53 protein-coding genes, 10 tRNA genes and 4 rRNA genes are annotated in these 53,744 nt (G+C 51.7%); 66 read left to right on the top strand and 1 reads right to left on the bottom strand.

Going from position 1 to position 53,744, the window contains the following annotated elements; translation table 11 throughout:
• The 10 genes from ETC05_RS15400 to rsmI form a co-directional block, all read left to right on the top strand.
• Window positions 1-127, top strand: a 23S ribosomal RNA gene (locus tag ETC05_RS15400); the annotation flags it as partial.
• Window positions 128-361: 234 nt separating this feature from the next.
• Window positions 362-478: ribosomal RNA gene (rrf, locus tag ETC05_RS15395) — 5S ribosomal RNA — on the top strand.
• Window positions 479-627: 149 nt separating this feature from the next.
• Window positions 628-834: a sigma factor G inhibitor Gin gene (locus ETC05_RS15390; RefSeq protein ID WP_171661374.1), complete on the top strand. Its 207-nt coding sequence runs from the start codon at window positions 628-630 to the stop codon at window positions 832-834.
• A 172-nt stretch (window positions 835-1,006) separates the two neighbouring features.
• Window positions 1,007-2,440 carry an aminotransferase class I/II-fold pyridoxal phosphate-dependent enzyme gene (locus ETC05_RS15385; RefSeq protein ID WP_171661373.1) on the top strand — a complete coding sequence of 478 codons (1,434 nt, stop codon included), beginning with the start codon at window positions 1,007-1,009 and terminating at the stop codon, window positions 2,438-2,440.
• Window positions 2,441-2,466: 26 nt separating this feature from the next.
• Complete coding sequence (gene tmk / locus ETC05_RS15380) at window positions 2,467-3,099, top strand: dTMP kinase (RefSeq protein ID WP_031406359.1); 633 nt, start codon at window positions 2,467-2,469, stop codon at window positions 3,097-3,099.
• 78 nt (window positions 3,100-3,177) lie between these two features.
• Complete coding sequence (gene holB / locus ETC05_RS15375; protein ID WP_171661372.1) at window positions 3,178-4,170, top strand: DNA polymerase III subunit delta'; 993 nt, start codon at window positions 3,178-3,180, stop codon at window positions 4,168-4,170.
• Window positions 4,171-4,184: 14 nt separating this feature from the next.
• Entirely contained in the window at window positions 4,185-5,012 is an 828-nt protein-coding gene (locus tag ETC05_RS15370) for a PSP1 domain-containing protein (RefSeq protein WP_171661371.1), read from the top strand.
• A 15-nt stretch (window positions 5,013-5,027) separates the two neighbouring features.
• Window positions 5,028-5,390 carry a DNA replication initiation control protein YabA gene (gene yabA / locus ETC05_RS15365; RefSeq protein WP_031406353.1) on the top strand — a complete coding sequence of 121 codons (363 nt, stop codon included), beginning with the start codon at window positions 5,028-5,030 and terminating at the stop codon, window positions 5,388-5,390.
• Between the two features lie 60 nt (window positions 5,391-5,450).
• Entirely contained in the window at window positions 5,451-6,200 is a 750-nt protein-coding gene (locus tag ETC05_RS15360; RefSeq protein WP_031406351.1) for a tRNA1(Val) (adenine(37)-N6)-methyltransferase, read from the top strand.
• A 15-nt stretch (window positions 6,201-6,215) separates the two neighbouring features.
• On the top strand, window positions 6,216-7,124 hold the full coding sequence (rsmI, locus tag ETC05_RS15355; protein ID WP_031406349.1) for a 16S rRNA (cytidine(1402)-2'-O)-methyltransferase: 909 nt from the start codon (window positions 6,216-6,218) through the stop codon (window positions 7,122-7,124).
• Between the two features lie 16 nt (window positions 7,125-7,140).
• On the opposite strand, the gene ETC05_RS15350 is transcribed toward rsmI, so the two are convergent.
• On the bottom strand, window positions 7,141-7,440 hold the full coding sequence (locus ETC05_RS15350; protein WP_021322629.1) for a transition state genes transcriptional regulator AbrB: 300 nt from the start codon (window positions 7,438-7,440) through the stop codon (window positions 7,141-7,143).
• Between the two features lie 396 nt (window positions 7,441-7,836).
• Between ETC05_RS15350 and metG the strand changes: the two genes are divergently transcribed.
• The 56 genes from metG to ETC05_RS15070 form a co-directional block, all read left to right on the top strand.
• Entirely contained in the window at window positions 7,837-9,789 is a 1,953-nt protein-coding gene (metG, locus tag ETC05_RS15345) for a methionine--tRNA ligase (RefSeq protein WP_031406343.1), read from the top strand.
• 135 nt (window positions 9,790-9,924) lie between these two features.
• Complete coding sequence (locus ETC05_RS15340) at window positions 9,925-10,695, top strand: TatD family hydrolase (RefSeq protein WP_171661370.1); 771 nt, start codon at window positions 9,925-9,927, stop codon at window positions 10,693-10,695.
• A 200-nt stretch (window positions 10,696-10,895) separates the two neighbouring features.
• On the top strand, window positions 10,896-12,101 hold the full coding sequence (locus ETC05_RS15335; protein WP_031406340.1) for a G5 and 3D domain-containing protein: 1,206 nt from the start codon (window positions 10,896-10,898) through the stop codon (window positions 12,099-12,101).
• Window positions 12,102-12,358: 257 nt separating this feature from the next.
• On the top strand, window positions 12,359-12,922 hold the full coding sequence (rnmV, locus tag ETC05_RS15330) for a ribonuclease M5 (RefSeq protein WP_171661369.1): 564 nt from the start codon (window positions 12,359-12,361) through the stop codon (window positions 12,920-12,922).
• Window positions 12,915-13,796 (top strand): 16S rRNA (adenine(1518)-N(6)/adenine(1519)-N(6))-dimethyltransferase RsmA, encoded by an 882-nt coding sequence (gene rsmA, locus ETC05_RS15325; protein WP_171661368.1) that lies wholly within the window; start codon window positions 12,915-12,917, stop codon window positions 13,794-13,796. The genes rnmV and rsmA overlap by 8 nt, the downstream gene beginning before the upstream one ends.
• Before the next feature lie 132 nt (window positions 13,797-13,928).
• On the top strand, window positions 13,929-14,828 hold the full coding sequence (gene yabG / locus ETC05_RS15320) for a sporulation peptidase YabG (RefSeq protein ID WP_031406334.1): 900 nt from the start codon (window positions 13,929-13,931) through the stop codon (window positions 14,826-14,828).
• A gap of 180 nt (window positions 14,829-15,008) precedes the next feature.
• Entirely contained in the window at window positions 15,009-15,266 is a 258-nt protein-coding gene (gene veg, locus ETC05_RS15315) for a biofilm formation stimulator Veg (RefSeq protein ID WP_011229553.1), read from the top strand.
• A 162-nt stretch (window positions 15,267-15,428) separates the two neighbouring features.
• A complete protein-coding gene (locus ETC05_RS15310) occupies window positions 15,429-15,608 on the top strand; it encodes a small, acid-soluble spore protein, alpha/beta type (protein WP_013143961.1) in 180 nt (59 codons plus the stop codon).
• 219 nt (window positions 15,609-15,827) lie between these two features.
• Window positions 15,828-16,700: a 4-(cytidine 5'-diphospho)-2-C-methyl-D-erythritol kinase gene (ispE, locus tag ETC05_RS15305; RefSeq protein ID WP_031406331.1), complete on the top strand. Its 873-nt coding sequence runs from the start codon at window positions 15,828-15,830 to the stop codon at window positions 16,698-16,700.
• A 55-nt stretch (window positions 16,701-16,755) separates the two neighbouring features.
• On the top strand, window positions 16,756-17,577 hold the full coding sequence (gene purR / locus ETC05_RS15300; RefSeq protein ID WP_031406329.1) for a pur operon repressor: 822 nt from the start codon (window positions 16,756-16,758) through the stop codon (window positions 17,575-17,577).
• Between the two features lie 44 nt (window positions 17,578-17,621).
• Window positions 17,622-17,996, top strand: coding sequence for a RidA family protein (locus tag ETC05_RS15295; RefSeq protein WP_011229557.1), 375 nt, complete (start codon window positions 17,622-17,624; stop codon window positions 17,994-17,996).
• A gap of 125 nt (window positions 17,997-18,121) precedes the next feature.
• Window positions 18,122-18,412 (top strand): septation regulator SpoVG, encoded by a 291-nt coding sequence (gene spoVG, locus ETC05_RS15290; protein ID WP_003247437.1) that lies wholly within the window; start codon window positions 18,122-18,124, stop codon window positions 18,410-18,412.
• Window positions 18,413-18,886: 474 nt separating this feature from the next.
• The gene (glmU, locus tag ETC05_RS15285) at window positions 18,887-20,263 is read left to right on the top strand and encodes a bifunctional UDP-N-acetylglucosamine diphosphorylase/glucosamine-1-phosphate N-acetyltransferase GlmU (protein ID WP_031406327.1); all 1,377 of its coding nucleotides are present in this window, start codon (window positions 18,887-18,889) and stop codon (window positions 20,261-20,263) included.
• A gap of 12 nt (window positions 20,264-20,275) precedes the next feature.
• Window positions 20,276-21,223 (top strand): ribose-phosphate diphosphokinase, encoded by a 948-nt coding sequence (locus ETC05_RS15280; protein WP_012820445.1) that lies wholly within the window; start codon window positions 20,276-20,278, stop codon window positions 21,221-21,223.
• A gap of 77 nt (window positions 21,224-21,300) precedes the next feature.
• The gene (locus tag ETC05_RS15275; RefSeq protein WP_171661367.1) at window positions 21,301-21,933 is read left to right on the top strand and encodes a 50S ribosomal protein L25/general stress protein Ctc; all 633 of its coding nucleotides are present in this window, start codon (window positions 21,301-21,303) and stop codon (window positions 21,931-21,933) included.
• 60 nt (window positions 21,934-21,993) lie between these two features.
• Window positions 21,994-22,554, top strand: a complete 561-nt coding sequence (gene pth, locus ETC05_RS15270) for an aminoacyl-tRNA hydrolase (RefSeq protein WP_031406321.1) — start codon at window positions 21,994-21,996, stop codon at window positions 22,552-22,554.
• Between the two features lie 104 nt (window positions 22,555-22,658).
• Window positions 22,659-22,889 carry an anti-sigma-F factor Fin gene (gene fin, locus ETC05_RS15265; RefSeq protein ID WP_031406319.1) on the top strand — a complete coding sequence of 77 codons (231 nt, stop codon included), beginning with the start codon at window positions 22,659-22,661 and terminating at the stop codon, window positions 22,887-22,889.
• A gap of 89 nt (window positions 22,890-22,978) precedes the next feature.
• Window positions 22,979-26,512, top strand: a complete 3,534-nt coding sequence (gene mfd / locus ETC05_RS15260; RefSeq protein WP_171661366.1) for a transcription-repair coupling factor — start codon at window positions 22,979-22,981, stop codon at window positions 26,510-26,512.
• 209 nt (window positions 26,513-26,721) lie between these two features.
• Window positions 26,722-27,258 (top strand): stage V sporulation protein T, encoded by a 537-nt coding sequence (spoVT, locus tag ETC05_RS15255; protein ID WP_011229564.1) that lies wholly within the window; start codon window positions 26,722-26,724, stop codon window positions 27,256-27,258.
• 276 nt (window positions 27,259-27,534) lie between these two features.
• A complete protein-coding gene (locus ETC05_RS15250) occupies window positions 27,535-29,085 on the top strand; it encodes a putative polysaccharide biosynthesis protein (protein ID WP_031406314.1) in 1,551 nt (516 codons plus the stop codon).
• Window positions 29,086-29,091: 6 nt separating this feature from the next.
• Window positions 29,092-30,552: a bifunctional methyltransferase/pyrophosphohydrolase YabN gene (gene yabN / locus ETC05_RS15245; protein WP_031406311.1), complete on the top strand. Its 1,461-nt coding sequence runs from the start codon at window positions 29,092-29,094 to the stop codon at window positions 30,550-30,552.
• A gap of 13 nt (window positions 30,553-30,565) precedes the next feature.
• Window positions 30,566-30,847 (top strand): RNA-binding S4 domain-containing protein, encoded by a 282-nt coding sequence (locus ETC05_RS15240; protein ID WP_031406309.1) that lies wholly within the window; start codon window positions 30,566-30,568, stop codon window positions 30,845-30,847.
• 122 nt (window positions 30,848-30,969) lie between these two features.
• Window positions 30,970-31,275 (top strand): sporulation protein YabP, encoded by a 306-nt coding sequence (gene yabP / locus ETC05_RS15235; protein ID WP_012820452.1) that lies wholly within the window; start codon window positions 30,970-30,972, stop codon window positions 31,273-31,275.
• Window positions 31,272-31,904 carry a spore cortex biosynthesis protein YabQ gene (gene yabQ, locus ETC05_RS15230; RefSeq protein WP_031406307.1) on the top strand — a complete coding sequence of 211 codons (633 nt, stop codon included), beginning with the start codon at window positions 31,272-31,274 and terminating at the stop codon, window positions 31,902-31,904. Before yabP ends, yabQ begins: the two co-directional genes overlap by 4 nt.
• Window positions 31,905-31,920: 16 nt before the next feature.
• Window positions 31,921-32,292 carry an FtsB family cell division protein gene (locus ETC05_RS15225; RefSeq protein WP_031406305.1) on the top strand — a complete coding sequence of 124 codons (372 nt, stop codon included), beginning with the start codon at window positions 31,921-31,923 and terminating at the stop codon, window positions 32,290-32,292.
• 116 nt (window positions 32,293-32,408) lie between these two features.
• Window positions 32,409-32,807 carry a S1 domain-containing RNA-binding protein gene (locus tag ETC05_RS15220; RefSeq protein ID WP_011229571.1) on the top strand — a complete coding sequence of 133 codons (399 nt, stop codon included), beginning with the start codon at window positions 32,409-32,411 and terminating at the stop codon, window positions 32,805-32,807.
• A 179-nt stretch (window positions 32,808-32,986) separates the two neighbouring features.
• Window positions 32,987-33,063: transfer RNA gene (locus ETC05_RS15215), tRNA-Met, on the top strand.
• Between the two features lie 12 nt (window positions 33,064-33,075).
• A tRNA-Glu gene (locus ETC05_RS15210) sits at window positions 33,076-33,147 on the top strand.
• A gap of 197 nt (window positions 33,148-33,344) precedes the next feature.
• Window positions 33,345-35,825 carry a stage II sporulation protein E gene (spoIIE, locus tag ETC05_RS15205; protein ID WP_031406302.1) on the top strand — a complete coding sequence of 827 codons (2,481 nt, stop codon included), beginning with the start codon at window positions 33,345-33,347 and terminating at the stop codon, window positions 35,823-35,825.
• A 65-nt stretch (window positions 35,826-35,890) separates the two neighbouring features.
• Window positions 35,891-36,631, top strand: a complete 741-nt coding sequence (locus tag ETC05_RS15200; RefSeq protein WP_031406300.1) for a vWA domain-containing protein — start codon at window positions 35,891-35,893, stop codon at window positions 36,629-36,631.
• Window positions 36,594-37,571, top strand: a complete 978-nt coding sequence (locus ETC05_RS15195; protein ID WP_171661365.1) for a serine/threonine protein kinase — start codon at window positions 36,594-36,596, stop codon at window positions 37,569-37,571. Before ETC05_RS15200 ends, ETC05_RS15195 begins: the two co-directional genes overlap by 38 nt.
• A 67-nt stretch (window positions 37,572-37,638) precedes the next feature.
• Complete coding sequence (gene tilS / locus ETC05_RS15190; RefSeq protein ID WP_031406297.1) at window positions 37,639-39,033, top strand: tRNA lysidine(34) synthetase TilS; 1,395 nt, start codon at window positions 37,639-37,641, stop codon at window positions 39,031-39,033.
• A 12-nt stretch (window positions 39,034-39,045) separates the two neighbouring features.
• Window positions 39,046-39,591, top strand: a complete 546-nt coding sequence (hpt, locus tag ETC05_RS15185) for a hypoxanthine phosphoribosyltransferase (protein ID WP_031406294.1) — start codon at window positions 39,046-39,048, stop codon at window positions 39,589-39,591.
• 94 nt (window positions 39,592-39,685) lie between these two features.
• On the top strand, window positions 39,686-41,581 hold the full coding sequence (gene ftsH, locus ETC05_RS15180; protein ID WP_031406292.1) for an ATP-dependent zinc metalloprotease FtsH: 1,896 nt from the start codon (window positions 39,686-39,688) through the stop codon (window positions 41,579-41,581).
• A 126-nt stretch (window positions 41,582-41,707) separates the two neighbouring features.
• On the top strand, window positions 41,708-42,484 hold the full coding sequence (locus ETC05_RS15175; RefSeq protein WP_171661364.1) for a type III pantothenate kinase: 777 nt from the start codon (window positions 41,708-41,710) through the stop codon (window positions 42,482-42,484).
• Window positions 42,485-42,499: 15 nt separating this feature from the next.
• Window positions 42,500-43,384, top strand: coding sequence for an Hsp33 family molecular chaperone HslO (hslO, locus tag ETC05_RS15170; protein WP_031406288.1), 885 nt, complete (start codon window positions 42,500-42,502; stop codon window positions 43,382-43,384).
• A gap of 86 nt (window positions 43,385-43,470) precedes the next feature.
• Entirely contained in the window at window positions 43,471-44,397 is a 927-nt protein-coding gene (cysK, locus tag ETC05_RS15165; protein WP_011229580.1) for a cysteine synthase A, read from the top strand.
• Window positions 44,398-44,509: 112 nt separating this feature from the next.
• Complete coding sequence (locus tag ETC05_RS15160) at window positions 44,510-45,931, top strand: anthranilate synthase component I family protein (protein WP_171661363.1); 1,422 nt, start codon at window positions 44,510-44,512, stop codon at window positions 45,929-45,931.
• 5 nt (window positions 45,932-45,936) lie between these two features.
• A complete protein-coding gene (gene pabA / locus ETC05_RS15155) occupies window positions 45,937-46,512 on the top strand; it encodes an aminodeoxychorismate/anthranilate synthase component II (protein WP_031406283.1) in 576 nt (191 codons plus the stop codon).
• 5 nt (window positions 46,513-46,517) lie between these two features.
• Window positions 46,518-47,393 carry an aminodeoxychorismate lyase gene (gene pabC / locus ETC05_RS15150; protein WP_171661362.1) on the top strand — a complete coding sequence of 292 codons (876 nt, stop codon included), beginning with the start codon at window positions 46,518-46,520 and terminating at the stop codon, window positions 47,391-47,393.
• Window positions 47,393-48,244, top strand: coding sequence for a dihydropteroate synthase (gene folP / locus ETC05_RS15145; RefSeq protein WP_171661361.1), 852 nt, complete (start codon window positions 47,393-47,395; stop codon window positions 48,242-48,244). The genes pabC and folP overlap by 1 nt, the downstream gene beginning before the upstream one ends.
• The gene (gene folB / locus ETC05_RS15140; protein ID WP_305040730.1) at window positions 48,237-48,596 is read left to right on the top strand and encodes a dihydroneopterin aldolase; all 360 of its coding nucleotides are present in this window, start codon (window positions 48,237-48,239) and stop codon (window positions 48,594-48,596) included. Before folP ends, folB begins: the two co-directional genes overlap by 8 nt.
• Entirely contained in the window at window positions 48,597-49,124 is a 528-nt protein-coding gene (gene folK, locus ETC05_RS15135; protein ID WP_031406275.1) for a 2-amino-4-hydroxy-6-hydroxymethyldihydropteridine diphosphokinase, read from the top strand.
• The gene (locus tag ETC05_RS15130; protein ID WP_031406273.1) at window positions 49,076-49,297 is read left to right on the top strand and encodes a helix-turn-helix domain-containing protein; all 222 of its coding nucleotides are present in this window, start codon (window positions 49,076-49,078) and stop codon (window positions 49,295-49,297) included. The genes folK and ETC05_RS15130 overlap by 49 nt, the downstream gene beginning before the upstream one ends.
• 16 nt (window positions 49,298-49,313) lie before the next feature.
• Window positions 49,314-50,315 carry a tRNA dihydrouridine synthase DusB gene (gene dusB, locus ETC05_RS15125; RefSeq protein WP_031406271.1) on the top strand — a complete coding sequence of 334 codons (1,002 nt, stop codon included), beginning with the start codon at window positions 49,314-49,316 and terminating at the stop codon, window positions 50,313-50,315.
• A 283-nt stretch (window positions 50,316-50,598) separates the two neighbouring features.
• Window positions 50,599-52,083, top strand: a complete 1,485-nt coding sequence (lysS, locus tag ETC05_RS15120) for a lysine--tRNA ligase (protein ID WP_031406266.1) — start codon at window positions 50,599-50,601, stop codon at window positions 52,081-52,083.
• 252 nt (window positions 52,084-52,335) lie between these two features.
• Window positions 52,336-52,452: ribosomal RNA gene (gene rrf, locus ETC05_RS15115) — 5S ribosomal RNA — on the top strand.
• Window positions 52,453-52,460: 8 nt separating this feature from the next.
• Window positions 52,461-52,536, top strand: a tRNA-Val gene (locus ETC05_RS15110).
• Window positions 52,537-52,780: 244 nt separating this feature from the next.
• A tRNA-Lys gene (locus tag ETC05_RS15105) sits at window positions 52,781-52,856 on the top strand.
• Window positions 52,857-52,866: 10 nt separating this feature from the next.
• A tRNA-Leu gene (locus ETC05_RS15100) sits at window positions 52,867-52,951 on the top strand.
• Between the two features lie 11 nt (window positions 52,952-52,962).
• A tRNA-Gly gene (locus tag ETC05_RS15095) sits at window positions 52,963-53,037 on the top strand.
• A gap of 16 nt (window positions 53,038-53,053) precedes the next feature.
• Window positions 53,054-53,139 (top strand) — tRNA-Leu (locus ETC05_RS15090).
• A 3-nt stretch (window positions 53,140-53,142) separates the two neighbouring features.
• Window positions 53,143-53,216, top strand: a tRNA-Arg gene (locus ETC05_RS15085).
• Window positions 53,217-53,220: 4 nt separating this feature from the next.
• Window positions 53,221-53,294, top strand: a tRNA-Pro gene (locus ETC05_RS15080).
• 12 nt (window positions 53,295-53,306) lie between these two features.
• Window positions 53,307-53,379: transfer RNA gene (locus ETC05_RS15075), tRNA-Ala, on the top strand.
• A 164-nt stretch (window positions 53,380-53,543) separates the two neighbouring features.
• Window positions 53,544-53,744 (top strand): 16S ribosomal RNA (locus ETC05_RS15070); the annotation flags it as partial.

Raw genomic sequence — 53,744 nt, 5'->3', positions numbered from 1 at the left:
CAAGATGAGATTTCCCACCGCCAAAAGCGGGTAAGATCCCTCGAAGATGACGAGGTCGATAGGTCCGAGGTGGAAGCGTGGCGACACGTGGAGCTGACGGATACTAATCGATCGAGGGCTTAACCTAAAGGGAAAAGCGGAGGCGAGCGGTTCGCCGCGACGGGCAAATGTTCTTCGCCCGCAGGGGCGCTTGCACCCCGAGGGAGAAGGTTATTTGACCCCGAGCGGCGGCGAGCCGGAGCTAGACAGTACGAAGCGCGGCTTCTTCCGACGGTTATCTAGTTTTGAGGGAATGAACTATTTCGATTGACAAATCCAACAGGATGGATATAATAATAACTGTCCAAGATGATCATCGTTGCCTAGTGGCTATGGCGGAGGGGAAACACCCGTTCCCATCCCGAACACGGAAGTTAAGCCCTCCAGCGCCGATGGTAGTTGGGGCCAGCGCCCCTGCAAGAGTAGGTCGCTGCTAGGCAATAATGAGCAGCCAGTTGCATTCGTGCAATTGGCTGCTTTTGTTTTGAGGAAAAAACGATAAGGACCCGCTCAATGTCTCTCTTCCTTTCATCTACTAGTATAGAATGTTAGCAATGTGGGAAACATAGAGGATGGGAGGTGGAGAGCGTGAGGACATCAATAGCCGATCGGAATCAACGCGAACATGTATGCATCGTTTGTGAACAGAAAAAAAAGGAAGGAATTTCCCTTTTTGGCCATTTTCTTTGTTTGGACTGCAACCGGGCGATTGTGCAAACGAATACGGATGACCCGAACTACTCGTTTTATGTGCGACAGTTGCGCAAAATGTTTACATCGAAAATTCACTCGTAATTGGGGCCTGCATTCGGGCCTGTTTTTATTTGCGATTGATGCGACTCGTGCGTTTTTTCGAGCGTTTGTGATACTATATGTTTGATGTTTCTCCTGCATATCCTGTGCATTTTGGCAGTCTGTGCCCGGACGATGGCTGTTCTGGGACGGACAGCAAGGAAAGAGGATGATGATGGATCAAACGAAAACCCCTTTATATGACGCTCTCATACACCATTGGGCGCGCCGTCCGGTTTCGTTTCACGTGCCGGGACATAAATACGGTGCGTTGTTTTCAAAACGAGGGAGAGATATGTTTGCGCCGCTGTTGGCGTTGGATGCGACGGAAATTTCCGGCTTGGATGACTTGCATCATCCTGAGTCGGTGATTGCTGAGGCGCAGGCGTTGGCAGCGGAGCTATATGGCGTTCGGGAGACGTTTTTCCTTGTGAACGGTTCGACGGCAGGGAATTTGGCCATGATCGCCGCCGTGTGTGATGGAAAGAGGAAGAAAGTGATTGTGCAACGCAATTGCCATAAATCGGTGATGCATGCATTGCAACTTATGGGGGCCACTCCTGTTCTACTTGCCCCGGAGTTTGATCGTGATGTGTGTGTCGCTTCGCACATTCGTCCTGAAGCGGTTAAAGAGGCGTTGGCGCTTCATGGCGATGTTGTTGCGGTTGTATTGACGAATCCAAATTATTATGGAATGGCCGTCGATTTGACGGAAATTGTCCGTCTAGTTCATGAACATGGCATTCCGGTGCTGGTTGATGAGGCGCATGGCGCCCATTTCGTTGTCGGTCCCCCTTTTCCGACATCGGCGCTTCGCTATGGCGCCGATGTCGTCGTGCAGTCGGCTCATAAAACGTTGCCGGCGATGACGATGGGAGCGTTTTTGCATGTAAACAGCGAGCGGGTTGATCTTGAACGGTTGAAATATTTTTTGCAGTTGTTTCAGTCAAGCAGTCCGTCTTACCCGATTATGGCGTCGCTCGATTTGGCGCGGAGCTATGTTGCCCAGCTCTCAAAAAGCGATGCGGCAACGATCGTGGCGGAAATTAAGGAGTTTAAAGCAGCCCTGGCCGATATTGACGGGGTGGCAGTCGTTTGTTCCCGCCATTTTGGCGTACAGACCGATCCGCTGAAAGTAACGGTGCAGACGCGTTGTTCCCTAACTGGGTATGAACTGCAGCGTCGACTTGAGCGCGAAGGAGTGTTTGTCGAGCTTGCTGATCAAATGAATGTGCTTTTTGTTTGCCCGCTGGCCGCAACTGGTGGACTTCAGAAGGCGGTGAAGAAAATCAAACGGGCGTGGCGTGATTTGCCGGATGGTGAGGTGCCGGTATGTGACGCTTCGCCTTTTCTCGGCCCACCGCTATCGGTTTTAGTCCCGTATGATGAACTGCGTTGTTTGCGGACAAAAGCCGTGGCGCTTGAGGAAGCTGAAGGACATATAGCGGCGGAAACGATCATTCCATATCCACCTGGTGTGCCGCTCGTGTGGGTCGGGGAACAGCTCGGCCGTGGCCATATTGAACAGATCCGCCAGCTTCTTTGCTATCGGGCACACATACAAGGCGGGAGCAGGCTGAAAGATGGTCAGTTGGTTGTATACGAATAGGAAGGATGGAAAGGATGCCGCGAGTGATGAACGGATGCTTTTTTTCGTTTGAAGGGCCGGAAGGAGCCGGCAAAACGACGATGATCAGCAAATTGGAATCGTTGTTGCGTGAGCGGGGGATTGACGTTGTGGCGACGAGGGAACCGGGCGGAGTGCGCATTGCCGAGGCAATTCGTTCAATCATTTTAAACCGCGATTATACAGAGATGGACGGGCGGACGGAGGCTCTTTTGTATGCGGCCGCGCGCCGGCAGCATTTGCTTGAGAAAATCGTACCGGCGCTTGAGGCTGGGTGCGTCGTCCTTTGCGACCGGTTTGTTGACAGCTCCCTCGCCTATCAAGGATTTGCCCGCGGGCTTGGCATTGAGGAAGTATGGAAAATTAATGAGTTCGCTATTGATGGATATATGCCGTCGCTGACGATTTATTTTGATCTCGATCCGCAAATTGGGCTTGAACGAATCCGGCGAAACCGCGGCCGGGAAGTAAATCGGCTTGACCTTGAAACGTTGTCTTTTCATGAGAAGGTGCGAGAAGGGTATCGGGAACTCGCCAGACGGTTTGGCGACCGCATTGTCGTCATCGACGCGAACCGCCCGCTTGATGATGTATTCTCCGAAACAACAGCAGTGGTGCTTTCCCGCTTGAAAGGAAGATGACAGCGCCATTTCCATGAATCCAACCGTGATGATTCCTAGCGGACATGATAGAATAGAAATAAGAAATAAGGAAGAGTGATGGCGATGCGATGGGAACAGCTAGCGAAACGTCAGCCGGTGGTGGCGAAAATGTTGCAAAGCGCCTTGGAAAAAGGGCGAATTTCTCATGCGTACTTGTTTGAGGGGCAACGGGGGACGGGTAAAAAAGCGGCCAGTTTGTTGTTGGCGAAACGTTTGTTTTGTCTATCCCCAATCGGAGTTTCCCCGTGTCTAGAGTGCCGCAACTGCCGGCGCATCGACTCCGGCAACCACCCCGATGTCCGGGTGATTGGCCCGGATGGAGGGTCAATCAAAAAGGAACAAATCGAATGGCTGCAACAAGAGTTCTCGAAAACAGCGGTCGAGTCGGATAAAAAAATGTACATTGTTGAGTACGCCGATCAAATGACGACAAGCGCTGCCAACAGCCTTCTGAAATTTTTGGAAGAACCACATCCGGGAACGGTGGCGGTATTGCTGACCGAGCAATACCATCGCTTGCTGGAGACGATCGTTTCCCGCTGTCAAGTGCTTTCGTTCCGGCCGCTGTCGCCGGTGGAGCTCGCCCAGGAACTTGTCGAGGAGCACGTACCGTTGCCATTGGCGCTGCTGGCTGCCCATTTGACAAACAGCTTCGAGGAAGCACTGGCACTTGCCCAAGATAGTTGGTTTGCCGAGGCGCGAACATTAGTGCTACAATGGTATGAGATGCTCGGCAAGCCGAAGCTGCATCTTTTGTTTTTCATCCATGACCGCTTGTTTCCGCATTTTTTGGAAAGCCATCAGCTTGACCTTGGACTTGATTTGCTTTTATATTTATACCGCGATTTGTTGCATATTCAAGCCGGACAAATGGACGGCGTGTTATACCGTGATCAGTTGGACCGCCTGCAACGATGGGCGCTTGCTTGCCCACAACGGCGGATCGTGGCTGGTATGGAAGCAATTTTACAAGCGAAAACGCGTTTAAATACAACCAATATGAGCACCGCGTTGCTTGTTGAGCAGCTCGTTCTTCAATTAAAGCGGTAAAGGAGGGAGAGCCGTTGTATACGGTAGTCGGCGTCCGTTTTAAAAAAGCAGGAAAAATTTATTATTTTGACCCTGGCGATGCCGTTATTCCCGTCGGCGAATTCGTCATTGTCGAGACGGTGCGAGGCATTGAGTATGGAAAAGTCGTCGTCGCCAATAAACAAGTTGACGAAAACGACATCGTGTTGCCGCTCAAAAAAGTGATCCGAGTGGCGAATGAGAAAGATAAATGGATTGTAGAAGAAAACAAAAAGGCGGCGCGCCAGGCGTACGACATTTGCTTGCGCAAGGTGGAAGAGCACGGGCTGGAAATGAAGCTTGTCGATGTGGAATATACGTTTGACCGCAATAAAGTGATCTTTTATTTCACTGCCGATGGGCGCGTCGATTTCCGCGAGCTTGTGAAAGACTTAGCGTCGATTTTCCGCACGCGCATCGAGCTGCGGCAAATCGGGGTGCGCGATGAGGCGAAAATGCTTGGCGGCATCGGGCCGTGCGGCCGTATGCTTTGCTGTTCGACGTTTTTAGGCGATTTTGAACCGGTGTCGATCAAAATGGCGAAAGATCAAAACTTGTCGCTCAATCCAACGAAAATTTCCGGGCTGTGCGGCCGGCTGATGTGTTGCCTGAAATATGAAAACGAAGAGTATGAGACGGCGAAAGAACAACTCCCGGATTTAGGGGAATATGTCGAGACACCACACGGCTTCGGCAAAGTCGTCGGCTTGAACATTTTAGAGCGGGTGTTGCAAATCGAGCTTCCAGAATTCGGAAGGGTCGTCGAATACACACTCGATGAGCTGATGAAAAACGGGACGTTGTCCATTCGCGTCGCAGATTAATTTGGGGTGGGGCCGGTGGAAAAAGTAGATAAAAAAGAAGTGTTTCGATCAGTGGCCAATATGGAAGAGCAACTTAGTTATTTTTACCGCGAGCTGGTTCAACTGAAACAGCGCGTAACGGAGCTGTTAGAAGAGAATCACCAGTTGCAAATCGAAAATGCTCATTTGCGCCGTCGACTTGAACAATTGTCAGAAGCATGGGAAGAAGCCAAACGAAAAGGGGACAAACATGGCAAAAAACTGATCGACATTGGCGAAGGGTATGACAATTTAGCCCGCCTTTACCAAGAAGGGTTTCATATTTGTCATATCCATTACGGAAGCGTTCGCACCGAGGGCGATTGTTTGTTTTGCTTGTCATTTTTGAACAAAAACTAAAGGCAGCGCCACCCTTTCCGTTTCGGAAAGGTTATTTTTTTCAATGGAGGGTCGTGCGTCATGGTGGAATTGCACGAGGATGAACGGCTCGATTATTTGTTTAACGAAGAGCTCCGCATCATTCAAAGTCCATCTGTATTTTCGTTTTCCCTTGATGCCGTGCTCCTTGCTCATTTTGCCTATATGCCGATTCAAAAGGGGCAGATTGTTGATTTGTGCACGGGCAACGGAGTGATTCCCCTCTTATTGAGCCGGCGAACAAAAGGGACGATCATCGGCATCGAAATTCAAGAACGGCTTTGCGACATGGCGAGGCGGAGTGTGCAATACAACGGGCTTGAAGGACAAATCGAGATCATACACGGCGACATTAAAGAAGCGCCGCAGCGGATCGGTTACAGCCGGTACGATGTCGTCACGTGCAACCCCCCGTATTTTCCAGCAGTCGGCAAAGATGAACTGAACAAAAATGAACATATCGCCATCGCCCGCCATGAAATTTATTGCACCTTAGAGGATGTGATCCGCGTCAGCAGCCAGCTGTTGAAGCAAGGAGGGAAGGCGGCGTTCGTCCACCGGCCCGGGAGGCTGCTTGACCTTGTGACGCTCATGCGCCAATACCGTCTTGAGCCGAAACGGCTCCGCTTTGTGTACCCGAAAGCGGGCAAAGAGGCGAACATGATTTTGATTGAAGGAACAAAAGATGCAAGCCCGGACTTAAAAGTGTTGCCTCCGCTTGTCGTGTATGATGAGAAGAACGAATATACCGAGGAGACGAAGCGTATCTTATATGGCATTATTTCATCTTAAAGGGGCGGAACAAGGATGCTTTGGCAGCAAAAAAGTTTTGTCGAACAAACGGAGCAAGGGACATTGTACATCGTGCCGACGCCGATCGGCAATTTGGAGGATATGACGTTTCGCGCGGTTAGGACGCTTCAGGAGGCTGACGTCATCGCTGCCGAAGACACAAGGCAGACGAAAAAGCTGCTCGCTCATTTCGACATTCATACGCCGCTCGTCAGCTACCATGAGCATAATAAATACGCGAGCGGCCGACAGCTTGTCGAATGGCTGAAGAAAGGAAAAACGGTGGCATTAGTGAGCGACGCCGGGATGCCCGGCATTTCCGATCCGGGCTATGAGCTTATTGCTGCGGCGCTTGCCGAACGCTGCCGCGTCGTCCCTCTTCCTGGAGCGAACGCGGCATTGACAGCGCTTGTCGCCTCCGGGTTGCCGACGAACCGCTTTTTGTTTGTCGGCTTTTTGGAACGGGCGAAAAAAGAGAAAAAAGAGCAGTTGCTGTCGTTAAAAACGGCGGCGGAGACGTTAATTTTTTATGAGGCGCCCCACCGCCTGAAAGAAACCCTCGCTCTCATGTATGATATATTCGGCAATCGGCGCATCGCTCTTGGCCGCGAGCTGACGAAACGGTTTGAGGAGTTCATCCGCGGTGATTTAAGTGATGCGGTCGCTTGGGCGGAAGAACATGACATCCGGGGCGAATTTTGCCTCATTGTCGAAGGGGCGCGAGATGGACATAAACAAGAGCAAGAGGCAGAGGAATGGTGGCAGCCGCTTTCGCTTGTCGAACATGTCGATTATTATATTCGCGAGCACAGCCTTTCCGTCAAAGAGGCGGTGAAACAGGCGGCCAGTGATCGAAACATGTCGAAACGTGACGTTTATCGGCAGTATCATCAACAGCAAGAAGAAAAAAAAGAGTTTCTCTGAAGCCAGAGAAACTTTTTTATTCTTTTTCTTTGTCCGCTGCTGCTTCTAGATGCTGTTGGATCTCCTGCAGCAAAATTTCCGCGCCTTCGCGGCTTAAAATGATTTTGCCGCCGGCCAGTTTGAAGTTGTCGTCCGACACTTCGCCGGTGACGACACACGTCATGTTCGGCTTATACTTTTTCAAAATGATGCGGTCATCGTCAACATAAATTTCCAACGCATCTTTTTCGTTAATATCCAACGTGCGTCGCAGTTCAATCGGAATGACGACGCGTCCTAACTCATCGACTTTACGCACAATCCCTGTCGATTTCATCGTCGATTCTCCTCTCCGCAAAAAAGTTTTTTGTCGTTTATTCGTCAATATTCGACAAATTTCCTACAACCTAATCATATCAGTGTTTCCATTAAGCGTCAATCCTTTAATATGTAAAATTTAAAAAAAATGTATATTGTTATTTCAAAAAAAAGTTTGTTTAGAGAGAAAGGAGAAAACGAATGAATTTGCCCTTCTAAAATCTATCCTTGTATAACGAGTTCGCAGCGATGGTTGAAAATGCGGCCGTATTTTTGCTGGTTTGGGTATATTTTTTCAGCCCACGAGAAATAGATGTTTTTGTAGAATGAAAAAATTATGTAAAATAAAAGTAACGCCGCTCTCGTCGCCGGACGGGGGCTTTTGTGTTCAACAGTACGAGGGAGGGCCTAACCGATGGAGAAAAAAACGTTTTATTTGACGACGCCGATTTATTACCCGAGCGACCGTCTGCATATCGGTCATGCTTATACAACGGTAGCGGGGGACGCCATGGCTCGCTATAAACGGATGCGCGGCTATGATGTCATGTATTTGACAGGCACCGATGAGCATGGGCAAAAAATTCAGCGCAAGGCGGAAGAAAAAGGAGTAACACCGCAACAATACGTCGATGAGATCGTGGCTGGCATTCAAGAGCTGTGGAAGAAGCTTGACATTTCCTACGATGATTTTATTCGTACAACACAGGAGCGGCATAAAAAAGTTGTCGAACAAATTTTCGCCCGTCTTGTCGAACAAGGCGATATTTATTTGGGTGAATATGAAGGCTGGTATTGTACGCCGTGCGAATCGTTTTACACGGAGCGGCAGCTTGTGGAAGGCAACTGTCCGGACTGCGGTCGGCCTGTTGAGAAAGTGAAAGAAGAGTCCTATTTCTTCCGGATGAGCAAATACGTCGACCGCTTGTTGCAATATTACGAAGAAAATCCCGATTTTATCCAGCCGGAGTCGCGGAAAAATGAGATGATTAACAACTTCATTAAGCCGGGGCTTGAGGATTTGGCTGTGTCGCGGACGACGTTCGATTGGGGCATTAAAGTGCCAGGCAATCCGAGACATGTCATCTATGTCTGGATCGACGCGCTTGCCAACTACATCACCGCGCTCGGCTACGGCACGGACAACGATGAAAAGTTCCGCAAATATTGGCCGGCGGACGTCCATTTGGTCGGCAAAGAGATTGTTCGTTTCCATACGATTTATTGGCCGATTATGTTGATGGCGCTCGGCTTGCCGCTGCCGAAAAAAGTATTCGGCCATGGCTGGCTGCTCATGAAAGACGGGAAAATGTCGAAATCGAAAGGCAATGTTGTCGACCCAGTAACGCTCATCGACCGGTATGGGCTTGATGCGCTTCGCTATTATTTGCTGCGGGAAGTGCCGTTCGGCGCTGATGGCGTGTTTACGCCGGAAGGATTTATTGAGCGCATCAACTATGACTTGGCCAACGACTTAGGCAATTTGTTGCACCGTACCGTAGCGATGATCGAGAAATATTTCGGCGGCGTTATTCCGCCATACTGCGGGCCGAAAACACCGTTTGACCAAGAGTTGACGCAAACGGCGCGCGAAGTGGTGCGTCAATATGAAGAGGCAATGGAGGAAATGGAGTTTTCCGTCGCTCTCGCCGCTGTTTGGCAGTTGATTAGCCGGACGAACAAATACATTGATGAAACGCAGCCATGGGTATTGGCCAAAGACGAACAGAAACGGGATGAACTTGCCGCCGTCATGACCCACTTGGCTGAATCGCTCCGCCATACGGCGGTGCTGCTCCAGCCGTTTTTGACGCGCACGCCGGAGCGCATGTTCGCTCAGCTCGGCATCACTAATCATTCCTTGAAAGAATGGGACAGCTTGTACGATTTTGGCCTCATTCCGGAAGGGACAAAAGTGCAAAAGGGAGAACCGCTCTTCCCGCGCCTTGACATCGAAGCGGAAGTGGAGTACATTAAGGCGCATATGCAAGGAGGCAAATCGGCTGCCGAGCCGGTAAAAGAAGAGAAAAAAGCAGCGGAGGCGGCAGAAATTTCAATTGACGAGTTCGCCAAAATCGATTTGCGTGTCGCTGAAGTCATCCATGCCGAACGGATGAAAAACGCCGATAAGCTGTTGAAGCTTCAGCTTGACCTTGGCGGCGAGAAGCGGCAAGTGATTTCCGGCATCGCCGAGTTTTACAAGCCAGAAGAACTCATCGGCAAAAAAGTCATTTGCGTTGCCAATTTAAAACCAGCCAAATTGCGCGGCGAATGGTCGGAAGGCATGATTCTAGCCGGAGGCAGCGGCGGGGAATTTTCGCTGGCGACGGTTGATCAACACGTGCCGAATGGAACGAAAATCAAATAACCGTTTGCTTGGCAGGGGGTGTTGCGCTTGACACCTCCTTGTCGCTATTTTGTAATGGAAATGTTAACGAAATGTGACGTATGTAACCAATTTCTATGCTACACTTAACATCAAGGTGGAAAAGAGGGCATTGGTATGTTGTTTGATACGCACGCACATTTGAATGCGGTCCAATACGAAGAAGATTTGGAACAAGTGATTGAACGCGCCCGCGATGAAGGGGTTTCACACATTGTTGTCGTCGGATTTGACCGTCCGACGATCAAGCGCGCGATTGAGCTGGCCGAGCGGTATCCGTTTATTTATGCCGCGGTTGGTTGGCACCCAGTCGATGCGATCGAAATGACTGATGACGACTTGCAGATGCTTGAACAGCTCGCTGCCCACCCGAAAGTCGTGGCGCTCGGCGAGATGGGGCTTGACTACCATTGGGATAAATCGCCGAAAGACGTGCAACAAGAGGTGTTTCGGCAGCAAATCCGGCTGGCGAAAAAGGTGAAGTTGCCGATCATCATTCATAACCGTGAGGCGACGGCGGATATTTTAAAAATTTTGCAGGAGGAAAACGCCGCTGAAGTCGGCGGGATTATGCATTGCTTCAGCGGCAGCGTCGAGGTGGCCAAACAGTGCATGGACATGAATTTTTTCATTTCCCTTGGCGGACCGGTCACGTTTAAAAACGCGAAAAAACCGAAGGAAGTGGCGAAGGAGATTCCGCTCAGCCATTTATTGATCGAAACCGACTGTCCATATTTAACGCCTCACCCTTTCCGCGGCAAACGAAACGAGCCGAGCTATGTCAAATACGTCGCCGAGGCGATTGCCGAGATCAAAAATGTTTCTTTTGCCGAAGTAGCGGAAACAACGGCGGAAAATGCCAAAAAATTGTTCGCCATAGACCGCTAAAATTAGGCGTCAGATCATGGGGAGGCTTGTCGAAAAAGGGGCGAAAACGAAAAAGTTCTACAAATTCGGTGAAAATGCGCCAATGGTCTGTCGACAAGTCTTCCTTCCTTTTTCACTGAATTTTCTGCATAATAGAGTATGCTCGTGCGTACATGTTAAAGGGAGAGGGGAATTCCGCAGGAAAAGGAGGCGTTCATCTGATGTTGCCAAACGGGAGGAAATGGCTGGACTTATGGAGGAAAAACGTGACCGTCACAGCGGGTGGGTTTCTCGCCATCTCCGCGACGACAGGAGTTGCTGGATATGAGATGGCCAAGGATGATGTGACGCTGATCGCCAATGGAGAAAAACAGGAGATTCGCACTCATGCCAAAACAGTAAAAGAACTGCTGGCGGAGCAAAACATTCAGCCGCGCAAAGAAGATTATGTTTATCCGTCCCTGCATTCGCCGATCACCGACGATCTCCATATTGTTTGGGAAGCGAGCAAAGAAGTGACGCTGACAGTCAATGGAAAAAAGAAAAAGATATGGACGACAGCTGATACAGTTGCGGAGCTGCTCCGTTCGCAGCACGTAGCGGTCGGGCCGCATGACAAAGTGGCGCCAGCGCTTTCGGTGAAAATTCAAAAAGGCATGGACATCGGTGTTGAAAAGGCGTTTCCCGTCTACGTCAATGTCGGCGGTAAACAACAGCAGGTATGGACAACTTCGACTACGGTCGCTGACTTTTTGAAGCAGCAAGGGATTCAGCTAGGCCAACTTGATCGGATAGAGCCCTCCTTGCATGAAACGGTCAAAGAACAGATGACCATTCGTGTGATCCGAGTAAAAAAAGTCACCGATGTAGTGGAAGAACCCGTCGACTTTGCCGTGGTGACAAAACGGGACGACTCATTGCCGAAAGGAGAACGGCGCGTCATTCAGCCTGGAGAAAAAGGAACGGTGCAAAAAACGTATGAGGTTACGTTGGAAAACGGCAAAGAAACCGCGCGCAAGCTGATTGCTGCGAAGATGGTAAAAGAAAGCAAGGCGCGCATTGTCGCCATCGGCACGAAAACGGTGCGCCCGGTTGCCGCGCCCGACCGTCCGTCCTCGCGCGGCTCGGACCATGCCGCGAAGGAATTTTACGTCACTGCCACCGCCTACACCGCCTATTGTGCAGGCTGTTCAGGCATAACAAGCACGGGCATCAACTTGCGCAAAAATCCTTCCGCTAAAGTGATTGCAGTCGACCCGTCCGTCATCCCCCTTGGGTCGAAAGTGTATGTGGAAGGATACGGATATGCCATTGCCGCTGACACCGGCTCAGGCATCCGTGGATATAAAATTGATGTGTTTTTCCCGGAACGGTCGGATGCGTTTCGTTGGGGCAGAAAGCGCGTGAAAATACGGGTATTGCCGTAGAGATGCGATGGGAGAACGAAGCGGAGGGTTTTTTCCCTCTGCTTTTTTTCGCTATAATGGCATTGTGCCGCGACAGCGCGCGCCGTTTCTGTTAAATTAGACGATGCAAACGGAAAAAAGTTTCAGGGAAATTCAAAAAATAATTCAGGGAATGAAGCGGCTTTCGGCGATGATCCGCCTTACTTTTGATTTTACCGGAAAGGAGGCATTGCAGAAATAGGAAAAAGGGATGATTCCGTTGTTTCTGCAATGGGAGGATGAAGATCAAAGAAGTGATCGTTGTGGAAGGAAAAGATGATACGGCGGCGATCCGGCGCGCCGTCGATGCCGATACAATCGAGACAAACGGAGCAGCGGTGGGCGCGGATGTCATTGAGCGGATCAAGCTGGCGAAAGAGCGCCGCGGCGTGATCATTTTTACCGATCCCGATTTTCCTGGTGAAAAAATTCGCCGCACGATTGCCGAACAGGTGCCGGGGTGCAAGCATGCCTTTTTGCCGCGCGAGGCGGCCAAAGCGAAAAACGGCAAAGGGGTGGGGGTTGAGCACGCATCTCCCGACGAAATCCGTCAGGCGCTCGCCAATGTGTATGAAGAGGCGCCGGATTGGAAGGAAGAAATTACGTTTGCTGAACTGGTCGAGGCTGGGTTGATCGGCGGCGCGATGGCGCGCCGGCGGCGGCAACGTCTCGGGGAGGAGCTGAAAATCGGCTATGCGAACGGCCGGCAGTTTCATAAGCGGCTGCAAATGTTCCGCATTTCCCGTGACGCTTTTTATGCCGCGTTAGCGCAAGTGATGCAGGAGGAGACGGACGATGCATAAAGATATTGCAACACCGGGGCGGACGAAAGAAATTTTGGAGCGATATGGCTTTTCGTTTAAAAAGAGCCTTGGACAAAACTTTTTGATCGATGCGAACATTTTGCGGAAAATCGTGGATGTTGCCGACATCTCCCGCGATACGGGGGCGATCGAAATTGGACCGGGTATCGGAGCGTTGACGGAGCAATTGGCGAGGCGGGCGAAAAAAGTCGTCGCTTTCGAAGTCGATGGCCGGCTGTTGCCCATTTTGGCTGATACGCTATCCCCCTATGACAATGTGTGCATCATCCATCAAGATGTATTAAAGGCTGATTTGCACACCGTCATCGCCAAGGAATTGGCCGATGTAACCGATCGGATGGTTGTCGCCAACTTGCCGTATTACGTGACAACGCCAATCATTATGAAGCTGCTCACCGATCGGCTGCCTATCCGCGGCATGGTCGTCATGTTGCAAAAAGAAGTGGCGGATCGTCTCGCCGCCAAGCCAGGAACGAAAGATTACGGCTCGCTGACGATCGCCGTGCAATATTATACCGAAGCAGAAGTTGTCATGACCGTGCCGCGCACCGTCTTTATGCCGCAGCCGAATGTCGATTCCGCCGTCATCCGGCTTGTGAAGCGGCAGCATCCGCCTGTTGTTGTCAACGATGAAGGTGTGTTTTTTCAAGTGGTGCGGGCAAGCTTCGCCCAGCGCCGCAAAACGCTGTTCAACAACTTGATAAACAATTTGCCGGGAGGAAAAGAGAACAAAGAGCAAATTGAACGAGCGCTCGCTGCTTTGGGCATTGACCCGCGCCGCCGCGGGGAGACGCTTGACATCGCTGAGTTTGCTTCATTAAGCAACGCGTTGACACCGCTTTTCAGCAAATGAAGGAGTCGCAAAGCAAGCGCTACTCCGGGGGCAGCGGTCTTTTCGTCAACCATCCAAACAGGCGTCTATCACCTATTGTCCGCACGTGCATATCGTATGGGTGACAACGATTATGCAATGGAGTGAGCGGTGATGGACGTCATTAAAATCGGCGATATTGTCGCCCGAAAGTCTTACCAATGTGATTTATTGTTCCGAGTCATTGATATGAAAGAAAAAAACGGCGAGTGGGAAGCGATTTTGTATGGTGAGGATGTGCGCCTCGTCGCGGACGCTCCGTGCAGTGATTTAGTCGTCATCGATGAGCAGGAGCAACAGGAACGGAAGAAGCGGGAAATCGAGCTGATCGAACAATCGTACCGACTTTTTCGCCAAGATTATCAGGCGATCAAGCAAAAAGTCGAATATCGGGCGACCGGCGGATACCGGGTGGAGAAAGATTTTTTTCAAATTCCGGGGCGCGTTCTCCATTTGGATGGCGACCCGTTATATTTGCGCAAATGTATGGATTTGTATGAACGGATCGGCGTGCCGGTGCACGGCATTTATTGCGAAGAAAGCGAAATGCCGGAAAAAGTTGGCTATTGGATCGAGCAGTTTCGTCCGGATATTTTAGTCATCACCGGGCATGATTCGTATTCGAAGTCAAAAGGAAAGGTGCATGAGTTAAAAGCGTACCGCCATTCGCGCCATTTTGTGCAAACGGTGAAAGAAGCGCGCAAAAAAGTGCCTCATTTGGACCAACTGATCATTTTCGCTGGCGCCTGCCAGTCGCACTTTGAGTCGCTCATCCGCGCTGGGGCAAATTTTGCCAGTTCGCCAGCACGGGTGAACATTCATGCTCTGGACCCTGTCTATATCGTTTCGCGCCTCAGCTTCACCCCGTTCACCGAAACGGTCGATGTATGGGATGTGCTGCGCAACACGTTAACCGGGGAAAAGGGGCTTGGTGGGGTGGAAACGAAAGGCGTGCTCCGCACCGGGATGCCGTTTCGCCTCATTGAGGATCGAGAGGAAAACCGCCGCAATTGATGGGCGGTTTTTTTATACGTCCGTCGTATTTTTTTACAAAAAAGTTCCACATTGTACATAAAAAGAAGGATATTGTAGAAAAATATACATTGACAGAAATAAAAACACCCTGATATAATCTTTAATTTTGACTTTGGACGTCATTTTTGTTACAATTACAAATAGTGAGGTGGATGATGAATGCCAAAGACTTTATCCGATATTAAAAAAACGCTGGATTCCAATATCGGGAAACGGTTGACGCTGCGAGCCAACGGCGGACGCAGAAAAATGATTGAGCGTTGTGGTATTTTGGCGGAAACATATCCATCCGTATTTGTCATTGAGCTGGATCAAAAAGAGAATTCGTTTGAACGCGTATCGTTCAGTTACGCCGATGTATTGACAGAGACGGTAAAGTTGACGTTTTGGGATGATGAGCAAGCAGGGGGGCAGTAGACAGATTTGTTTGCTGCTTTTTGTTTTTGTCTGAAATAGGTGGACATAGAGCCGTTTCCTTTGCTTCATACTAAAACTGTCGCAGCCGTCCTTTGCTTTGCCAAATGCCGGGCTGTTCTGCTGATACACCACGCCAATGAACATGGAAAGGGGTTGCTGACATTGGGTCGACGCCGCGGGATTATGTCGCAACGTTTGAAGGAAGAGCTGGCGAAAGAGCTGGGCTTTTACGATGTCGTGCAGCGTGAGGGATGGGGCGCCATCCGCGCGAAGGACGCAGGAAACATGGTCAGATTGGCGATTGAACGGGCGGAACGGCAGCTGGCCGGAACAACGGAATAGGGGCCGGCAGAGGGGCGTGTTGCGGCGAGGGTGTCCCGAACGGGGCACCTTTTTTGTATACATATATTGTTTGGCGTCGTCGCCAGAACATGGTAATATGATAAAATGGGTTGACGAAAGAAAGGCGGATGAGACGGGACAAAGACGGCGGAGATGGAAAACAGACGATGGATACTGATCCGCTTATTCATGATTGCGCGTGGAAGTAGGTGAGGATGAGTGAGGTTGTCGATAAAAGCGCCGGCGAAAATCAATTTGTCACTCGACGTTCTTTATAAGCGCCCGGATGGTTACCATGAAGTGAAAATGGTGATGACGACGATCGATTTGGCCGATCGCATTGAGCTTGTCGCGCTGCCGGAGGAGGATGCGATTCGCATCGTTTCGCAAAACCGCTTTGTGCCGGATGATTGTCGCAACTTGGCGTATCAGGCGGCGAAACTTCTTAAAGAGACGTTTTCCATCCGCCAAGGGGTGGCCATTTCCATTACGAAGCATATTCCGGTGGCCGCCGGATTGGCGGGGGGAAGCAGCGATGCGGCGGCGACGCTGCGCGGGTTGAACAAGCTTTGGCAGCTTGGATTAACGATGGATGAACTGGCAGAACTAGGGGCGAAAATCGGCTCGGATGTCGCATTTTGCGTCTACGGCGGAACCGCCTTGGCGACGGGGCGCGGGGAAATCATCACTCCGATCGCTTCCCCGCCGCCGTGCTGGGTTGTGTTGGCCAAGCCCCCGATCGGTGTGTCGACGGCGGAAGTGTACCGAAACTTGGAGCTTGAGCGTGTCAGCCATCCAGACGTCGATGCGATGGTGAGCGCGATCGAGCGACAAGATTATGCGGCGATCTGCCGGTTGGTCGGCAATGTTCTTGAGGAAGTGACGTTGAAAAAATATCCGGAAGTCGCGCATATTAAAGAACAAATGAAGCGGTTTGGCGCTGACGCGGTGCTGATGAGCGGCAGCGGGCCGACCGTGTTTGGGCTGATCGAGCATGATTCCAGAATGCAGCGGGTATACAATGGGTTGCGCGGCTTTTGTGACCAAGTGTTTGCAGTGAGAATGTTAGGAGAACGGCATTCTCTTGATTAAACACGTACATTTTTGTTAAAATATATTTATAATATTCGGTTTCGGGAGGTCGGCTATGAAGCTAAGGCGAAGCGGCCGTTTAGTTGATATGACGCATTATCTTCTTGAACGGCCCCATCAGCTCATTCCGCTGACATTTTTTGCAGAGCGGTACGAATCGGCCAAATCCTCGATCAGCGAAGATTTGGCTATCATTAAGCAGACGTTCGAGCAGCAAGGAATCGGAACCGTTCGGACACTGCCCGGCGCTGCCGGCGGCGTACAATACATTCCAAAAATGGCTGCCGAGGAAGCGGAAGAAGTGGTTGCGTATTTGTGTGAACAACTGTCGCGTCCGGATCGGCTTCTTCCCGGAGGATATTTGTATATGACCGACATTCTTGGCGATCCTCGTATTATGAATAAAATCGGCCGCCTTTATGCATCGATGTTTGCCGACCGTCCGGTGGATGTCGTCATGACGATCGCCACCAATGGGATTCCGTTCGCGTATGCCATCGCCAACTTTTTGTATGTGCCCGTTGTCATCGTTCGCCATGACAATAAAGTGACCGAAGGACCGATGGTGAGCATCAATTACGTATCCGGCTCGTCGAAACGCATCCAAACGATGGTCCTATCGAAGCGCAGCTTAGCGGAAAGAGCCAATGTGCTCATCGTCGATGATTTTATGAAGGCGGGGGGGACGATCAATGGCATGATCAGTTTGTTGCAGGAGTTTAACGGCAATGTCTCCGGCATCGGCGTGCTCGTGGAGTCGGAAGAAGCAAAGGAGCGATTGGTTGATGAATACATTTCACTCGTCAAACTGTCTGAGGTAGATGTAAAAGAAAAGCGAATCTCTGTTAAGGAAGGCAATTACAAAGCGTTTTTGTAGCAGCTTGCTGTTTGATAAGAAAAATTAAGAAAGGAGACTGGCTAATGAGAAAGGTAGAGACAACGAAGGCGCCGCAAGCGATCGGCCCGTATTCGCAAGGGATCATCGTCAACAACATGTTTTACAGCTCCGGGCAAATCCCGCTCACTCCAGAAGGGGAACTGGTGAAAGGCGACATTCAGGCGCAGACGCATCAAGTGTTCCAAAACTTGAAAGCCGTATTGGAAGCGGCCGGAGCTTCGCTCGATACGGTGGTGAAAACGACCGTGTTTTTGAAAAATATGGATGATTTTGCGGCGATGAATGAAGTGTACAGCCAATACTTCCCGAACCATAAGCCGGCGCGTTCATGCGTGGAAGTAGCCCGGCTGCCGAAAGATGTCCTTGTCGAAATTGAAGTTGTCGCCCTCGTTCCGTGACGAGGGATCCACTTTTTCCCTGCCTAAAATTTATAAAAAATTTTTTGAAAAAAAGAAGGAAATGACCAAGACATGTGGAATTAATTACATCGACTCTCATATAGGGAAAAGGTGGGTGAGCATAAATGGAAGTGACAGACGTAAGATTACGCCGCGTCAATACCGAAGGACGGATGAAAGCGATCGCCTCCATTACGTTGGACAACGAGTTCGTCGTCCATGACATCCGCGTCATCGACGGAAACAATGGGCTGTTCGTTGCGATGCCGAGCAAACGCACGCCGGACGGTGAGTTCCGCGACATCGCACATCCGATCAATTCCGCCACGCGCGGGAAAATCCAGGAGGCGATCCTCGCTGAATACCACCGCCTCGGAAAATTGGAAGAAGAACTTGAAGAAGCAGGCGCTTCGTAAACATATGGAAAGGGGGCTTAGGTGAAATTCACCAAGCTCTCTATTTTTTTGCCAACCGCATTGTTTCCTTGAAAAGTGCCGTTGATTCATATATATTCAATTATGGGTGAGCTACTCCCACTTCGCTTTGCTTGAAGTGGGAGCTTCTCCATTCCACGACGAAAGCGTTCTTTTGTCTCTCTGAGCGTGACTTCGGGTCGTCCCAACCCTAGGCATCCGACGATTCGAAGTTCTTTCGCGCTTCGGATGGTGGACGCATGGAAGGCTTAGACTGGTTTTCGCATTCAATGTTCTCCATGCAACTTCCTATATCCAATTCACAAAGAACATGATATACCTTGATTTTATCATGTGTTTTGGCTGACGCCAACCGACATTGATCTCCCGCTGATCGTTGGGTTGCGCCCTTCACGCGCTTGAAGCGGGAATCTTCTCTCGGAACTATGATTAAAAGGGTAATTGGAGGCCTTTTACATGAAGCGATATGCGGTCATTTTGGCGGCCGGACAAGGGACGAGGATGAAATCCAAGTGGTATAAAGTGCTTCATCCCGTTTGCGGCAAGCCAATGGTTCAGCACGTCATCGACCAAGTGTCGAAGCTTGGGGTGGAAAAAACGATTGCGGTAGTGGGATTTGGAGCCGAACAAGTGAAAGAACAGCTCGGCTCCCAGTGTGAATACGCCTTGCAGGAGGAGCCACTCGGGACGGCGCATGCGGTGATGCAGGCGGCTCCGCATTTGCGTGGTCTTGAAGGAGTGACGATTGTCGTCTGTGGGGATACGCCGCTCATCACCGCTGAGACAATGAAGATGCTCATCGAGCATCATATGGCCGCCAAGGCGAAGGCGACCGTATTGACGGCCATCGCTGATGATCCGTCCGGATATGGCCGCATTGTCCGCAACGAGGCTGGCCATGTCGAGAAAATTGTCGAACATAAGGATGCGAGCGAGCAAGAGCGGAACATCCGTGAGATTAACACAGGAACGTACTGTTTTGACAATGAGACACTGTTTCAAGCGCTTACAAAGGTGACGAATCAAAACGCTCAAGGCGAATATTATTTAACGGATGTCATTGAAATTATCAAAGCGGACGGCGGTGTGGTGTCCGCCTATCAGGCGCCTTCGTTTGAAGAAACGATCGGCGTCAACGATCGCATCGCCCTCGCTGAAGCGGAGCGGATCATGCGTGCTCGCATTTGCCGTCAGCATATGAAAAACGGGGTCACGATCATTGATCCGGCTTCCACGTATATTTCCGCCGAGGCGGTGATCGGGCGCGATACAGTTATTTACCCCGGCACGGTGATTGAAGGCGAGACAGTGATCGGTGAAGACTGCATCATTGGACCGAATTCGGAAATTAAAAATTGCTATATCGGCCATCGCACATCGATTCGCCATTCGGTCGCCCATGACAGCGAGATTGGTTCTGATGTGACGATCGGCCCGTTCGCCCATATTCGCCCGCTGTCAAAAATCGACGATGAGGTGCGGATCGGCAATTTCGTCGAGGTGAAAAAGTCGACGTTTGGCAAAGGAAGCAAGGCGTCGCACTTGAGTTATATTGGCGATGCTGAGGTCGGCGCCGATGTCAATCTTGGCTGTGGGTCGATTACGGTCAACTACGACGGTGTGAATAAGCATATGACTAAAATCGAAGACGGCGCGTTTATTGGTTGCAATGTCAACTTGATTGCACCGGTTACGGTAGGACAAGGCGCTTATGTCGCCGCTGGATCGACGATCACGAATGATGTCCCCGGTCGTGCACTTGCCATTGCCCGCGCCCGGCAAGTCAATAAAGAAAATTATGTCGATCGCCTGCCAGGCAAGAAAAAATCTTAGCGGAGGTCTATCATGTCTGACTGTCAGCATCAATTAAAATTGTTCGCTCTGAACTCGAACATGAAGTTGGCGAAGGAAATTGCAGAAGTCATGGGAATCGAGCTCGGCAAATGTTCCGTTTCCCGTTTCAGCGACGGGGAAATTCAAATCAACATTGAAGAAAGCATCCGCGGCGACGATGTGTTCGTCATTCAATCGACGAGCGTGCCGGTCAATGAGCATTTGATGGAGTTGCTTATCATGATCGACGCGTTAAAGCGCGCCTCGGCCCGCACGATCAATATCGTGATGCCGTATTACGGCTATGCCCGTCAAGACCGGAAAGCGCGTTCGCGCGAACCGATTACAGCGAAGCTGGTCGCCAACTTGCTCGAGACGGCCGGAGCGTCGCGCGTCATCACGCTTGATTTGCATGCCCCCCAAATTCAAGGATTTTTCGATATTCCAATCGATCATTTGATGGGTGTGCCCATTTTGGCGGATTATTTCAAAAGCAAACAATTGGAAGATATTGTCGTCGTCTCTCCGGACCATGGGGGTGTCACAAGGGCGCGCAAGCTCGCCGACCGCTTGAAAGCGCCGATTGCCATTATCGATAAGCGCCGGCCGAAGCCGAACGTGGCGGAAGTGATGAACATTGTCGGGCAAGTGGCGGGGAAAACGGCCATTTTGATTGATGACATTATCGATACGGCCGGCACGATTACACTCGCGGCCAACGCTCTAGCGGAAAGCGGAGCGAAGGAAGTGTACGCGTGCTGCACCCATCCGGTGCTGTCTGGTCCAGCGATCGAGCGCATTCAAAGTTCCAAAATTAAGGAACTGGTCGTCACCAATTCAATTGCCTTGCCAGAAGAGAAAAAAATTGATAAAATTGTAGAGCTGTCGGTGGCTCCGCTTATTGCTGAAGCGATTACGCGCGTGTATGAAATGAAGTCTGTCAGCGTCCTGTTCGACTAACGCAAGAAAACATGTTTAGCCCTTCTTGTTTTAGGATAAAGTAGTCAATAGATTCTAATTCAGGAAGGTGAAGAAACATGGCGATTGTGTTGGAAGCGAAAGAACGCACAGACAAAAAACGTTCGACATTGCGGCGTATTCGTTCGCAAGGCGGCATTCCAGCGATTTTGTACGGCAAAAAAGTCGAAAACAAAATGATTTTCGTCAGCGCCGCTGAACTGGAAAAAGTGCTTCGTGAAGGCGGACGCACAAGCTTGCTGACGCTGAAAGTCGGCGGCGAGGACTACTCGGTGTTGCTGCGCGAGATGCAGCGCGATCCGTTGCGTGGCGAGTTGCTTCACGCCGATTTTCAAGCGGTTGATCTATCGACAGAAGTTGATATTGACGTTGAAGTTCGCTTAGTAGGCGAGGCGCCTGGCGTGAAGGATGGCGGCGTGTTGCAGCAAAACTTGCATGAGCTGTCCATCCGCGTCCTGCCGGCGAACATTCCTCCAGTGATCGAAGTGGACATTTCCGGACTGCAAGTCGGTGATACCGTCACCGTTGGCGACGTGCAAACGGACGGCAAATTTGAAATCAATCATGAACCTTCCGAAGTGATCGCCACGATCTTGCCGCCGCAACAAGAGGAAGAAATCGATAGCGGTGAACAGCAAGAGGCAGGGCATCCTGACTCTGAGGAAGGAAGAGAAACGACGCCAGAAGAGTGACAGACGTAACCGTTTCGGTTACGTCTTTTGTAGTATCATGCAAAGAGAGGAGCGCGAGGATTGAAGCTGTTTGTCGGGCTCGGCAATCCGGGCAAGGAGTATGAGCAAACAAGGCATAATGTCGGTTTTTTCGTCATCGATGAGCTGGCGAAGCGCTGGAATGTATCGTTAAAAACCGCCAAATTTCGCGGCTTGTTCGGAACGGCGTTCGTTTCCGGTGAAAAAGTAGCATTATGCAAGCCGTTGACATATATGAATTTATCAGGAGAATGTGTTCGCCCACTTATGGATTACTACGACATTGCCGTCGATGATGTCATCGTCATTTACGATGACCTTGATCTCCCGCCAGGGAAAATCCGCCTTCGCTTAAAAGGAAGCTCCGGCGGCCATAACGGTGTCAAATCGCTCATTCACCACCTTGGCACCGAGCAGTTTAAGCGCATCCGCATCGGCATCGGCCGACCGACCGGCGGTCAGCCGGTCACGGACTATGTGCTTGGCCGCTTTACGGAAGAGGAGAAACCGGCGGTGGACAAAGCGGTGCTGAGGGCTGCCGATGCGTGTGAACAGGCATTGAGGGCGCCATTTATTCAAGTGATGAATGATTTTAACGAGTGAATATTTTCCTCTGAACTGGTGCACAATGTGAGTACAGGAGGCGGTGGAACCGTTGGTTTCGCCTGCCTTGTGGACGGAACAGCCCAGTGAGGAGGTTGGCTTGAATGGCGCTGCATTACTATTGCCGCCATTGCGGTGCAAAAGTTGGAACGATTGAACAAATGCCGATATACAGTGAGCAACTGGGATTCCACCACTTAACGGAAGAGGAACGGCTCGAGATGATTTCGTATGAACCGAACGGTGACATTCATGTGAAAACGATTTGTGAAGACTGTCAAGAGGCACTGGCGCGAAACCCGGAATGGCATCAATACGAAAAATTCATCCATTAAGGGCGGCTTTGGGCGACCAAAGCGTTTTTGTGTTTGCGCTAGGCCAGTGAAATGGAAAGAAACTGGCGTTGAGAGGAGGGAGAATAGGGGTGCTTTCGTTGCATCGCTATTTCGCTGAAAATCAAGATGTCCGTACGATCATCGAAGGGCTCCACATCCGTTTGAAGGAACAGCTTGTCGCCGGGCTGTCCGGATCGGCCCGGTCTGTTTTTATTTCCACGCTCTACAAGGAGACAGGCCGGCCGCTGTTAGTCGTCTCTCACAATTTGTTTCAGGCGCAAAAAATGTATGACGATCTCGTTTCGTTGCTCGGGCCGGAGGATGTGCTCCTTTACTCAGTGAACGAAGTGATTGCCGCTGAGATGGCGGTCGCCAGCCCGGAACTGAGAGCTCAGCGCCTTGAAATTATGAACCATTGGGTGCAAGGCGGAAAAGGGGTCGTCGTCTGCCCGGTCGCCGGTTTGCGGCGTTTGTTGCCGCCGCCGTCGCTTTGGAAGCAGTATTTGTTCACCTTCTCCGTTGGACAAGAGTTTGATGTAGAACATTGTAAACAGAAGTTTGTGCAAATGGGGTACAAACGGGTCGGCACCGTTTCTGCCCCCGGAGAGTTCAGCATCCGCGGCGGCATCATCGACATTTATCCATTGACCGCTGAACTTCCGTACCGCATCGAGCTGTTTGATACGGAAATCGAATCGATTCGGACGTTCACCCCTGACGATCAACGTTCGCAAGGGCAAATCGAGCGCATCATGATCGGACCGGCCGATGAAATCATTCTCGATGGCGAGGCGCGGCGCCGAGGAATCGAGCGGATTGAAGCGGGGCTTGCGTCGAGTTTGGAGATGATGAGAGATGAGGCCGCCAAACAGCGGATGTATGAGCATATTCACGCTGAGCTTGAGCAATTGCGTGAGGGGCAGGAAATCGAGCAACAATATAAATATATGTCCCTTTTTTATGAAAAGGTTGCGAGTTTGCTAGATTACCTGCCAGAAGAAGGCGTATTGCTCATGGATGAAATGAGCCGGCTGCAGGAGGCGGCGGAACGATTGGATCGCGAAGAGGCGGAATGGTATACGAGTTTGCTTGACGGCGGGAAAATGATTCATGGCGTGCCGCTTTCGCACTCGTTTTCTGAATTATTGCAAAAACATCGGTTTCAGCGGGTATACTTATCGTTGTTTTTGCGCCATGTTCCATATACCCACCCACAAAATGTCGTCAATATTACGTGTAAACAAATGCAAAACTTCCATGGACAAATGGCGCTTCTTCAATCAGAAGTCGAGCGATGGAAAAAGGCAAACTATGCGGTCGTCTTTTTGGCGCCGAACGCCGAGCGCGTGAAAAAGCTGCAATCATTGCTTCAAGATTATGAGATTGACGCGCTGCCGCTCGCGCGTGATGCGGCTTTGTTGCATGGCAAATGCCAGCTCCTTGAAGGTGATCTAAATACCGGGTTTGAATTGCCGTTGCAAAAAATTGCGGTCATCACAGAAGAAGAGCTGTTCAAAAAACGAGTCAAACGCTCGGTGCGCCGGCAAAAGCTGTCCAACGCCGAGCGGATCAAAAGCTACGCCGAATTGCAAGTCGGCGACTACGTCGTCCATGTGAACCATGGCATCGGGAAATATTTAGGCATCGAGACGTTAGAAATCAACGGGGTGCATAAAGACTATATCCATATCCAGTACCAAGGCGGCGATACGCTGTATGTTCCGGTCGATCAAATCGATCAAGTGCAAAAATACGTCGGCTCGGAAGGGAAAGAGCCCAAAATTTACAAGCTCGGCGGTTCGGAATGGAAAAAGGTCAAAAAGAAAGTGGAATCATCCGTCCAGGATATTGCTGAAGATTTAATCAAGCTGTACGCCGAGCGCGAGGCAAGCAAAGGATATGCGTTTTCTCCGGACACTGAGATGCAGCGCGAATTTGAAGCGGCGTTTCCGTATCAAGAGACGGAAGATCAGCTTCGGTCGATTGAGGAAATTAAGCGTGATATGGAGAGCGACAAACCGATGGACCGCCTCCTTTGCGGCGATGTTGGCTACGGGAAAACGGAAGTGGCGCTGCGGGCGGCGTTTAAAGCCATTATGGACGGCAAACAAGTCGCCTTCCTCGTGCCGACGACGATTTTGGCCCAACAGCATTACGAAACGGTGCGCGAACGGTTTCAAGGGTTCCCGATCAACGTCGGACTGTTGAACCGCTTCCGGACGAAAAAGCAACAGGCCGAGACAATCAAAGGGCTAAAAGATGGGACGATCGATATGGTCATCGGCACGCATCGGCTGCTGTCGAAAGACGTGAAGTTTAAAGATTTAGGATTGCTCATTATCGACGAAGAACAACGGTTTGGTGTGGCGCATAAGGAAAAAATCAAGCAGCTGAAGGCGAACATTGACGTGCTCACCTTAACGGCGACGCCGATTCCGCGTACGTTGCATATGTCGATGATCGGGGTGCGCGATTTGTCGATCATCGAGACGCCGCCGGAAAACCGATTCCCGGTGCAGACGTATGTCATGGAATATACGCCGGAGCTCGTCAAAGAGGCGATTGAACGCGAGCTCGCCCGCGATGGGCAGGTGTTTTTCCTTTACAACCATATTGAAGACATCGACTTGAAAGCGGAAGAAATCGCCCAGCTTGTCCCGGAAGCGCGCGTCACTTACGTGCATGGCCGCATGTCGGAAACGGAGCTCGAATCGACGATTTTGGCGTTTTTGGAAGGGCAATACGATGTGCTGGTGACGACGACGATCATTGAAACAGGCATCGATATACCGAATGTCAACACGCTCATCGTCTATGACGCCGACCGGATGGGATTGTCGCAGCTGTACCAGCTGCGCGGGCGCGTCGGCCGCTCCAACCGCGTCGCGTATGCGTATTTCACCTATCGGAAAGATAAAGTGCTCAACGAAGCGGCGGAAAAGCGGCTGCAAGCCATCAAAGAGTTTACCGAGCTCGGCTCCGGGTTTAAAATCGCCATGCGCGATTTGTCGATCCGCGGCGCGGGCAACATTCTCGGTGCCGAACAGCACGGCTTTATCGACTCGGTCGGATTCGATTTGTATTCGCAAATGTTGAAAGAGGCGATTGAAAAACGGCGCGGCATCAAGCGGGAAGATGAGCAACCGGATGTGGTCATTGATATCGAAGTCGACGCCTATATTCCGGGCACATACATTGCGGATGAGTTGCAAAAGATTGAGATGTACAAGCGATTCAAGGCGGTCGAAACGCTTGAGGATGTCGAAGCGTTGCGAGAAGAAATGGTCGACCGCTTTGGCGATTATCCTGATGAGGTCGCCTATTTGTTCCAAATTGCTGAGTTGAAGGTGTTGGCCAAGCAGCTTGGCGTCGAATCAATGAAGCAACATAAGCAGCAAATCGATATTTTGTTTACCGAGCAGGCATCAAAAACGGTGGAAATCCAGCGCCTATCTGACGTTGGCCGTCAGCACGGCCGACTGTTCGGGTTTGGCATGGATGGAGCGAAACTGAAAATTGTGCTCTATATCAAGGAAATGAAGCCGCACGAGTGGCTGATGATTTTAGAGGAGACGCTGCGGCGGCTGTCCGGGGTGGAAAAAGAGAAGTCGGTGACGGCATAATCAAGAAAAAGTTTTAAGATGTTTATCGTTTCCTGCATGTGGCGATAATGAAGGATGGGCAATTTTATCTAAAATGGCCAAAATCACTTTCATCACGTATAGAACGTGGATTGTGAAGGATACTAATGACAACAATGGTGAATTCCTCATTAACAAGGGTTCATCGGAGTATCCTTCAAATCCTAGATGAAAGTGAGGGTATACAAGGCATGAAAGCAACCGGTATTGTTCGCCGCATTGATGATTTAGGAAGAGTTGTCATTCCGAAAGAAATTCGCAGAACGTTGCGCATTCGCGAAGGAGATCCGCTCGAAATATTTGTTGACCGCGATGGAGAAGTCATTTTGAAAAAATATTCGCCGATCAGTGAATTAGGCGACTTTGCCAAAGAGTACGCTGAAGCACTGTTTGACAGCCTTGGCCAGCCTGTGCTCATTTGCGACCGCGATGTATACATCGCTGTCGCTGGCGTTTCGAAAAAAGAGTATATGAACAAAAGCGTCAGCCCGTTGGTGGAAAAAGCGATGGAAGACCGCAATTCCATCCTCCATACGGAGGAAGGGGAAGTCGAGCTCGTTGACGGGATGACGGAAACGTTGAAGTCGTATACGATCGGTCCGATTGTCGCCAACGGCGATCCGATCGGAGCAGTCATCATTTTATCGCGCGAAAAAACGCTCGGTGAAGTGGAACATAAAGCAGTAGAAACAGCCGCCAGCTTTTTGGCTCGACAAATGGAACAATAGACGAAATGACAAAGGCAGCTTCACAGGCTGCCTTTTTTTCCGCCCGGCAAATGGGGTGTCAGATGTCCTTGGATCCTGGAATCGCTTCACATCCTGCTTTTTTCGTCCGCCTGGCTTGCGGAACAGCTCCATAAAGCCGTGCGAGTTGACCATCATCTTTGTCCAACAAGCGGAAGTTGCGCTATAATATCGAGCGTAGCTATGATGGCGCTTGGCGGCTTCCATCGCCCCCGGCGTCTACGTTGAGTGGGTTGTCTATGCGAGGGGAGAAATCCGATGGGAAACGTATGGAAAGGGGCCGCGATCTTAACGGCCGCCGCTTTGGCCGCGAAACTATTAAGCGCTTTGTACCGTGTTCCATATCAAAATATGGTCGGGGACATTGGTTTTTATATTTATCAACAAGTGTACCCGATTTATGGCATCGTCGTCGCACTCTCGCTGACGGGCTACCCGGTTGCCGTCTCGAAGCTTGTCGCCGAGCGGTTGGCGGGACAGGATGAAGCGGCCGCTGCCGCCGCCGTGCGCGTCGCTTTGTTGGTGTTAAGCGTTCTTGGCGTCATCCTGTTTGCCTCGCTGTATCGAGGGGCGGGGGTGATTGCCTCGGCGATGGGCGATGGACGGCTTATGCCGCTCGTGCGCTTGCTTTCGTTTTCGTTTTTGCTGTTTCCGCCCATCGCGTTGTTGCGCGGCTATTTCCAAGGGCGGCATGATATGACGCCGACGGCGGCGTCCCAAGTTGGCGAGCAATTCGTCCGGGTGACGGCGATTTTAGGGCTGTCGTATGGAGCGGTGCAGCGCGGCGCCGACGTCTATGCTTGCGGCATGGCGGCGGTCGCAGGAACGCTAGTAGGCATGGCGGCAGCGCTTTTCATTTTGCTTTTCTTCCTGTCCCGGCGCCAGCGGATAAAAACGGAGGGCCGCACGCCGCCAGCTTGGGATCGAGAGGTGGGACGGCGTTTATTGACAGCCGGGACGGTCATTTGCTTAACGAATATGGCGTTGACACTGATTCCACTCGTTGATTCATTTTTATTCGTTCCGCTTTTACAGGAAGCAGGGGCAAGGCTCAACGAAGTGCAGCGGCTAAAAGGAGTGTACGACCGCGGTCAGCCGCTCATTCAGCTCGGCACGGTCGTCGGCACGTCGTTTTCATTGACGCTTGTTCCGTTTATCTCCAGTTCCCGTCGCCAAGGCGCCGCTTTTGCCTATGGAGCGTTGTCCATCCGGCTCGCTGTTGTCATTGGGCTTGGCGCTTCGTTAGGGCTCATTTGCCTTATTCGACCGATCAATGCGATGTTGTTTGAAAACGATGATGGGTCAACGATGCTTGCTGTCTTGTCTGCTTCTGTCTTTTTTACGACGATCGCGTTGACCGCCTCTGCATTATTGCAAGGGATGGGGAGGGAATGGACGGCCGCTGCCGGCGTGGCGTTGGCAGTGGCGGGGAAGGTCGCGCTTATGCATTGGTTTGCTCCGCGGTTTGGAGCGCTTGGCGCCGCCGCGGCGACGATGGGTGCTTATGCGCTCATGGCGGGCTTTTTATACGCCTTTTTGCCGCGCGAATATCGGGCGGCGGGCCGGAAATACATGTACCCAACCGTGAAAGCGGCCGCTATGATGGCCGTCGTCTTGCATGGGTATCGGTGGCTGGTGGACGGTTTAGGCGAGGGGCGGCTATGGGCGGCTATCGAGACGTTTGGCGGCGTTGCCATCGGTGCTTCCGTCTACCTTGCATGTATTGTGAAAGGCCATGTTTTTTCTGAACAGGAGTTGGCTGCTTTCCCATTGGCTAATAAATTCCGTCTGCGATTAGGAGGCAGGTGATCGGCGATGAATACGATTTATGTGTTCGGCCTCGGCGCCGGAGATGTGGAGCAGCTGCCGGTCGGCGTGTACCGAAAATTGAAACAGGCGCATCCGCTCTTTTTGCGGACGAAAGAACATCCGGCAGCCAAATGGCTCGAAGGGGAAGGAATGGTGTTTACGTCATTTGATGAAGTGTATGAAAAGCACGAGCAGTTTGCGGATGTGTACGCAGAAATCGTCGATCGACTGACAGAACAGGCGAAGCGCGGCGATGTGTTTTACGCTGTTCCCGGCCATCCGCTTGTCGCCGAGCGGACGGTGCAACTTCTTTTCGAAGCTGAGCAGAACGGCGTCTGCCGAGTTGTCATCGAAGGCGGCCAAAGCTTTTTGGATGCGCTGTTTACGGCGGTGCGCATCGATCCGATTGAGGGGTTTCAGCTGTTGGATGCGACGGCGTTCCAAGGGGAAGAGTGGTCGCCTTCTCTTCATGCCGTCTTTTGTCAAGTGTACGACCCGTTTGTGGCCTCGAACGTGAAGCTTTCCTTGATGGAGCAGCTTCCTGATGATTACCCGGTCTACATTGTCACCGCAGCAGGAACGAAGGATGAACAAGTGAAGCGAGTGCCGCTTTATGAGTTGGACCGCAAGACGGGGCTTGATAACTTGACGAGCGTCTATGTGCCGCCGGTGAAGAATGAGTCGTTGCTTTACCATCGGTTTGAAACATTGCGCCGCGTCATCGCCATGCTGAGGGGGCCGAACGGCTGTCCATGGGATCGGAAGCAGACGCATGCATCGTTGAAGCGCTATTTGCTTGAGGAGGCGTATGAGCTGCTCGAGGCGATTGACGAGGGCGACGATGATCATATGGTCGAAGAGCTCGGCGATGTATTGCTGCAAGTGATGCTCCATGCGCAAATCGGCGCCGACCGAGGGTTGTTTTCGATCGACGACGTCATCCGCACACTGACGGCGAAAATGATCCGACGCCACCCGCATGTGTTTGGCGATGCCACGGCCGAGACGGCCGAACAAGTGGTAGCAAACTGGGAGAAAATCAAGGAGAAAGAAAAGGGCGATGGACAGTCGGAGTCGATCCTTGCTGACATCCCGAAAAGTCTGCCTGGGACGATGCGGGCGTACGAGCTGCAGGAAAAAGCGGCGAAAGTTGGGTTTGATTGGGATGATGCCGCGCCGATATGGCAAAAAATCGAAGAAGAAATGGCCGAGTTTCGAGCCGAAACGTCCAGCGGCCGTCGGGATCGGCTTGTCGGCGAGTTTGGCGATCTTTTGTTCGCGCTCATCAATCTCGCCCGTTATTACGGGATTCAACCGGAAGAAGCGCTGCAAATGGCCAACGACAAATTTGCCCGACGTTTCGCTTACATCGAGGAACAAGTGCGAAAAAGCGGTCGGTCGATCACCTCGTTTTCGCTTGCCGAACTCGATCGTTTTTGGGAAGAAGCCAAAGAAAACGAACGGTAAGGGGGATGATGCAATGCGCCTTGATAAATTTTTAAAAGTGTCCCGCCTCATCAAACGCCGCACGATGGCGAAGGAAATCGCCGATCAAGGGAGAGTGTGGATCAACGGTCATGTCGCCAAAGCGAGCTCCGATGTGAAAGTCGGTGATGAATTGACGATTCAATTTGGACAAAAGCGGGTAACGGTAAAAGTGACGGATCTAAAAGAAACAACAAAAAAAGAGGAGGCGGCCGGGCTGTACGAATTGATCAGCGAAGAACGGACCGCTCCGGCGCCGGAACAAGACGACGTCTAATTTGTCCTGCAGGCTTGTTCTAAACCATCCCCCGCTGACATACATATGGTACAAACAATGGATGAGAAAAGGCGGTTGGCCTTGCCAGCTTTCTATACTAAATGGAAATGCGGGGGATGAACATGAGTCGACACGATGAATTTGGCGGAAGCACGAACAAAGGTCCGGTTCAGGAACATGATGTGATCATGCGCGGCCGGCGCCTTCTTGACATCACCGGGGTGAAACAAGTCGAGAGCTTTGATAACGAGGAGTTTTTGCTGGAGACGGTCATGGGTTTTTTGGCCATTCGCGGGCAAAACTTGCAGATGAAAAACTTAGATGTCGACAAAGGTGTTGTTTCGATTAAGGGGCGCATTTTCGACCTCGTTTATTTAGATGACCATCAGGAGAAGGCTAAAGGATTCTTTAGCAAGTTGTTCAAATGAATGTCAGCATACAGCTGTACACCATGCTGGCGATGATTGGCATGGGCGGCTGGCTTGGCCTGGCGTGGGATACGTACAGCCGGATGTTGAAACGGCATGAGCGGGCGCACTGGCTCGTCTTTGTGAATGACGTGCTGTTTTGGGCGGTGCAGGCGCTCATCGTGTTTTATGTGCTTCTGTTCGTCAATGAAGGCGAGCTTCGCTTTTATTTGTTTCTCGCCCTTTTATGCGGATATGCCGCTTATCAAAGCTTGCTTCGCTTCTGGTATGTTCGGGTGCTCGAGTGGCTCATTGGGCTGGCGGTAAGACTCGGACAGACGCTCGCTCAGCTGTTCCGCCTCATGATCATACGCCCGCTCGTCCTCCTTGGGCAAATGGGGCTGGCACTTCTCTTGATCGCTTGGCGGCTTTTGCTGTGGATCGTTCGGTTTGTGCTGCTGGCTGTTTGGAAGATGATCCGCCTTTTGCTTGCGCCGTTGCGTTGGACGGGCATCATCATTTGGCGGCGGGTGCCGCCGCAAAGACGAGCCGGGGTGGAAAAATTTTTTCGCCGTTTAAAAGGATTTGCTGGACAAATCAAGAATACAAAAGAGAAAATAAGCATGTGGTTTGCAAAATGGCGCGAGTAAAAGAGGTGTAAACGCGATGAACGTGCCCCGGAGAACGAATGTGACGAAGCTGCCGTCGACGTACATAGCGGAGCATGAGGAGAAAAAGCAGAAGGCGGCGAGAAGACGGCGGGCTGTCGCTGTTCGTTTGGTTGTATGGTCGTTGTTGTTTGCGATGTTCGCCTCCGCTCTTGTCTACACCTTGCACTCGCAAGAGAAGGCGATCGATGAAAAAACGGCGGAACAGCAAAAGCTGAAAGAGCAGCTCGCCGAGCTTGAACGGAAGGAAAAGCAACTAAAAGAGGAAATGAAAAAGTTGCATGATGATGACTATATCGCCGAGCTGGCGCGGAAACAATATTACTTATCGAAAGACGGAGAAATGATTTTCGTCTTGCCGGAAAAATAATTTGCTTGCGAATGCCCGTTTTATCGGGCATTCGTCATATTGACACGCATTTTTTTCATTCGCTATAATGAAAAAAACACCATCTTTAAAGCGTTTTAAGGAGGAGCACTTTTTTTATGTCGATTGAAGTAGGCAGCAAGTTACAAGGCAAGGTCACGGGCATTACGAAATTTGGGGCGTTTGTGGAGCTGCCGGAGGGGGTTACAGGACTCGTTCACATTAGCGAGGTAGCCGATAACTATGTCAAAGATATCAACGATCATCTGAAAGTCGGCGATATGGTGTATGTCAAAGTCATCAACGTCGGCCAAGATGGGAAAATCGGTTTGTCCATTCGCAAAGCAAAAGACACGCCTTCTTCGCAGCGGCCGCGCCATCGGACAAACGACCGCTCCGCGGCGGACAGCCTAGAACAAAAAATCAGCCGATTCTTAAAAGAGAGTGAAGACCGATTGGCATCGTTGCGCCGTCATACGGAGTCGAAGCGGGGAGGTCGTGGAGCGAGACGAGGGTAACTTGCTGCTGAAAAACGATTGTTTGAAGGATGACAAATAGAGGAAACAAGCATCCGTCGTTATGGATGCTTTTTTTGTTTTCTTAATGGAATAAGAGGATACATTTTCCCTCTGCATTTTCCGCCTATATGTATTGACAATCGTCATTTCCTCCGTTATGATATTAACTGTTGTCGCACGGCGGTGTAGCTCAGCTGGCTAGAGCGTACGGTTCATACCCGTGAGGTCGGGGGTTCGATCCCCTCCACCGCCACCAACAATCAAAAATGGCCCGTTGGTCAAGTGGTTAAGACACCGCCCTTTCACGGCGGTAACACGGGTTCGAATCCCGTACGGGTCATTGCAAACGAGCATGCGCCATCAAGCGACATGCTCGTTTTTCTTTTTTTATCTCTTTCTGTCGGAACAAGCTTGTTGACCGCGTTTTGTCGTGGAAAACGTCGAACGATTTTTTATTTTTCTCTGTGGTTTTGACAAATTTCTGACAATTCAAGCGATATAATAGGGGGTAATAGAAGGTAAAGGAGAGGATCGGGAATGGAAAGAGTAGAAAGAGGGACGGTGCGCCGCAGCATTTCGGAAGTGCCAATTCGTGACACGCAGGCCACGGTATCGCGCTGGATGCGCCATGTGAAGCTGCGTCTTGGCCATCTGTTCATCCATCAAGGCTTCTTGCTTCTTCTTGTCGGCTTTTTGCTTGGACGAGCGTTGATTTTATCGAAGCTGACCCCGTTCGCTTTGCCATTTTTTGTTTCGGTCTATATGCTGCGCCGCGACAAGGCCGCTTTTGCGCTGATCTCACTGTTGGCCGGCGCTTTGACGCTGTCGCTTGATGTGGCGATGTTTGTCGGTGTTTCCATTTTTGGCTTTCTCTTTATTTACGGATGGGTGCGGAGGGTGATCAGTGAGTCACTGAAAATCGTTCCGTTTGTCGTGTTTGTGCTCTCTCTTTCGGCCAAATGGCTGATCTCCTATTATTGGCTCGGGGAGCGGACGGTCTACGGCGTTGCCATGGCGGTTGTCGAAGCCGGGCTGTCGCTTGTATTGACATTGATTTTTATGCAAAGCATCCCGTTATTGACGGTACAGAAGCATAAACATGCGTTGCGAGCAGAAGAAATCATTTCGTTGATCATTTTGTTCGCCTCGATGTTGACCGGGATGATCGGCTGGGCTGTGTACGGTTTGTCGCTCGAGCATGTGATGTCGCGCTATCTCGTTTTATTGTTCGCGTTTGTCGCTGGGGCGGCGACCGGCTCGACCGTTGGCGTTGTCACGGGGCTTGTGCTGAGCTTGGCGAACGTCGGCAACTTGTCGGAAATGAGTTTGCTTGCTTTCGCCGGCCTGCTAGGTGGGTTGCTGAAGGAAGGAAGAAAACCTGGAGTGGCGTTCGGCCTCCTCGTCGCGACGCTGTTGCTCGGTTTATACGGCGAAGGGAAGAGTGAGCTTGCGTCGACGTTGCTTGAATCCGGCATCGCTATTATGCTGTTTCTTGGTACATCTCGTTCACTGACGGAGAAAATCGCCAAATACATTCCCGGCACAGCAGAATACATCAATGAGCAACAACAATACGTCCGGAAAATCCGCGATATGACGGTGCAACGCGTCTCGCAGTTTTCCAATGTCTTTCAGGCGCTGGCGGAAAGCTTTTCGCCCGAACCGCTTCCGGATGCCAATGAATACAGCGACCGTGAAGTGGACTATTTTTTGAGCGACATCACGGAAAAAACGTGCCAAACGTGCTTTAAAAAGGCGCAATGCTGGGCGGACAACTTTCGTACAACCTATGCGTACATGAAGCAAATGATGTGCGAGGCGGACGAAAAAACATTGGTGCAAAACCATCAGTTGCTGCGTGAGTGGGAGCGGTATTGCGTCAAGGCCGGCAAAGTTGTCGACGCGATTGAAAAAGAGATGGTGGCTTATCAAGCCAACCGCAAGCTCAAACGGCAAATTCACGAAAGCCGGAAGCTTGTTGCTGAACAGCTGTTGGGTGTTTCGCAAGTGATGAACGATTTCGCCAAAGAAATGCAGAAAGAACAGGAAAACCATTACTTGCAGGAAGAACAAATTTACCATGCGCTGCAAGAGTTTGGCATCGAAGTGGGCCATGTCGACATTTACAGTTTGGAAAAAGGAAATATCGATATTGAAATGAGCATTCCTTACTGCGAAGGGCGGGGTGAGTGCGAAAAACTGATCGCGCCGATGCTGTCAGATATTTTAGGAGAGACGATCGTCGTTAAGCGTGAAGAGTGCGCCGCCTACCCGAACGGCTACTGCCGCGTTGCCTTCGGCTCGACGAAAGCATTCGTCGTCGAAACGGGCGTCGCGTTTGCCGCCAAAGGAGGGGGGTTCATTTCTGGCGACAGTTATGCAACAATTGAACTTGCTACCGGCAAGTACGCCGTTGCCATCAGCGATGGCATGGGCAATGGGGAGCGGGCGCATTACGAAAGCCGCGAAACGCTGCGCCTGTTGCAAAAGATTTTGCAGACGGGAATGGACGAGTCGATTGCCATCAAATCGATCAATTCGATTTTGGCATTGCGGACGACCGAAGATATGTATGCGACGCTGGATTTGGCCATCATCGACTTGCAAAACGCGGCGACGAAGTTTTTGAAAATCGGATCGACGCCAAGCTTCATTAAGCGCGGTGACAAGGTGATGAAAGTAGAAGCGAGCAACTTGCCGATGGGCATCATTAAAGAAGTGGAATTTGATGTCGTCACCGAGCAGCTGAAATCGGGGGATTTGCTCATTATGATGAGCGATGGTGTGTTTGAAGGGCCGATGAACGTTGAAAATCACGATGTTTGGATGAAACGGAAAATTCAAGAATTAAAAACGAACGACCCGCAAGAAGTCGCCGATTTGATCATGGAAGAAGTGATCCGCCAATGCGGCGGCAAGATTGAAGACGATATGACCGTCGTTGTCGCCAAAGTTCGGCACAATACGCCGAAATGGGCAACGATTCCGGCATACATGTATATGAAAAAGGCGCAATAGCTGGCGTATAAAAACGTTCCCCTGCGGCGATGATGGTAATACATTCGCCAAGGAGGGGAACGAACGTGCAAAAGGGAACGTTGCGACAAATTTTGCTCATTACCGATGGCTGCTCCAACCATGGTGAGGACCCAGCCGCCATGGCGGCGCTAGCCCGTGAGCAAGGCATTACGGTGAACGTGATCGGTGTATTGGATAAAGATGCGATGGATGAAACCGGGCGGCGGGAAATTGAAGCGATCGCTGCGGCTGGCGGCGGGATGAGCCAAGTCGTGTACGCGAAACAGCTGTCACAAACAGTGCAAATGGTGACGCGCCAAGCGATGACCCAGACGTTACAAGGGCTCGTCAATCGCGAGTTGAAACAAATCTTTGGTTCTGACGTTTCGCTTGAGGACTTGCCGCCGGACAAGCGCGGCCAAGTGATGGAAGTCGTCGATGAACTCGGGGAAACGGTTGCCCTTGATGTGCTCATTTTGATCGATACGAGCGGGAGCATGAAAACAAAACTGCCGACCGTCAAAGAGGCGCTCATCGATTTATCGCTCAGCTTAAATGCCCGCATGGGCGAAAATCGCTTTTCAGTGTTCATCTTCCCGGGAAAACGGTCGCACGCCGACAAAATGATCGACTGGACGCCAAGGATTGAGGAGTTGTCCACCATCTTTCCGAAATTGGCGTCGGGCGGGTTGACGCCGACCGGACCGGCACTGCGCGAGGCGATCGCCTATTTTGAGCGCAAACGGTCGTTAAGGAGCTGGATCGGCGATGGCGATGAGCCATACATCGAAGAATCGTCTTTATAATTTGCCACCAGGTACGGTCATCACTGGGAAATGGCACGGCCGTTCGTACCGGTTGCTGCGGCGGCTCGGCAGCGGGGCGAACGGCGTCGTCTATTTGGCAGAGAACAGCCGGACTCACGTCGCCATCAAGTTGAGCGATGACTATGCATCATTGGCATCGGAAATGAATATATTGCGCCGTTTTGCTAAGGTCCAGGGAGCTGCCCTCGGGCCTTCTTTGCTGGAAGCCGATGACTGGCAAAGCCCGTTTGCGCGGGAGACGGTCCCGTTTTATGTAATGGAGTATATTGAAGGGGAAAATTTCGCCTCTTTTATCCGCCGCCGCGGAAAAGAGTGGGCGCCCGTGCTCGTGATGCAGCTGCTGTCGGTGCTGGAGCGGCTGCATCAAGAAGGATGGGTGTTTGGGGATTTAAAGCCGGACAATTTGATCGTTACCGGCCCGCCGCCGTCGGTTCGACTGCTTGATGTGGGCGGGACGACGCTGCAAGGAAGGGCGGTGAAAGAGTTCACCGAGCTGTATGATCGCGGCTATTGGGGGCTTGGATCGCGCAAGGCGGAACCATCTTACGACTTGTTTGCGGCAGCGATGGTGATGATTTCTTCCTGCTATCCGGGACCGATTGAGAAAAAAGGGGACGGGCGGACGCAGCTCATGGCCATCATCGAGGCAGACCGCTTTTTGGCTCAATACAAGGATGTGTTGCAAAAAGCACTCGACGGCCGATATGCAAAGGCGGGCGATATGCGCCGCGACTTATTGGCCGCTTCTTCACGCCGGGCGTCCGGGGGCAACGAAAGACGACAGGCGGCGCCAAGGCGACAGTCGAGGCGGCAGGTGAAACGGCGCGGCAAAGCGATAGGGATGATCGAAACGGTCGTCATCGCCGCCGCATTGCTTGGTGCCTATGCCCTTTATATATACTGGCAGCTGGCGATATAATTTTTTTGAGAAAACAGGGTGAACGTGTTACGATGAAGCTGAAAGAAACGCAAAGAGGTTGACTCGGATGATCGACAAAGTGCGCGCCTTTATCAACCGGCATCAGTTGCTTTCAGAAGGAGCGGCCGTCATCGTTGGCGTCTCCGGAGGGCCGGATTCCCTTGCGTTGCTGCACGTTTTTTTGTCGCTGCGCGATGAGTGGAAGCTTCAGGTCATAGCGGCCCATGTTGACCATATGTTTCGCGGGCGGGAGTCAGAAGAAGAGATGGAGTTTGTGAAACGTTTTTGCGTGGAGCGCCGTATTTTATGTGAGACCGCGCAAATCGACGTTCCGGCCTTTCAGCGCCGCACGGGCCTCGGCGCCCAAGAGGCGGCTCGGATCTGCCGCTACCGCTTTTTTGCCGAACTGATGGAAAAGCATCAAGCCGGGTACGTCGCCGTAGGTCATCATGGCGACGATCAAGTGGAGACGATTTTAATGCGGCTTGTGCGCGGCAGCACAAGCAAAGGATACGCTGGCATTCCCGTCAAACGGCCGTTTCACGGCGGCTATCTCATCCGTCCGTTTTTGGCTGTCAGCCGGGCAGAGATTGAAGCGTATTGCCGGCAGATGGGGCTGTCTCCGCGCCGCGATCCGAGCAATGAAAAAGACGATTATACACGCAACCGGTTTCGCCATCATATCGTCCCGTTGCTGCGGCAGGAAAATCCGCGCTTGCACGAGCGGTTTCAGCAATACAGCGAAATGATGGCGGAAGATGAGCAATTTTTGGAGGAATTAGCCGCGGACGCGCTGAATAAAGTAATGGAAAAACAACATCGCGATGCGGCGCTTTCCATCAGACCATTTTTGGCGCTGCCGAGACCGCTGCAGCGTCGGGTGCTGCAGCTGCTGCTTCTCCGTCTTTATGGCGGAGTTCCGCCGGCATTGACTTCCGTACATATCGGTCATATACTGATGCTTTGTGAGCGCGGCCGTCCTTCCGGAATGATCGATCTGCCAAAAGGGCTCAAAGTGATCCGTTCGTACGACCGCTGTTTGTTTACCTTTGACGCAGAAAGCGGCGAGAAAGGCTATTGGTTTGAACTGCCGGTTCCAGCGCTATTGCCCCTCCCAAACGGCTATGCAATCATCAGTGAATTTGGGGAACACTATCCAAGAAAGCAGGCCGGGAATGATTGGTTCATCGTGGATCCTGATTCTGTCTCCTTGCCGCTTCGCGTGCGGACGCGTCGGCGCGGCGACCGGATGGCGCTTAAGGGGACGGGAGGCACGAAAAAATTGAAAGAAATTTTCATTGAAGCGAAAATTCCACGGATGGAAAGGGATCGCTGGCCGATTGTCGAAGATGCGGATGGCCGCATCCTTTGGGTGCCCGGCTTGAAAAAATCGGCTTTGGAAGCGCAAAATCGTGGGCAAGCCCGCTATATTCTGCTGCACTATCAGGCGATGAACAACTAGGAGGAAAAAAAGATGGGGATGAAAGACGATATTCAAAAAGTGTTGATCACGGAAGAGGAAATTCAGGCAAAAGTCAAAGAACTCGGCGGTTTGTTAACGAAAGAATATGACGGTTGTTTTCCGCTCGCTGTCGGCGTCCTCAAAGGGGCGATGCCGTTTATGGCTGACTTGCTGAAACATATTGATACATATTTGGAAATGGATTTTATGGACGTATCAAGCTATGGCAATGCGACCGTGTCATCCGGCGAAGTGAAAATCGTCAAAGACTTGAACACATCTGTTGAAGGACGGGATATTTTGATCATTGAGGATATTATTGACAGTGGACTGACGCTCAGCTATTTGGTCGACTTGTTTCGCTACCGGAAGGCGAATTCGATCAAAATCGTCACGCTTCTTGACAAGCCGTCTGGGCGGAAGGCGGACATTCAAGCCGATTACACCGGATTTACCGTCCCGGATGAATTCGTCGTCGGCTACGGGCTCGATTACGCGGAAAAATACCGCAACCTCCCGTTTATCGGTGTCTTAAAGCCGGAAGTGTACCAAAAGTAGAACGGCTGCTGGGCGACGGCCGAATTGTTTGTATTTAAACAAATTTCTATGATAGTATTGAGTATAGTGTGTTTCATATGGGAGGAGGCAAGAAATGAACCGGATTTTCCGCAATACCATCTTTTATTTGCTGATTTTTCTCGTCGTGATCGGCGTCGTCAGCTTTTTTAACGGCACAAACCAACGAACGGAGCCGATGACGTACGATGCGTTCATCACTCATCTGGAAAACGGGGATGTCAAGTCGTTTTCCATTAAGCCGGAGCGCGGCGTATATGAAATCAAAGGTCAGTTGAAAACATATAGCGAAGGGCAGTACTTTTCCACCTACGTCATGAACAGCGACAAAGTGCTTGATCGCATCGATGCGGCGGCGGCGCGAACAAGGGTGGAAGTGGTGCCGGCGGATGAAACGAGCGGATGGGTGACGTTTTTTACTTCCATCATCCCGTTTGTTATTATTTTTATTTTGTTTTTCTTCCTTTTGAACCAGGCACAGGGCGGCGGCAGCCGAGTGATGAATTTCGGCAAAAGCCGGGCGCGGCTGTATACGGATGACAAGCGGAAAGTCCGCTTCCGCGATGTGGCTGGGGCAGATGAGGAAAAGGAAGAGTTGGTGGAAATCGTCGAGTTTTTAAAAGATCCGCGCAAGTTTGCGGAACTTGGCGCCCGCATTCCGAAAGGGGTATTGCTCGTTGGGCCGCCGGGAACGGGGAAAACGTTATTGGCGCGCGCGGTTGCTGGAGAAGCGGGCGTGCCGTTTTTCTCGATCAGCGGGTCGGATTTCGTGGAAATGTTCGTCGGGGTCGGGGCGTCGCGGGTGCGCGACTTGTTTGAGACGGCGAAAAAAAATGCGCCGTGCATCATCTTCATTGATGAGATCGACGCCGTTGGCCGCCAGCGCGGCGCCGGTCTTGGCGGCGGCCATGACGAGCGTGAGCAGACGCTCAACCAACTGCTTGTGGAAATGGACGGCTTTAACGGCAACGAAGGGATCATTATTATCGCGGCGACGAACCGGCCGGACATTTTAGACCCAGCGCTGTTGCGCCCAGGTCGCTTCGACCGGCAGATTACCGTCGACCGCCCGGATGTCAAAGGGCGCGAAGCGGTGTTGCGCGTGCATGCCCGCAACAAGCCGCTCGATGAATCGGTTGACTTGAAGACGATCGCGATGCGGACGCCTGGATTTTCCGGCGCCGACTTGGAAAACTTGCTGAATGAGGCAGCGCTCGTTGCAGCACGCCGCAACAAAAAGAAAATCGATATGAGCGACATCGACGAGGCGACGGACCGGGTGATTGCCGGACCGGCCAAAAAAAGCCGTGTCATTTCGGAAAAAGAACGGCGCATCGTCGCGTTTCACGAAGCTGGGCATACGGTGATCGGCATGGTGCTCGCCGATGCGGAAATGGTGCATAAAGTGACGATTGTGCCGCGCGGCCAAGCCGGCGGCTATGCGGTCATGCTGCCGAAAGAAGACCGCTACTTTATGACGAAAGCCGAATTAATGGATAAAATCACTGGATTGCTTGGCGGGCGCGTCGCTGAGGAAATTGTGTTCAATGAGGTGAGCACGGGGGCTCATAACGATTTTCAGCGGGCGACAAACATCGCGCGCCGGATGGTGACGGAGTTTGGCATGAGCGAAAAACTCGGCCCCCTGCAATTCGGCCAACCGAGCGGGCAAGTGTTTTTAGGACGAGATTTGCATAACGAACAAAACTACAGCGACAAAATCGCCTATGAGATTGACTTAGAGATTCAGCGCATCATTAAAGAATGCTACGAAAAAGCAAAACAAATTTTGACCCAGCATCGCGATAAATTGGATTTGATCGCCAATACCTTGTTGGAAGTCGAGACGCTCGATGCGGAGCAAATTAAACATTTGTTTGAACATGGCACGCTGCCGCCGGAACGCAATGAGCGTGATGGAATTGATAAAGGCAGCGATGTGAAAATCAACATCCAAAAGAAAGAGGAGTAATCGATGTCTCTGTTCGGAGGCATCTTTTTTTTGCCGGCGGCCCAAGGAAAGAAGAACAGTTTTTTTTCTACAAGTATGATATGATAAAGAAAGGGAATTTATCGAGGAAAAGCGAGGAATGAAGCGATGATTTTTGTATTGGATGTCGGCAACACAAACACGGTGTTAGGGGTGTATGACGGCGACGAACTGAAACATCATTGGCGCATTGAAACAAACCGGGCGAAAACGGAAGACGAATATGCGATGACGGTGAAGGCGCTTTTGAACCATGTCGGCTTGCAGTTTTCCGACATTCGAGGCATCATCATTTCCTCGGTCGTGCCGCCGATCATGTTCGCTCTTGAGCGCATGTGCTTAAAATATTTCCATATCAAGCCGCTTGTTGTCGGTCCGGGCATTAAAACCGGGCTCGACATTAAATATGATAATCCGCGCGAAGTGGGCGCCGACCGGATCGTCAACGCGGTCGCCGGCATCCACTTGTACGGCAGTCCGTTGATTATCGTCGATTTCGGCACGGCAACGACGTATTGTTATATTAATGAACATAAACAATATATGGGAGGGGCCATTGCCCCGGGAATTATGATCTCGACAGAGGCTCTGTTTGCGCGGGCGGCGAAATTGCCGCGCATTGAAATCGCCCGCCCGGATGATATTATCGGCAAAAATACGGTCAGCGCCATGCAAGCGGGCATTTTATACGGCTATGTTGGACAGGTGGAAGGCATCGTATCGCGAATGAAGGCCAAAAGCAAAATTCCGCCGAAGGTGATTGCTACTGGCGGTCTGGCTCCGCTCATTGCCAGCGAGTCGGACGTCATTGATGTCGTGGATCCGTTTTTAACGCTGACAGGACTGAAATTGTTGTATGAGAAAAATACGGAGAAAAAGGGATGAAAGGCTTGGTGAGTCATGGGAGACTACTTAGTGAAAGCGCTCGCTTATGATGGACAAGTGAGGGCTTATGCGGCAAGGACAACGGAGACGGTTGCGGAAGCGCAACGCCGCCACCAAACGTGGCCGACCGCCTCAGCGGCCCTCGGCCGGGCGTTGACCGCTGGCGTCATGATGGGAGCGATGCTGAAAGGCGAGGAAACGTTGACGATTAAAATTGACGGCGGCGGCCCGATTGGCGTCATTTTGGTCGACAGCAACGCCAAAGGGGAAGTGCGTGGCTATGTAACGAATCCGCATGTGCATTTTGAGCTGAATGAGCACGGGAAGCTTGATGTGGCGCGGGCGGTTGGCAAAAATGGGATGTTGACGGTCGTGAAAGATCTAGGCCTGCGCGACTTTTTCACCGGACAAGTGCCGCTTGTCTCCGGGGAGCTCGGCGACGATTTTACGTATTATTTTGCTTCGTCCGAGCAAATTCCGTCATCAGTCGGTGTAGGAGTGCTCGTCAATCCCGACCATACGATTCGGGCGGCGGGAGGATTTATCATCCAGTTAATGCCCGGAACGGAAGAGCGTACGATCGCCCGCATTGAAGAGCGGTTGAAACAAATTCCGCCCGTATCGCGCATGATTGAAAGCGGGCTCGGGCCGGAGCAAATGCTCGAACAGCTGTTGGGCGACGGCGGCGTGCGTGTACTGGAAACGATGCCGGTGTCATTCGTCTGCCGCTGTTCGCGTGAGCGGATTGCTGACGCCCTTATCAGCTTAGGGCCTGAGGAAATTCAAGACATCATGGACAAAGAAGGACAGGCAGAGGCTTCGTGTCATTTTTGCAATGAAACATACCATTTCGACAAAGCGGAGTTGGAACAGCTGAAACAACTCGCAAAAAAAGAATGAAAACAGTAAAATGATTGACAATTACGCCAATAGTTGATACATTGGAGACAAAGTCGATAAAATTAATGGGGATTAGAGGTGGAATCATGGCACGCACAGTCAACTCGATCACCGAATTGATCGGCGATACGCCGGCTGTGAAACTGAACCGCATCGTAGATGAAGACAGCGCGGATGTATATTTGAAGTTGGAGTTTATGAACCCGGGCAGCAGCGTCAAAGACCGGATTGCGTTGGCGATGATTGAGGCGGCGGAAAAAGCAGGCAAGCTGAAGCCGGGCGACACGATCGTTGAGCCGACAAGCGGCAACACTGGGATCGGTTTGGCGATGGTCGCGGCGGCGAAAGGGTATAAGGCGGTATTGGTCATGCCGGATACGATGAGCTTGGAACGCCGCAACCTGTTGCGGGCGTATGGAGCCGAGCTTGTGCTCACACCGGGCGCACAAGGGATGCGCGGAGCCATCGCAAAGGCGGAAGAGCTCGTCCGCGAGCACGGCTACTTTATGCCGCAGCAATTTAAAAACGAGGCGAACCCGGAAATCCATCGCTTGACGACCGGGAAAGAGATCGTGGAGCAAATGGGCGACCAGCTTGATGCGTTCGTTGCCGGCGTCGGCACAGGTGGAACGATCACGGGGGCAGGTAAAGTGTTGCGTGAGGCTTACCCGAACATTAAAATTTACGCCGTTGAACCGGCCGATTCCCCGGTCTTGTCGGGAGGAAAGCCAGGTCCGCACAAAATCCAAGGGATCGGCGCTGGCTTTGTTCCAGATATTTTGGACACGAGCATTTACGATGGGGTGATTACGGTAACGACGGAAGAAGCGTTTGCGGCGGCCCGCCGCGCGGCTCGCGAGGAAGGCATTCTCGGCGGCATTTCGTCTGGCGCTGCGATTCACGCGGCATTGAAAGTGGCGAAAGAGCTCGGCAAAGGGAAAAAAGTGCTCGCCATCATCCCGAGCAACGGCGAACGTTATTTGAGCACGCCTCTTTATCAATTTGAAGACTAAGCAGCTTTTTCGGCAGGGGCAACCCTGTCGAATTTTTTTTACGAGAATGATGACCGAGGCGGACAATCATTGTACAATATAAAGTAACGGACATCGTAAGGAGTTGACGAAGATGGAACAGCGGCGCAGGCGACTGAAACGAACGATCGACTATCGCGGACGGGATTGGTTCCGCCAGTACGAACAGCTGGCCTATAGCCGGCCTCATCATGTGTTGCTTGAGAGCGGCCAAGGGGGAAGGTACAGCATTATCGGCCTTGACCCGATCGGAGTGATCCGCGCTGATGAGCGGCGGCTCATCATCAAGCAGCGCGGGGGTGAAACGGTGCTCGATGGCCCGCCGTTTGAAAGGCTCCGGCAATGGTTTCGGCGGTTCGCCGTGCCGAATGAAGGCGACCCGTTGCCTTGCCAAGGCGGGCTGATCGGTTTCGTTAGCTATGATGCGGTTCGCTATCTAGAACGGCTCCCGGTGCTCGCGCAAGATGATTTGCAGCTGCCGTTTCTGTATTTTTTCCTCTTTGACGACGTAGCGATTTATGACCACCAAACGGAACAGCTTCATTTGCTTGCCTACGCGAATGAAGGGGAGGAAAGCGAAGCAAACCGGCGGCTGGCGCGGCATGCGCGGATGTGGCTCGAGGACCGGAATGAAGCGCTGATTTGGCCGCTTGCTGCCTCGGCAGCTGCGCCGTCTGTTTCAATGACAAAAGAGGGGTTTATGGAGGCGGTTCGCCGCGTGCAGCGCTATATTGCGGCGGGCGACGTGTTTCAAGTCAATCTATCGGTGCGCCAGTCGCAGCCGCTGTTGACACACCCATTTGCCGTCTACAAACAGTTGCGGGCTCTAAATCCATCCCCTTATATGGCGTATTTGCACACCCCAGAGTTTCAAGTGGTCAGCGGCTCGCCGGAGTTGCTCGTCCGCAAGCGGGGATGGCGCCTTGAGACGCGGCCGATTGCCGGCACACGTTCGCGCGGTCGGACGGCGGCAGAGGATGAACAAATTGCCCGCAAGTTGCTTGCGAGTGAAAAAGAGCGGGCCGAGCACGCCATGCTCGTTGATCTCGAACGGAATGACCTTGGGCGCGTCTGTGCCTACGGGACGGTTCGGGTGGACGAATGGATGACTATCGAAAAGTATTCTCATGTGATGCATATTGTTTCTCACGTATCCGGCACCATGGCGCCGGAGCACGATGCGTTTTCCGTCATTCGTGCCATGTTCCCCGGCGGGACGATCACCGGCGCTCCAAAAGTGCGAACAATGGAAATTATTGAAGAGCTGGAGCCGGTGCGCCGCGGCTTGTATACGGGCTCGATCGGTTGGATCGATTTTCAAGGAAACATGGAGCTCAACATCGCCATTCGCACGATGGTCGTCAAAGACGGATTGGCGCATGTACAGGCAGGGGCGGGCATCGTCATCGACTCCAACCCCGAGCATGAGTACAAGGAATGTATAAAGAAAGCGGCCGCCCTTTGGAAAGCGAAAGAGCTGAGCGAAGCAGAGGCATTATTTCCGAGCATGAGGTGAGAATGATGATCGTCATGATTGATAACTACGACTCATTTACGTACAATTTGGTGCAATATTTGGGCGTGTTGGGCGAAGAGCTGATTGTCAAACGGAATGATGAAATTACGGTGGCTGAAATCGAACGGCTCCGCCCCGATTTTATCATGATTTCCCCCGGTCCGTGCACACCGAATGAGGCAGGGGTCAGCCTAGAAGTCATTGATCGCTTTGCCGGTCAAATTCCCATTTTCGGCGTCTGCCTCGGGCATCAAGCCATCGCCCAGGCATTCGGCGGCCGCGTCGTCCGCGCTCCAAGGCTGATGCACGGGAAAACATCGTCCGTCTACCATGATGGGGAGACGATTTTCCGCGGCGTGCCGAACCCGTTTACGGCCACGCGCTACCATTCCCTGATCGTCGAGAGAGAGACGCTTCCGGACTGTTTCGTCGTGTCGGCTTGGACGGAAGAGGAGGAAGTGATGGCCATTCGCCATAAAACGCTGCCGGTGGAAGGCGTGCAGTTTCACCCGGAATCGATTATGACCAGCCATGGGATGCAGCTGTTGAAAAATTTTATCGACACATATAAAAAGGCGTGACGGTCATGTACGTGTATATCAACGGCGCGGTCGTTCCGCGCGAGGAGGCTCAGTTGTCAGCGTTTGATCACGGGTTTTTATATGGGCTCGGCTTATTTGAAACATTCCGCACGTATCGCGGCCACCCGTTTTTGCTTGACGATCATTTGGCGCGATTGAACAAAGGGCTGTCTGCGCTGCACATCGAAAGGCAGTTCGGCCGCGCTGAAGCGGTGGCGATCATCGAGCAGCTGCTCGAGGCCAATGGCTTGTGCGACGCGTATGTGCGCTTCAATGTATCGGCCGGGGTCGGCGATCTCGGCTTGCCGATCGAAAAGTACCGAAGCCCGACCGTCATCGTCTATATGAAGCCGCTTCCGCCGCCCGTCCCTCCGGAAGGAAAAGAAGGGGTGGTGCTCGCGGCAAGGCGGAACAGCCCGGAAGGCCAGGAGCGACTAAAGTCGCACCATTATTTAAACAATATGATTGGGAAATGGGAGCTCGGACATCGACCTCATGCGGAAGGAATTTTTTTGAATTCAGATGGGGCGGTAGCGGAGGGGATCGTTTCCAATATTTTTTGGGTGAAAGCCGGCGTTGTCTACACGCCAGCGCCGGCTGTCGGCATATTAAATGGCATCACAAGACAATTCGTCATCGCATTGCTCAGACAGTTGGGCATTCCCGTTGAAGAAGGGGCCTATCCGCTGTCCCATCTGTTGCAGGCGGATGAAGCCTTTATCACCAACTCTGTGCAGGAAATTGTCCCCCTTTTCCGCATTGGCCGTTGCGTCTACCAAGGAAAAAACGGCCCGGTGGTTCAGGCGCTGCAGCATCATTACCGGCGCTTGGCTCATCAGTTATGGACGAGGAATGAATTGGCGGAAAGGATGAACGACTGATGACAACATCGATGCGCCCTCTTCGGCTTCAATGCCGCGGGCATGAATTTGACTTAAACAAAAAAACGTTGATCATGGGCATTGTCAACGTTACGCCCGATTCGTTTTCCGACGGCGGCCGGTTTTACGACGTGGAAAACGCGGTCAAGCACGCGAAGCGGCTTGTGGCGGAAGGAGCAGACATCATTGACATCGGCGGTGAATCAACTCGTCCGGGGGCAGATCCAGTGCCGCTCGATGAAGAGCTGCGCCGGGTCATCCCAGCGGTCAAAGCGATCGCTGAGGCGGTGAACGTACCCATTTCCATTGACACTTACAAGGCAGAGGTCGCTCGGCAAGCGATCGAAGCGGGAGCGCACATGATCAACGACGTTTGGGGAGCAAAAGCCGATCCCGATATGGCCCGCGTCGCCGCCACGTACGGCGTGCCGATTATTTTAATGCACAACCGCCGCGATATGGCGTATCGCGATTTAATTTCCGACATGATCGCTGATTTGCAGGAAAGCATTCGCATTGCCAAAGGAGCCGGTGTGAAAGAGGAAAACATTATTTTAGACCCAGGCATCGGCTTCGCCAAGACGGTCGAGCATAACTTGGAAGTGATGCGCCGTCTTGACGAATTTGCCGCTCTTGGCTATCCGCTTTTGCTCGGTACATCGCGCAAACGGTTTATCGGCCATGTGCTCAATGTCCCAGTTGAGGAACGGATGGAAGGGACGGGAGCGACCGTTTGCCTCGGCATCGTCAAAGGCGTGCATATCGTCCGCGTCCACGATGTATTGCCGATTGCTCGCATGGTGAAAATGATGGATGCCATGCTTGGGAAGGGAGAGAGCGGCCATCGATAAAATCTACGTGCACGGCATGGAATTTTACGGTTACCACGGGGTGCTTCGCGAAGAAAACATCCTTGGTCAGCGGTTTTTGGTCGATGTGACGTTGGAGCTCGATTTGCAGCCCGCCGGGCGGAGCGATCGTCTTGAGTATACCGTCAACTACGCCGATGTGTACGAGCACTGCCGGGTGATCGTGGAAGAGCGGACGTTTGCCTTGATCGAGGCGGTCGCTGAAGCGATCGCTGCCGACTTGCTCGCCGTCTTTCCTGTTGTTCAGCGTTGCATTGTCAAAGTGACAAAGCCGAATCCGCCGATTCGCGGCCATTATCAATATGTCGCAGTCGAAATTGATAGGGGTCGTTAAATGGAAAACATTGCATATCTCGCTTTAGGCTCTAACCTTGGAGATCGTGTTTCCTATTTGCGTTCTGCCATTGAAGCGCTCTATCATCATAAAGAAATTTTTATCACATCCAGCTCATCGATTTATGAAACTGATCCGGTTGGCTACGTCAATCAAGGCAAGTTTTTAAACATGGTGATCGAGGTGGCGACGACGTTGTCGCCGTTTGCCTTGCTTGACGTGACCCAGCAAATCGAACGAAAATTTGGGAGGAAAAGGGAAATTCGTTGGGGGCCACGAACGTTAGACCTTGACATTTTGCTGTATAATCATGAAAATATTGAAACAGAGCAACTGACGATCCCGCACCCGCGCATGGCGGAGCGGGCGTTCGTGCTCATCCCGTTGTTGGAAGTCAACTCTCACGTGACAATACCGAACCTTTCCGAGCCGTTAATCGACATCATTGACCGACTACCTGACAAAAAAGGAGTTCATGTATGGAAGCGGAAAGATGGGGAAGACGTATTCGCGCTTTTCGAAAGTTGAAGGGATATACGCAAGAAAGACTGGCGAAAGAACTTGGCATTTCTGTATCGATTCTTGGTGAAATTGAACGCGGAAACCGAATGCCGTCCGATTCACTCGTTGGACAAATTGCCGAACGGCTGAACATATCGGTAGAGGAGCTGTCTCCGCCGAAACTCGAATCAAACAAGTAGAAAGGAGGCATCTGCGATGTTTCGCATCGGCGATGTCGAAATTAAAAACCGTGTCGTGCTCGCCCCGATGGCAGGCGTATGCAACTCTGCGTTCCGCCTGACCGTCAAAGAATTCGGCGCCGGGCTTGTATGCGCGGAGATGGTCAGCGACAAAGGAATCGTATACAACAACGAAAAGACGTTAAACATGTTATATATTGATGAACGGGAAAAGCCGATCAGCTTGCAAATTTTCGGCGGCGAGAAAGAGACGCTCGTCAAAGCGGCGAAATTTGTCGATAAAAATACGAATGCCGATATCATCGACATTAACATGGGTTGCCCAGTGCCGAAAATTACGAATTGCGACGCTGGAGCGAAATGGCTGCTTGACCCGAATAAAATCTATGATGTCGTTGCCGCGATCGTCGATGCCGTGGAAAAACCGGTCACGGTGAAAATGCGGATCGGTTGGGATGAAAAGCACATTTACGCCGTCGAAAACGCTCAAGCCGTCGAGCGCGCCGGCGGGAAGGCCGTCGCCGTTCATGGACGGACAAGGGTGCAAATGTATGAAGGAAAAGCGGACTGGAACATCATCAAGCAAGTGAAAGAAGCGGTCAGCATCCCAGTCATCGGCAATGGCGACGTCAAAACGCCGCAAGATGCCAAACGGATGCTGGAAGAGACAGGAGTCGACGGTGTCATGATCGGACGGGCGGCGCTTGGCAACCCATGGATGATCTACCGCACGGTCCGCTATTTAGAAACTGGGGAGCTCATTCCGGAACCGACGCCGCGGGAAAAAATCGACGTCTGCCTGTTGCATTTGGATCGGTTGATTGCCTTAAAAGGCGAGTATATCGCCGTGAAAGAAATGCGTAAACACGCTGCTTGGTATTTAAAGGGTATTCGCGGTGCAGCGAAAATCCGCAACGCCATCAATGAATGCGAAACGCGGGACGAACTGGCCGCGCTGTTGCTTCGCGTGGCGGAAGAAGCGGAAGTCCAAGCAGCGGCGAACGCCGAAGCCGTTTAACATCGCTCCGAAAGAAGTCTCCCACTTCGCAACAAAGTGAAAGTGGGAGAGGAGTTTTGGTTAGGCGCAACCGAAGGCGATGATCGAACCGTGGGCGCACGGGGATCGCTCGGTCCATTTCCCGGCATAGGATGGGATGATCTGAGAAGCCCCCATCTTCCATGCATTAGCGTAGAAGGTGGGAGTATGTCGCACAACAGGGACGATGTTCATGCAGCGGAGAACTGCCAGCGGGCGCTGGCAGTATTTTTCGTAAAAAATCGCTAAATGGAGTGAATGAGCCATGAGTCACGAAGAATTGAACGACCAACTGCGCGTCCGCAGGGAAAAGCTGAAAAAAATTGAAGAATTGGGCGTTGACCCGTTTGGCAAGCGGTTCGAGCGCACTCATAAAGCGCAAGAACTGTTCGAGCTGTACGGCGATTTATCGAAAGAGGAATTGGAGGAAAAGCAAATTGAAGTCGCCGTCGCCGGCCGCATCATGACAAAGCGCGGCAAAGGCAAAGCGGGATTTGCCCACATCCAAGACGTTACAGGGCAAATCCAAATTTACGTCCGCCAAGACGATGTCGGCGAACAACAGTACGAACTGTTTAAAATCTCCGACCTTGGCGACATCGTCGGTGTGCGCGGCACAATGTTTAAAACAAAAGTCGGTGAACTTTCCATCAAAGTGTCGTCGTACGAATTTTTGACGAAGGCGCTACGTCCATTGCCGGAAAAATACCACGGTTTGAAAGATATCGAGCAACGCTATCGCCAGCGTTATCTCGATTTAATCATGAATCCAGAAAGCAAGAAGACGTTCATTACTCGCAGTTTGATCATCCAATCGATGCGGCGGTATCTTGACAGCCATGGCTATTTGGAAGTTGAAACGCCGATGATGCACGCTGTGGCTGGGGGTGCTGCGGCGCGTCCGTTCATTACGCATCATAACGCATTGGATATGACCCTTTATATGCGAATCGCCATCGAGCTCCATTTAAAACGGCTCATCGTCGGCGGTTTGGAAAAGGTGTATGAAATCGGCCGCGTTTTCCGGAACGAAGGCATTTCCACCCGCCATAATCCGGAGTTTACGATGCTCGAATTGTACGAGGCGTACGCCGATTTCCGCGACATCATGAAACTGACCGAGAATTTGATCGCCCACATTGCGAATGAAGTGCTCGGAACGACGAAAATTCAATACGGCGAACATATCGTTGACTTAACGCCTGAATGGCGGCGCCTCCATATGGTTGACGCAATCAAGGAATATGTCGGCGTCGACTTCTGGCAGCAGATGAGCGACGAAGAGGCGCGGGAGCTGGCGAAAGAACATGGCGTGGAAGTCGCTCCCCACATGACGTTTGGCCATATTGTCAACGAGTTTTTTGAACAAAAAGTCGAGTCCCATCTCATCCAGCCGACGTTCATTTATGGCCATCCGGTTGAAATTTCACCGTTGGCCAAGAAAAATCCGGACGACCCGCGTTTTACCGACCGATTTGAGCTGTTTATCGTCGGGCGCGAACATGCCAATGCCTTTACTGAACTGAACGACCCGATTGATCAGCGCCAACGCTTCGAGGCGCAGCTGAAAGAGCGTGAACAAGGAAACGATGAAGCGCATGAAATGGACGAGGACTTCCTTGAAGCACTCGAATACGGCATGCCGCCGACAGGCGGGCTTGGCATCGGCGTCGACCGCTTAGTTATGCTCTTGACCAACTCGCCGTCCATTCGTGATGTGCTGCTCTTCCCACAAATGCGCCATAAATAACCATGATCGTCCCCTGCAAAGAAAAACGGCAGGGGACGATCTGTGTAAAAAAAACTATTGACTTTAAAATTTTAGTTATGTAAAATAAAGATCGTCGTTTTCACAAAAAACAGGTGCAAAAAAGCGAGTTGACAAACATTCTCCAATGTGTTATATTATGATAGCACGTTGAAACAATAGAACAGTTGTTAAAAACAAAGGATTATTGACAAACAAATAAATGTAATTATAATATAACTTGTCTGTTGATTGCCTAGTGATGATAGCGGAGGGGAAACACCCGTTCCCATCCCGAACACGGAAGTTAAGCCCTCCAGCGCCGATGGTAGTTGGGGCCAGCGCCCCTGCAAGAGTAGGTCGTTGCTAGGCAATTCCGTGGAGGATTAGCTCAGCTGGGAGAGCACTTGCCTTACAAGCAAGGGGTCGGCGGTTCGATCCCGTCATCCTCCACCATTTATGCATTTATGTGAATACGATATGAGCCATTAGCTCAGTAACGAGCGATGCATCTTCGAGTTGACTGCGAGTTACCTCGACGCATCAGGCTTCTTTGAAACAGCTGGTAGAGGAAGAGGCAGGTAGAGCAACGAGCGATACATCCTCGAAATCGCTTCGAGTTGTCCCGACGCACTGGGCATCCTTGAATCAGCTAGCAGAGGAAGGGACATCGTCAAATATCTGAGTGTATTCAAAATATGAGCCATTAGCTCAGTAGGTAGAGCATCTGACTTTTAATCAGAGGGTCGGAGGTTCGAGTCCTCCATGGCTCACCACAATTGATTTGCGGGTGTGGCGGAATTGGCAGACGCGCTAGATTCAGGGTCTAGTGCCCTTTACGGGCGTGGGGGTTCGAGTCCCTTCACCCGCATGTTGGTTCGAGCGGAAGTAGTTCAGTGGTAGAACACCACCTTGCCAAGGTGGGGGTCGCGGGTTCGAGTCCCGTCTTCCGCTCCATTTATTTGCCCATTTAGCCGGGGTGGCGGAATTGGCAGACGCACAGGACTTAAAATCCTGGGGTAGGTAACTACCGTGCCGGTTCGAGTCCGGCCCTCGGCACTTGCGCTCGTAGCTCAATTGGATAGAGCATCTGACTACGGATCAGAAGGTTAGGGGTTCGAATCCTCTCGAGCGCGTTAACGGGAAGTAGCTCAGCTTGGTAGAGCACATGGTTTGGGACCATGGGGTCGCAGGTTCAAATCCTGTCTTCCCGATAGCGGCCACATGGGGCCTTAGCTCAGCTGGGAGAGCGCCTGCTTTGCACGCAGGAGGTCATCGGTTCGATCCCGATAGGCTCCATCATCGTTCCTTGAAAACTGAACGAAACGAAGCGCAACGAAAAGCGGAGGTCCGTGGATCGCCGCGACGGGCAAATGTTCTTCACCCACAGGGGTGCTTGCACCCCGAGGGGGGTATTTGACCCCGAGCGGCGGCGGACCGAAGCGGAATTAGCCAATCAATTTTCTTTGGAGAGTTTGATCCTGGCTCAGGACGAACGCTGGCGGCGTGCCTAATACATGCAAGTCGAGCGGACCGGATCGGAGCTTGCTCTGGTTTGGTCAGCGGCGGACGGGTGAGTAACACGTGGGCAACCTGCCCGCAAGACCGGGATAACTCCGGGAAACCGGGGCTAATACCGGATAACACCGAAGACCGCATGGTCT

It is taken from the genome of Geobacillus sp. BMUD, from assembly GCF_013096845.1.
In the GTDB taxonomy this organism is placed as follows: Bacteria; Bacillota; Bacilli; order Bacillales; family Anoxybacillaceae; genus Geobacillus; species Geobacillus vulcani.
This window is presented reverse-complemented; position numbering and strand designations above follow the sequence as displayed.

Coding starts and splice junctions, on each gene's coding strand:
- ETC05_RS15385 (WP_171661373.1), top strand. CDS start 1,007: ATGGATCAAACGAAAACCCCTTTATATGACGCTCTCATACACCATTGG.
- tmk (WP_031406359.1), top strand. CDS start 2,467: ATGAACGGATGCTTTTTTTCGTTTGAAGGGCCGGAAGGAGCCGGCAAA.
- holB (WP_171661372.1), top strand. CDS start 3,178: ATGGCGATGCGATGGGAACAGCTAGCGAAACGTCAGCCGGTGGTGGCG.
- ETC05_RS15360 (WP_031406351.1), top strand. CDS start 5,451: ATGGTGGAATTGCACGAGGATGAACGGCTCGATTATTTGTTTAACGAA.
- rsmI (WP_031406349.1), top strand. CDS start 6,216: ATGCTTTGGCAGCAAAAAAGTTTTGTCGAACAAACGGAGCAAGGGACA.
- ETC05_RS15350 (WP_021322629.1), bottom strand. CDS start 7,440: ATGAAATCGACAGGGATTGTGCGTAAAGTCGATGAGTTAGGACGCGTC.
- metG (WP_031406343.1), top strand. CDS start 7,837: ATGGAGAAAAAAACGTTTTATTTGACGACGCCGATTTATTACCCGAGC.
- ETC05_RS15340 (WP_171661370.1), top strand. CDS start 9,925: ATGTTGTTTGATACGCACGCACATTTGAATGCGGTCCAATACGAAGAA.
- ETC05_RS15335 (WP_031406340.1), top strand. CDS start 10,896: ATGTTGCCAAACGGGAGGAAATGGCTGGACTTATGGAGGAAAAACGTG.
- rnmV (WP_171661369.1), top strand. CDS start 12,359: ATGAAGATCAAAGAAGTGATCGTTGTGGAAGGAAAAGATGATACGGCG.
- rsmA (WP_171661368.1), top strand. CDS start 12,915: ATGCATAAAGATATTGCAACACCGGGGCGGACGAAAGAAATTTTGGAG.
- yabG (WP_031406334.1), top strand. CDS start 13,929: ATGGACGTCATTAAAATCGGCGATATTGTCGCCCGAAAGTCTTACCAA.
- veg (WP_011229553.1), top strand. CDS start 15,009: ATGCCAAAGACTTTATCCGATATTAAAAAAACGCTGGATTCCAATATC.
- purR (WP_031406329.1), top strand. CDS start 16,756: ATGAAGCTAAGGCGAAGCGGCCGTTTAGTTGATATGACGCATTATCTT.
- ETC05_RS15295 (WP_011229557.1), top strand. CDS start 17,622: ATGAGAAAGGTAGAGACAACGAAGGCGCCGCAAGCGATCGGCCCGTAT.
- spoVG (WP_003247437.1), top strand. CDS start 18,122: ATGGAAGTGACAGACGTAAGATTACGCCGCGTCAATACCGAAGGACGG.
- glmU (WP_031406327.1), top strand. CDS start 18,887: ATGAAGCGATATGCGGTCATTTTGGCGGCCGGACAAGGGACGAGGATG.
- ETC05_RS15280 (WP_012820445.1), top strand. CDS start 20,276: ATGTCTGACTGTCAGCATCAATTAAAATTGTTCGCTCTGAACTCGAAC.
- ETC05_RS15275 (WP_171661367.1), top strand. CDS start 21,301: ATGGCGATTGTGTTGGAAGCGAAAGAACGCACAGACAAAAAACGTTCG.
- fin (WP_031406319.1), top strand. CDS start 22,659: ATGGCGCTGCATTACTATTGCCGCCATTGCGGTGCAAAAGTTGGAACG.
- spoVT (WP_011229564.1), top strand. CDS start 26,722: ATGAAAGCAACCGGTATTGTTCGCCGCATTGATGATTTAGGAAGAGTT.
- ETC05_RS15250 (WP_031406314.1), top strand. CDS start 27,535: ATGGGAAACGTATGGAAAGGGGCCGCGATCTTAACGGCCGCCGCTTTG.
- yabN (WP_031406311.1), top strand. CDS start 29,092: ATGAATACGATTTATGTGTTCGGCCTCGGCGCCGGAGATGTGGAGCAG.
- ETC05_RS15240 (WP_031406309.1), top strand. CDS start 30,566: ATGCGCCTTGATAAATTTTTAAAAGTGTCCCGCCTCATCAAACGCCGC.
- yabP (WP_012820452.1), top strand. CDS start 30,970: ATGAGTCGACACGATGAATTTGGCGGAAGCACGAACAAAGGTCCGGTT.
- yabQ (WP_031406307.1), top strand. CDS start 31,272: ATGAATGTCAGCATACAGCTGTACACCATGCTGGCGATGATTGGCATG.
- ETC05_RS15225 (WP_031406305.1), top strand. CDS start 31,921: ATGAACGTGCCCCGGAGAACGAATGTGACGAAGCTGCCGTCGACGTAC.
- ETC05_RS15220 (WP_011229571.1), top strand. CDS start 32,409: ATGTCGATTGAAGTAGGCAGCAAGTTACAAGGCAAGGTCACGGGCATT.
- spoIIE (WP_031406302.1), top strand. CDS start 33,345: ATGGAAAGAGTAGAAAGAGGGACGGTGCGCCGCAGCATTTCGGAAGTG.
- ETC05_RS15195 (WP_171661365.1), top strand. CDS start 36,594: ATGGCGATGAGCCATACATCGAAGAATCGTCTTTATAATTTGCCACCA.
- tilS (WP_031406297.1), top strand. CDS start 37,639: ATGATCGACAAAGTGCGCGCCTTTATCAACCGGCATCAGTTGCTTTCA.
- hpt (WP_031406294.1), top strand. CDS start 39,046: ATGGGGATGAAAGACGATATTCAAAAAGTGTTGATCACGGAAGAGGAA.
- ftsH (WP_031406292.1), top strand. CDS start 39,686: ATGAACCGGATTTTCCGCAATACCATCTTTTATTTGCTGATTTTTCTC.
- ETC05_RS15175 (WP_171661364.1), top strand. CDS start 41,708: ATGATTTTTGTATTGGATGTCGGCAACACAAACACGGTGTTAGGGGTG.
- hslO (WP_031406288.1), top strand. CDS start 42,500: ATGGGAGACTACTTAGTGAAAGCGCTCGCTTATGATGGACAAGTGAGG.
- cysK (WP_011229580.1), top strand. CDS start 43,471: ATGGCACGCACAGTCAACTCGATCACCGAATTGATCGGCGATACGCCG.
- ETC05_RS15160 (WP_171661363.1), top strand. CDS start 44,510: ATGGAACAGCGGCGCAGGCGACTGAAACGAACGATCGACTATCGCGGA.
- pabA (WP_031406283.1), top strand. CDS start 45,937: ATGATCGTCATGATTGATAACTACGACTCATTTACGTACAATTTGGTG.
- pabC (WP_171661362.1), top strand. CDS start 46,518: ATGTACGTGTATATCAACGGCGCGGTCGTTCCGCGCGAGGAGGCTCAG.
- folP (WP_171661361.1), top strand. CDS start 47,393: ATGACAACATCGATGCGCCCTCTTCGGCTTCAATGCCGCGGGCATGAA.
- folK (WP_031406275.1), top strand. CDS start 48,597: ATGGAAAACATTGCATATCTCGCTTTAGGCTCTAACCTTGGAGATCGT.
- ETC05_RS15130 (WP_031406273.1), top strand. CDS start 49,076: ATGGAAGCGGAAAGATGGGGAAGACGTATTCGCGCTTTTCGAAAGTTG.
- dusB (WP_031406271.1), top strand. CDS start 49,314: ATGTTTCGCATCGGCGATGTCGAAATTAAAAACCGTGTCGTGCTCGCC.
- lysS (WP_031406266.1), top strand. CDS start 50,599: ATGAGTCACGAAGAATTGAACGACCAACTGCGCGTCCGCAGGGAAAAG.